This is a genomic window from Nonomuraea sp. NPDC048901 (assembly GCF_040649695.1).
In the GTDB taxonomy this organism is placed as follows: Bacteria; Actinomycetota; Actinomycetes; order Streptosporangiales; family Streptosporangiaceae; genus Nonomuraea.
In genome coordinates, this window is sequence record NZ_JBEZFW010000009.1 from 115,344 (window position 1) to 160,289 (window position 44,946).

At 68.7% G+C, this 44,946-nt stretch carries 49 protein-coding genes and 2 pseudogenes (1 of these 51 cut by a window edge); 34 read left to right on the forward strand and 17 right to left on the reverse strand.

What is annotated here, in order from left to right:
* Positions 1-77 (reverse strand): annotated as a pseudogene (locus tag AB0C30_RS30345) (IS630 family transposase) (its annotated part extends 64 nt beyond the left edge of the window); the annotation flags it as partial.
* Positions 78-189: 112 nt separating this feature from the next.
* A complete protein-coding gene (locus AB0C30_RS30350; RefSeq protein ID WP_357951043.1) occupies positions 190-1,395 on the reverse strand; it encodes an aminotransferase class I/II-fold pyridoxal phosphate-dependent enzyme in 1,206 nt (401 codons plus the stop codon).
* Between the two features lie 271 nt (positions 1,396-1,666).
* On the opposite strand from AB0C30_RS30350, the gene AB0C30_RS30355 reads away from it, so the two are divergent.
* The 9 genes from AB0C30_RS30355 to AB0C30_RS30395 all read left to right on the forward strand — a co-directional run bounded on the left by AB0C30_RS30355 (position 1,667) and on the right by AB0C30_RS30395 (position 6,206).
* On the forward strand, positions 1,667-2,011 hold the full coding sequence (locus AB0C30_RS30355) for a hypothetical protein (RefSeq protein WP_357951046.1): 345 nt from the start codon (positions 1,667-1,669) through the stop codon (positions 2,009-2,011).
* 106 nt (positions 2,012-2,117) lie between these two features.
* Positions 2,118-2,990, forward strand: coding sequence for a hypothetical protein (locus AB0C30_RS30360; protein ID WP_357951049.1), 873 nt, complete (start codon positions 2,118-2,120; stop codon positions 2,988-2,990).
* Positions 2,991-3,103: 113 nt separating this feature from the next.
* Positions 3,104-3,331, forward strand: coding sequence for a hypothetical protein (locus AB0C30_RS30365; protein ID WP_357951052.1), 228 nt, complete (start codon positions 3,104-3,106; stop codon positions 3,329-3,331).
* A complete protein-coding gene (locus tag AB0C30_RS30370; RefSeq protein ID WP_357951055.1) occupies positions 3,309-4,193 on the forward strand; it encodes a calcium-binding protein in 885 nt (294 codons plus the stop codon). Before AB0C30_RS30365 ends, AB0C30_RS30370 begins: the two co-directional genes overlap by 23 nt.
* Positions 4,194-4,559: 366 nt before the next feature.
* Positions 4,560-4,901: a helix-turn-helix transcriptional regulator gene (locus AB0C30_RS30375; protein ID WP_357951057.1), complete on the forward strand. Its 342-nt coding sequence runs from the start codon at positions 4,560-4,562 to the stop codon at positions 4,899-4,901.
* 110 nt (positions 4,902-5,011) lie between these two features.
* Positions 5,012-5,188, forward strand: coding sequence for a hypothetical protein (locus AB0C30_RS30380; protein ID WP_357951060.1), 177 nt, complete (start codon positions 5,012-5,014; stop codon positions 5,186-5,188).
* 5 nt (positions 5,189-5,193) lie between these two features.
* On the forward strand, positions 5,194-5,340 hold the full coding sequence (locus tag AB0C30_RS30385; RefSeq protein ID WP_357951063.1) for a hypothetical protein: 147 nt from the start codon (positions 5,194-5,196) through the stop codon (positions 5,338-5,340).
* 432 nt (positions 5,341-5,772) lie between these two features.
* Positions 5,773-5,982: a hypothetical protein gene (locus tag AB0C30_RS30390; RefSeq protein WP_357951066.1), complete on the forward strand. Its 210-nt coding sequence runs from the start codon at positions 5,773-5,775 to the stop codon at positions 5,980-5,982.
* Entirely contained in the window at positions 5,982-6,206 is a 225-nt protein-coding gene (locus AB0C30_RS30395) for a type II toxin-antitoxin system HicA family toxin (RefSeq protein ID WP_357951068.1), read from the forward strand. Before AB0C30_RS30390 ends, AB0C30_RS30395 begins: the two co-directional genes overlap by 1 nt.
* A 157-nt stretch (positions 6,207-6,363) precedes the next feature.
* Here AB0C30_RS30395 and AB0C30_RS30400 read toward each other — a convergent pair whose 3' ends face one another.
* Together AB0C30_RS30400 and AB0C30_RS30405 are read right to left on the reverse strand one after the other, a co-directional pair.
* Positions 6,364-6,963, reverse strand: a complete 600-nt coding sequence (locus AB0C30_RS30400; protein WP_357951070.1) for a hypothetical protein — start codon at positions 6,961-6,963, stop codon at positions 6,364-6,366.
* Positions 6,964-7,023: 60 nt separating this feature from the next.
* Complete coding sequence (locus tag AB0C30_RS30405; RefSeq protein ID WP_357951073.1) at positions 7,024-7,827, reverse strand: LLM class F420-dependent oxidoreductase; 804 nt, start codon at positions 7,825-7,827, stop codon at positions 7,024-7,026.
* A gap of 338 nt (positions 7,828-8,165) precedes the next feature.
* Between AB0C30_RS30405 and ctaD the strand changes: the two genes are divergently transcribed.
* The 8 genes from ctaD to AB0C30_RS30445 all read left to right on the forward strand — a co-directional run bounded on the left by ctaD (position 8,166) and on the right by AB0C30_RS30445 (position 17,328).
* Positions 8,166-9,878, forward strand: coding sequence for a cytochrome c oxidase subunit I (gene ctaD, locus AB0C30_RS30410; protein ID WP_357951076.1), 1,713 nt, complete (start codon positions 8,166-8,168; stop codon positions 9,876-9,878).
* Positions 9,879-9,991: 113 nt separating this feature from the next.
* A complete protein-coding gene (locus AB0C30_RS30415) occupies positions 9,992-10,225 on the forward strand; it encodes a hypothetical protein (RefSeq protein ID WP_357951079.1) in 234 nt (77 codons plus the stop codon).
* Between the two features lie 6 nt (positions 10,226-10,231).
* On the forward strand, positions 10,232-11,968 hold the full coding sequence (frdA, locus tag AB0C30_RS30420) for a fumarate reductase (quinol) flavoprotein subunit (protein ID WP_357951082.1): 1,737 nt from the start codon (positions 10,232-10,234) through the stop codon (positions 11,966-11,968).
* A complete protein-coding gene (gene sdhB / locus AB0C30_RS30425) occupies positions 11,961-12,722 on the forward strand; it encodes a succinate dehydrogenase iron-sulfur subunit (protein ID WP_357951084.1) in 762 nt (253 codons plus the stop codon). Before frdA ends, sdhB begins: the two co-directional genes overlap by 8 nt.
* Positions 12,719-13,102, forward strand: a complete 384-nt coding sequence (locus AB0C30_RS30430) for a hypothetical protein (RefSeq protein WP_357951087.1) — start codon at positions 12,719-12,721, stop codon at positions 13,100-13,102. Before sdhB ends, AB0C30_RS30430 begins: the two co-directional genes overlap by 4 nt.
* On the forward strand, positions 13,099-13,440 hold the full coding sequence (gene frdD, locus AB0C30_RS30435) for a fumarate reductase subunit FrdD (RefSeq protein WP_357951090.1): 342 nt from the start codon (positions 13,099-13,101) through the stop codon (positions 13,438-13,440). The genes AB0C30_RS30430 and frdD overlap by 4 nt, the downstream gene beginning before the upstream one ends.
* 112 nt (positions 13,441-13,552) lie before the next feature.
* Positions 13,553-16,297 carry an immune inhibitor A domain-containing protein gene (locus AB0C30_RS30440; protein ID WP_357951092.1) on the forward strand — a complete coding sequence of 915 codons (2,745 nt, stop codon included), beginning with the start codon at positions 13,553-13,555 and terminating at the stop codon, positions 16,295-16,297.
* A gap of 92 nt (positions 16,298-16,389) precedes the next feature.
* Positions 16,390-17,328 carry a diacylglycerol kinase family protein gene (locus tag AB0C30_RS30445; protein ID WP_225289703.1) on the forward strand — a complete coding sequence of 313 codons (939 nt, stop codon included), beginning with the start codon at positions 16,390-16,392 and terminating at the stop codon, positions 17,326-17,328.
* Positions 17,329-17,338: 10 nt separating this feature from the next.
* Here the strand turns inward: AB0C30_RS30445 and AB0C30_RS30450 are convergent, their stop codons facing one another.
* The 5 genes from AB0C30_RS30450 to AB0C30_RS30470 all read right to left on the reverse strand — a co-directional run bounded on the left by AB0C30_RS30450 (position 17,339) and on the right by AB0C30_RS30470 (position 23,133).
* Positions 17,339-17,719: a VOC family protein gene (locus AB0C30_RS30450; protein WP_357951095.1), complete on the reverse strand. Its 381-nt coding sequence runs from the start codon at positions 17,717-17,719 to the stop codon at positions 17,339-17,341.
* A complete protein-coding gene (locus AB0C30_RS30455; protein WP_357951098.1) occupies positions 17,700-18,518 on the reverse strand; it encodes an SWIM zinc finger family protein in 819 nt (272 codons plus the stop codon). The genes AB0C30_RS30450 and AB0C30_RS30455 overlap by 20 nt, the downstream gene beginning before the upstream one ends.
* 1 nt (position 18,519) lies before the next feature.
* Positions 18,520-21,711 (reverse strand): DEAD/DEAH box helicase, encoded by a 3,192-nt coding sequence (locus AB0C30_RS30460; RefSeq protein WP_357951100.1) that lies wholly within the window; start codon positions 21,709-21,711, stop codon positions 18,520-18,522.
* An 18-nt stretch (positions 21,712-21,729) separates the two neighbouring features.
* Entirely contained in the window at positions 21,730-22,395 is a 666-nt protein-coding gene (locus AB0C30_RS30465; RefSeq protein ID WP_357951103.1) for a Uma2 family endonuclease, read from the reverse strand.
* 72 nt (positions 22,396-22,467) lie between these two features.
* A complete protein-coding gene (locus AB0C30_RS30470) occupies positions 22,468-23,133 on the reverse strand; it encodes a Uma2 family endonuclease (RefSeq protein ID WP_357951106.1) in 666 nt (221 codons plus the stop codon).
* Positions 23,134-23,211: 78 nt separating this feature from the next.
* On the opposite strand from AB0C30_RS30470, the gene AB0C30_RS30475 reads away from it, so the two are divergent.
* Genes AB0C30_RS30475 through AB0C30_RS30505 form a run of 7 tightly spaced genes read left to right on the forward strand, consistent with a single transcriptional unit; the run spans position 23,212 to position 26,979 of the window.
* Positions 23,212-23,997 carry a methyltransferase domain-containing protein gene (locus AB0C30_RS30475; protein WP_357951108.1) on the forward strand — a complete coding sequence of 262 codons (786 nt, stop codon included), beginning with the start codon at positions 23,212-23,214 and terminating at the stop codon, positions 23,995-23,997.
* A gap of 42 nt (positions 23,998-24,039) precedes the next feature.
* Positions 24,040-24,204 (forward strand): hypothetical protein, encoded by a 165-nt coding sequence (locus AB0C30_RS30480; RefSeq protein WP_357951111.1) that lies wholly within the window; start codon positions 24,040-24,042, stop codon positions 24,202-24,204.
* Between the two features lie 48 nt (positions 24,205-24,252).
* Positions 24,253-24,633: a phage holin family protein gene (locus tag AB0C30_RS30485; RefSeq protein WP_357951113.1), complete on the forward strand. Its 381-nt coding sequence runs from the start codon at positions 24,253-24,255 to the stop codon at positions 24,631-24,633.
* On the forward strand, positions 24,630-25,352 hold the full coding sequence (locus tag AB0C30_RS30490; protein ID WP_357951115.1) for a DUF3618 domain-containing protein: 723 nt from the start codon (positions 24,630-24,632) through the stop codon (positions 25,350-25,352). Before AB0C30_RS30485 ends, AB0C30_RS30490 begins: the two co-directional genes overlap by 4 nt.
* Positions 25,353-25,377: 25 nt before the next feature.
* A complete protein-coding gene (locus tag AB0C30_RS30495) occupies positions 25,378-25,818 on the forward strand; it encodes a protease inhibitor I42 family protein (protein ID WP_357951117.1) in 441 nt (146 codons plus the stop codon).
* 29 nt (positions 25,819-25,847) lie between these two features.
* Complete coding sequence (locus tag AB0C30_RS30500) at positions 25,848-26,546, forward strand: DUF1838 family protein (RefSeq protein WP_357951608.1); 699 nt, start codon at positions 25,848-25,850, stop codon at positions 26,544-26,546.
* Positions 26,547-26,565: 19 nt separating this feature from the next.
* Positions 26,566-26,979, forward strand: a complete 414-nt coding sequence (locus AB0C30_RS30505) for an HIT family protein (protein ID WP_357951120.1) — start codon at positions 26,566-26,568, stop codon at positions 26,977-26,979.
* On the opposite strand, the gene AB0C30_RS30510 is transcribed toward AB0C30_RS30505, so the two are convergent.
* Together AB0C30_RS30510 and AB0C30_RS30515 are read right to left on the reverse strand one after the other, a co-directional pair.
* A complete protein-coding gene (locus tag AB0C30_RS30510; protein WP_357951123.1) occupies positions 26,957-28,183 on the reverse strand; it encodes an OFA family MFS transporter in 1,227 nt (408 codons plus the stop codon). The genes AB0C30_RS30505 and AB0C30_RS30510 overlap by 23 nt on opposite strands.
* Positions 28,180-30,369 carry an FdhF/YdeP family oxidoreductase gene (locus AB0C30_RS30515; protein WP_357951126.1) on the reverse strand — a complete coding sequence of 730 codons (2,190 nt, stop codon included), beginning with the start codon at positions 30,367-30,369 and terminating at the stop codon, positions 28,180-28,182. Before AB0C30_RS30515 ends, AB0C30_RS30510 begins: the two co-directional genes overlap by 4 nt.
* Positions 30,370-30,447: 78 nt before the next feature.
* Here AB0C30_RS30515 and AB0C30_RS30520 point away from each other — a divergent pair, with 78 nt between their 5' ends.
* Genes AB0C30_RS30520 through AB0C30_RS30535 form a run of 4 tightly spaced genes read left to right on the forward strand, consistent with a single transcriptional unit; the run spans position 30,448 to position 34,303 of the window.
* A complete protein-coding gene (locus AB0C30_RS30520) occupies positions 30,448-31,626 on the forward strand; it encodes a histidine kinase (protein WP_357951129.1) in 1,179 nt (392 codons plus the stop codon).
* Between the two features lie 33 nt (positions 31,627-31,659).
* Entirely contained in the window at positions 31,660-32,409 is a 750-nt protein-coding gene (locus AB0C30_RS30525) for a LytTR family DNA-binding domain-containing protein (RefSeq protein WP_357951131.1), read from the forward strand.
* Positions 32,406-32,819: a hypothetical protein gene (locus tag AB0C30_RS30530; RefSeq protein WP_357951134.1), complete on the forward strand. Its 414-nt coding sequence runs from the start codon at positions 32,406-32,408 to the stop codon at positions 32,817-32,819. Before AB0C30_RS30525 ends, AB0C30_RS30530 begins: the two co-directional genes overlap by 4 nt.
* The gene (locus AB0C30_RS30535; protein WP_357951136.1) at positions 32,816-34,303 is read left to right on the forward strand and encodes a cation acetate symporter; all 1,488 of its coding nucleotides are present in this window, start codon (positions 32,816-32,818) and stop codon (positions 34,301-34,303) included. Before AB0C30_RS30530 ends, AB0C30_RS30535 begins: the two co-directional genes overlap by 4 nt.
* 3 nt (positions 34,304-34,306) lie before the next feature.
* Here the strand turns inward: AB0C30_RS30535 and AB0C30_RS30540 are convergent, their stop codons facing one another.
* Positions 34,307-35,308, reverse strand: coding sequence for a LacI family DNA-binding transcriptional regulator (locus tag AB0C30_RS30540; protein ID WP_357951139.1), 1,002 nt, complete (start codon positions 35,306-35,308; stop codon positions 34,307-34,309).
* 11 nt (positions 35,309-35,319) lie between these two features.
* On the opposite strand from AB0C30_RS30540, the gene AB0C30_RS30545 reads away from it, so the two are divergent.
* The 4 genes from AB0C30_RS30545 to AB0C30_RS30560 are packed head-to-tail and all read left to right on the forward strand — an operon-like array spanning position 35,320 to position 39,497.
* Positions 35,320-36,483, forward strand: coding sequence for an aminotransferase class I/II-fold pyridoxal phosphate-dependent enzyme (locus tag AB0C30_RS30545; protein ID WP_357951142.1), 1,164 nt, complete (start codon positions 35,320-35,322; stop codon positions 36,481-36,483).
* A gap of 34 nt (positions 36,484-36,517) precedes the next feature.
* Positions 36,518-37,771 carry a sugar ABC transporter substrate-binding protein gene (locus tag AB0C30_RS30550; RefSeq protein WP_357951144.1) on the forward strand — a complete coding sequence of 418 codons (1,254 nt, stop codon included), beginning with the start codon at positions 36,518-36,520 and terminating at the stop codon, positions 37,769-37,771.
* Positions 37,768-38,670: a sugar ABC transporter permease gene (locus AB0C30_RS30555; protein WP_357951147.1), complete on the forward strand. Its 903-nt coding sequence runs from the start codon at positions 37,768-37,770 to the stop codon at positions 38,668-38,670. Before AB0C30_RS30550 ends, AB0C30_RS30555 begins: the two co-directional genes overlap by 4 nt.
* Positions 38,667-39,497 (forward strand): carbohydrate ABC transporter permease, encoded by an 831-nt coding sequence (locus AB0C30_RS30560; protein WP_357951150.1) that lies wholly within the window; start codon positions 38,667-38,669, stop codon positions 39,495-39,497. The genes AB0C30_RS30555 and AB0C30_RS30560 overlap by 4 nt, the downstream gene beginning before the upstream one ends.
* Before the next feature lie 6 nt (positions 39,498-39,503).
* Here the strand turns inward: AB0C30_RS30560 and AB0C30_RS30565 are convergent, their stop codons facing one another.
* Positions 39,504-40,601: a helix-turn-helix transcriptional regulator gene (locus tag AB0C30_RS30565; protein WP_357951152.1), complete on the reverse strand. Its 1,098-nt coding sequence runs from the start codon at positions 40,599-40,601 to the stop codon at positions 39,504-39,506.
* Between the two features lie 410 nt (positions 40,602-41,011).
* Between AB0C30_RS30565 and AB0C30_RS30570 the strand changes: the two genes are divergently transcribed.
* Positions 41,012-41,341: a DUF485 domain-containing protein gene (locus AB0C30_RS30570; protein WP_357951155.1), complete on the forward strand. Its 330-nt coding sequence runs from the start codon at positions 41,012-41,014 to the stop codon at positions 41,339-41,341.
* On the forward strand, positions 41,338-42,948 hold the full coding sequence (locus tag AB0C30_RS30575) for a cation acetate symporter (protein ID WP_357951157.1): 1,611 nt from the start codon (positions 41,338-41,340) through the stop codon (positions 42,946-42,948). Before AB0C30_RS30570 ends, AB0C30_RS30575 begins: the two co-directional genes overlap by 4 nt.
* Before the next feature lie 10 nt (positions 42,949-42,958).
* Here AB0C30_RS30575 and AB0C30_RS30580 read toward each other — a convergent pair whose 3' ends face one another.
* The 4 genes and pseudogenes from AB0C30_RS30580 to AB0C30_RS30595 all read right to left on the reverse strand — a co-directional run.
* The gene (locus AB0C30_RS30580) at positions 42,959-43,498 is read right to left on the reverse strand and encodes a hypothetical protein (RefSeq protein WP_357951159.1); all 540 of its coding nucleotides are present in this window, start codon (positions 43,496-43,498) and stop codon (positions 42,959-42,961) included.
* A 91-nt stretch (positions 43,499-43,589) separates the two neighbouring features.
* Entirely contained in the window at positions 43,590-44,177 is a 588-nt protein-coding gene (locus tag AB0C30_RS30585) for an ATP/GTP-binding protein (RefSeq protein WP_357951161.1), read from the reverse strand.
* Positions 44,158-44,550 (reverse strand): DUF742 domain-containing protein, encoded by a 393-nt coding sequence (locus tag AB0C30_RS30590; protein ID WP_357951163.1) that lies wholly within the window; start codon positions 44,548-44,550, stop codon positions 44,158-44,160. The genes AB0C30_RS30585 and AB0C30_RS30590 overlap by 20 nt, the downstream gene beginning before the upstream one ends.
* Positions 44,547-44,828: pseudogene (locus AB0C30_RS30595) on the reverse strand (roadblock/LC7 domain-containing protein); the annotation flags it as partial. The gene AB0C30_RS30590 and the pseudogene AB0C30_RS30595, both read right to left, overlap by 4 nt.
* Between the last annotated feature and the right edge of the window lie 118 nt (positions 44,829-44,946).

A 44,946-nucleotide genomic window follows, 5' to 3' on the forward strand; every position in this document is an offset into this window, starting at 1 on the left:
TAGGTGACGCCGTGGGTGCGGTGGTAGGTGGCCGGCAGCCGGTCCGGCTCGCCCTGCGCCGCCCAGCCCGTCCCGGCTTGATCGTTTCCGTCACAGCGCTAGCTAGCCCCACACTTCCGGTACGACGGGTCGCCGTACCGGAAGTCGCAGATGCGTCAGGCGTACGCGGGCTTAGAGAGAACTGTGGGATCAGGCGCGCTCTTCGGCCACCGCGCGGACGCAGACGGCCAGACCGGTGATGGCCTGCTCCAGCTCCTCCAGATCGGGATAGGTGGGTGCGATCCGGATCGTCCGGTCGTCGGGGTCCTGGCCGTAGGGGTGCGTGGCCCCGGCGGGGGTCAGCGCGATCCCGGCCGCCTTGGCCCTGGCCACGACCTCACCGGCATGCGACACCTCGAGGCTGATGAAGTAGCCGCCCTGCGGGCTCGTCCAGGTGCCGAGGTCGCCGAGTTCCTTGGCCAGCACCCGGTCGACGAGCTCGAACTTGGGCCACACCAGCTCGGCGTGCTTGCGCATGTGCGCGGCCACCCCGTCGGCGTCCTTCAGGAACTCGACGTGCCGAAGCTGGTTGATCTTGTCGGGCCCGATGGACTGCTTGCCGGTGTTGGCCAGGAACCACTTCACGTTCGCGGGCGAGGACCCGAAGAACGACACGCCGCTGCCCGCCAGGGTCACCTTGGACGTGGACCCGAACACGAAGGCCCGGTCGGCGTTGCCGTACTCGGCGCACAGGGCCAGCAGGTCGGCCAGCTCGGCGTGGGTGTCGGTGAGGTGGTGCACCGCATAAGCGTTGTCCCAGAAAATCCTGAAATCAGACGCCGCCGTGGACATGGCCGCCAGCCGCCGCACGGTCTCGTCGCTGTAGGTGACCCCGGACGGGTTGCTGTACTTCGGCACACACCAGATGCCCTTGACGCTCGCGTCGTCGGCGACCAGCCGCTCGACGACGTCCATGTCGGGCCCTTCGCCGTTCATCGGCACGGGCACCATCTTGATCCCGAACCGCTCACAGATCGTGAAATGCCGGTCATACCCCGGCACCGGGCACAGGAACGTGATCTCCGGCTCCTCCACCCACCGCCGTTCGGCCCCGGGCACCTTGGTGAGCAGCGCGTGCACGATCGTGTCGTGCATCACGGCAAGGCTGGAGTTGCCGCCGACGACCAACTGCTCGGCCGGCACCTGCAGCAACGGCCCGAACAGCTCCCGCAGCTCGCTGAGCCCCTGCAGGTTGCCGTAGTTACGCCCGTCGGTGCCGTCGGCTGCCTTGTAGGACGTCGGCAGTTTGAGCATGTCATTGGCGAGATCCAGCTGTCGCGGCGACGGCTTCCCCCGGGTCAGGTCGAGCGAAAGGCCACGCTGGACGAGTTCGGCGTAGTCGCGCTGAGCGTTCACTGGATCTACTCCTCCGATCGGGTCGGATACGAAGGATAGAAGACGCGGGGCCCTGAGCAGGAATCGGTCCGCCATGTGGATGGCCGACCGGGCAGGGGGTCCGCGGGCTTCGTCCGGCGCTTTGGGGCGCCCTGCGTGGTCAGAACATTCCTGCCAACTCAATGTCTATCCTCCTGAGGAGCAGGGGACCGGCTGGTTGCTGATCGGGGATTGTCCCAAGGCGCCGCCGCACACAGTGACGTCGATGTCTCCCGGCAATGGCATCCAGTTGATGACCACGGAACCCACGTTGAGTGTTCAGGCCACGACGTGGCCGGGAGGCTCGACGGGCGTACTGTCCGCCGCCCGGGGAAGCGACGGCACCTTGACCGAACTTCCGGTTCCCGTCCGCTACGAGCGGTCGCTGACGTGGACCGGGCGATCCGCCGAGCCCTCCTACAACGTCGTCCACCAGTACGCGCTTCTGCGCGAGCAGATCACCGGGCGCATTGCGCCGGACACGGAGGGCGTTCCCGACTCCCTGTACGACGTCCGACGGCATCGCATGCTGGAACAGGTCCGGGACGCGGCACGGATCGGCCGAAAGGTGCCCGCCGCGCTGCGCCTGGATGCTTGACCGGCGCAGCGTCTACTCGCCACAAGCTGCAGACCGGCCGGTATGGAACGGGCCGGAACGTCTTTAGGATCTGACAACCAATGCGGCAAGAGCCGTACATCAGCGCATGAAACGAGTCTGGTACGCAGCGATCTGGCTCGGCATGGCCGTTCTGGCCGCGCAGGTCCTCACGGTGCAACCTACGGCGGCGGCGACGATCCCGGCAGGGTCGATCGAGGTGAAAACGGTGCTGTCGCCGTTCAGCCTGGTGAACAAGTCCCAGCGGGTGAACTGCTCGCCCGGCAAGGTCCCGCTCGGCGGTGGGGCCCAGACCTCCGGGGGGCAACACCTCATCATCACCGAGGCTCGCCCGATCTCTGACGCGGCCGGGGCCGGCTTCGTCGTCACGGTCCAGGTGGACCAGATCGGGGTGACAGCACCATGGGCAGTGTCGACGTTCGTCTCCTGCGCCGTCGCGCCGCCCGGATACGAGGTGATCACGCAGGTCAATCCGCCGACGACGAGGCCGTCAGATTCGGTGCTCGCCAACTGCTCACCCGGCAAGAACGTCATCGGGTCGGGTGGACAGCTCATCGGCGCCCACGGGCAGCTCGATCTGACAATGGGGCCGAACCACCTGAACGGCGTCGCGTCGGGTGTGGGCGCTGAGGCCGCGAAGGACGATTTCTCGGTCGCGCCCACCGACCCCTACCAGGTGGCCTCATACGCGATCTGCGCACGGGAGAACCGCCTCTTCGACTTCCTGGTCGTTGAGAATCAGACGAGCAACGACGCCGCAGCCCAGAAGAAGGTGACGACCACCTGCCCGAGCGGGTACCAGGCGACCGGCGGTGCGATCTCGAGCGTCGGCTTCGGGGCGCACCTGCTGTTCTTCCGGCCGAACGTGACCTCTTCGCCTGTCTCCTTCGACTTCGCCGCCAGTGCCCCGCCGGGCTTCGGCGTCTGGAACTTGGCGGGCATCGTCCACTGCACTCGCTGATCCACACGGTTTCCCCGTCCGGGTGCGGTTCCGGTGGGGGCCCAGGGCCCGCACCCGCGCATCGCCGATCACGGACCGCTGCGCCAAAGGTGTCTCGTTCACCGCGCCGCAACGTGGTCGCGAAGGTCTCCGCCGACGACCAGGCCGAGGTGAAGGCCGCAGGCGAACCGTCGGCGGTGGGGCGGGGCGAGGCGGCGGGTGATGGAACCCGGTGGAACGCCTACTGGGTGGATGCCAATAAAGGCGCCGTCTCCTACGACGAAGGGTCACGCACATGTCGCAACATCGCCCAAGCCATGCCAAGGGCTGTGATGACAGATGACACGTACACGAATTCGTGATCGGACGTACCGGGTTCCGCGCCGCATGATGCGGCTGCTCGGCGGTGCGGCGGCGCTCGCCATTCTCCCGGCCGTCGTGGCCGTGCAGCCCGCGATGGCGTCACGTCCCTGTTACGGTGACTGCCAACCTGGTGTGGTGCGTGGCTTCGGGGACCTCAGGTACGACGCTCCCGTTGGCGTGGACGACCAGATCACGGTCCGCGTCGAGAACGGGTCCTTCGTACTGACCGACCCCACCGCCACACTCATCGCAGGCACCGGATGCACCCTGGTGACCCCGCACGAAGCGCACTGCCAGGTCGGGGCCTCCCCGTCCATCCGCATCCGCGGCCTGGACGGCAACGACGTGATCACGAACTCCACCGGCATCCCCGCGCACCTGTTCGGCGAGACCGGCAATGACCAGCTCGTCGGCGGCTCCGGCGACGACACCATGGACGGAGGATTCGGCGGCGACGTCCTGCAGGGCGGCGGCGGTTCCGACACCGTCTCCTACGGCGAGACAGGCGGCAGGCTCGCCATCCGGGCCGACCTCGACGGCGCGACCGGCGACGACGGCGGTCCCGAAGACGGGCCCGAAGGGGCACGGGACACCATCGCCGCGGATGTCGAGAACCTGGAGGGCGGCACCGCCGACGACGTGCTCATCGGCAACGCGGGCCCGAACGTCATCGACGGTGGCGGCGGCCGTGACCAGATCCAGGGCCTGGGCGGCGCCGATCAGCTCACCGGCAAGAACGGCGGCGGCACCCTTGACGGCGGCGCCGGAACCGATCACTGCATATCCGATATCCGGCTCGTGTCGGGGCCACCCGACACCTTCGTCAACTGCGAGTTCACGCAGATCATCACCGCGTTCTAGCGAGTCGAGGGAACGATCTCATCGGCCGGCGGCATCGTGAGACCGGAGCCGCCGGCCCCGCCATGCCAGGCCGCGATCGCCCGCCTGGTTTCGAGGATCCCATCTCACTCCGACGCCCACTGGCATCAACTGCAGGCCGGTAAGCGTCTTCCCCCTTTGGTACCACTTCGCTAGCTAGCGGACGCAGCGGCGGGAAGCTGCCACGAATCCAGACGAATGAAACGGTAAGTCGCACTCCCCACGCCGGCCGCCTATGCGGGAGGACGCCGTCAAGCGCGCCAAGCTCGCTCAGAAGGTCTGCGAGGCCGAACACGGTCCAGCACACGAGAAGTTCATCCGCACCATTGAGGAAGGAGAGGTGGAGCAATGAGCCACAGCCGTTGGAAGACCTTGCGCGAACGCAAGCTCGCCGCGGGTTTCACCGAGCCGGAGGACGTGGCCGAGGCTCGTCGCGAGATCCGGCTGTCCATGGCCCTGGCGAAGGCGGTGTACGATCGGCGCACCGAACTCGGGCTCACTCAGGCTGAATTGGCCGACCGCGCGGGCCTCACCCAGGCGAAGGTCTCCCGGATCGAAGGCTCTGACACCGTTCCCACGCTGCCGCTTCTCGCCAAGCTGGCCGAGGCCCTTGACGCCACCCTTAACATCGCCCTCGACCACGACGACACCCGGGTGAGCTTCACCGGACACCGCACCAACGCGGCCTGAGTAGTCCAAGCACTCCGCGCTGTGCTTCGGCGGTGTGATGGGGATTCGAATAGACGAAACGTATGACAGCGGCCACGGCAACGGTATGAGGCGTATCTGAAGGAGTTGCCATGAGCGCCGAGTTCCACTCCTATACGCGTGAGGAGTTCATCACCGAGTTCGTCCACCCCGACGACCGCCAGGCGTTGGAGGAGGCGCGGGAGCGCCGGGTGGCGCAGGTGTGCGGGGGCTCCTGGCCGACATGCGCAAGGAGGGTGGGCTGCCCTAAGCCGAGGTGGCCCAGGTGATGGGGGTGTCCCAGCAGCGAGTCTCGGCGATCGAGAACGGGTCCAACGCCGAACTGGCCACCCTGAACCTGTACATCCATGCCCTGGGTGGAGAACTGAAGGTCATCGGCGGCTCCGGGACACAGGCCGACTGCGCTGGGCGGCCCGCCTGACGTGCATGGACATGATTTCAGGAAGCCTTGATCGATCTTGGCGGGCGCCGCTTAGCCGACGTATCCAACGCTATTTGGCGAGGAGTGAGTCTCTGATCGCCTGTGCACCTGATGCACCTGGCCCTGCCAGTTCGTGCGCGGCACGTCGGAGCTCGGCTACGGCGTAGGCGTTGACCGCCGCAGCATCCGGAACCACGTTCAAGGCGATGGCGGTGCCGGCCTCGGCATCGCCCTGCATGATGTGGGCTCGCGCCAGGCAGGCCCCGAACCATGCTCGATCGCGCCGGTAGGACTCGGGCAGGGCCGACAGCCGCCACCGCCGAGCCCTTGCGTACCGCGATGAACTGCCGGGTCTGGTGGACCGCGTTTGTCGTCGGCTTCTTGTCCCTGTTGACGAACACCTGGCAGGCCGGGGCCGTACACTATGGAGTCATGAGCGGGACCCAACATGTGCCGTACGTTCTCGAACGGGATGAGGACGGAGTGTGGTGCGCCAGTGCCCAGCTTCGTCCGGGAGTTGGGGCGGTCGGCGACGGGTCTACAGCGGAGGCCGCGGTGGAGGACCTACGTGAAGCGCTGATCGCGCTGATCGAGGAGGTCGGCCTGTCACCCGAGGTGACCGTGACGGTGAACGTCGCCTGATGCCGCCTGTTCCATCGATCACCGGCGCCCAGGCCGTCCGGGCCCTGGAGAAGGCCGGGTTCAGTGTCGCGCGCATCCGCGGCAGTCACCAGATCCTGCGCCATGACGACGGACGCACAGTGAGTGTTCCCGTCCATCATGGCCGGGATCTTCCCAAAGGGACTTTGCGGAACATCCTGTCCCTCGTGGGAATCAGCGCGGACGATCTGGCCGATCTCCTTTAGTACGGAGTGCCCTGGTCTCGACTCCCTCGACCTGACGACCTCCGTATGCGCCTTGATGGCTGCGCTCACGGCACAGGAGCGGACAACGGGTGACGGCAGCGTCCTGCTGGCCGGGGATAGGCATGCATCTTGTCGAACTGACTGTTGGCCAGGACGTTCAGCAACTGCCGATGCGGCAGAGCTTGGCGGCCATCTTCGTCGCGTCCGACTGGTGCTTGGCCAGGGTTCTGATGGCCGGGGCGTCGTTGTGCATGTCCCAATAAATAGCTATGGCTGCGCCCTTGCGTACCGCGATGAACTGCTGGGTCTGAGGTACGGGATTGGACTTCGTCGACTTGGTGGCCCTCGAGGCGCCCACCGAGTCGTCGCCGATTTTCGGGTCGATTACCTTGACGAGTTTGCCGCACTTGGTCAGGCGGGTGCGGAACTCGGTCATCAATTTCTCGGCGGCGCTTGCCTTCGCGAAGAGGAAGACCTGTTCGCCGCGTTCGGCGCTGGTCTTCTCACCGCCGCCCATGTGCGGGTCATAGGTGAGGTCGCGGCGGGTGATCCAGTCCCTTTTCAGCTTGGCGCCCGAGCACTGGATGTTCTCCACCTCGATCAGGTTGTCGTTCTGGGAGAGAAGCCAGTGCTCGTGCTTGGTGTCCTTGCGGGCCTCCTTTTCGTACAGGAGGAAGTTCTTCGGGATCGACGGAGCCGCCAGGGCGGCCGCCGGCGGGAACAGCAGGGCGGCAACCAGGGCGCTGCCGGTCAGCAAGGTGATCTTCTTTATGTTCATGCGGAGTTGGATGCCGGTGATCGGGGAAAGGTTCGGGACTTATGTGAGGAATTCGGCTGGGGCGTTTCGTTGGACGAACGATTCCAGCTCGGGCAAGGACAGACCCGGTGGGGTGGCCACGATGAGGCGGTTCACGCCCAGTTCCGCGTACGACCTCACGGTGGCGGGGTCGAGGCGGCGGGCGGGGGTGACTGAGATGTGCAGGGGCTTCGTCGACACGGCTCTCAGCGACTCCAGTTGGGTGGCCGTGGCGCGTAGGCCCAGCATCCAGCCGTACCAGCCGTCGGCCAGCGTGGCGGCTCGGCGGTGGGCGGCTGGAGTGTGGCCGCCGATGACCACGGGGACCGGGCGCTGGAGGGGACGGGGGTGGGCGTCCACGTCCTTGAAGGAGACGTGCCGGCCGTCGAAGGCGGGCTTCTCGTCCTGCCAGAGGGAGCGGATGGCCGCCAGGTACTCCTCCAGGCGGGAGCCTCGGTCGGACAGGGGGACGCCCAAGGCGCGGAGTTCGGGCTCCAGGTAGCCGGCGCCCACGCCGAAGATCAGGCGGCCGCCGCTGAGGACGTCCACGCTGGCCAACTGCTTGGCGAGGAGCAGCGGGTCGCGCTGGGGGAGTACGACGCAGCCGGTGGCCAGCAGGATGCGCTCGGTGTGGGCGGCCAGGAAGGCCAGCGAGACCACGGCGTCGAGGAGCGGCGCGTCCGGTTCGAGGGGGGCCGAGTCCACTCGGGGGCTGGGGAGGACGATGTGGTCCGCGGTCCACAACGACTCGTAGCCCAGGCTTTCGGCCAGCCTCGCCACCCGGGCGGCGCCCTGGCGGTTGGCGGCGGCGAAGCCGTTCGGCATATGGAGGCCGATAGAGGGCCCGGTGGAGGGTCTCACGGAAGGTCCGGTGGAGGGGCCCACGGAGTGTCCGGTGGAGGGGCCCGCCGAGGGTTCGGTGGACGGTCGGGTGGAGGGGGTGATGGGGGACATATTGGGAATCGTTACGGATGCGGGGGGTGGTCCACCAGCGACGATCTCGCATGGAATCCATGCGCCGCGCGCATGCCATAAGGACCGAAAAAGGGGCGCCAGGCAAAGACGTGTGCGGCGAATGTTGAAAATTGCTTCCCGTATGGCGATCGTTGGCGTGAAATTGGAGGATCGGGGGCAGAGCACACTCCGCAAAGGAGGGAGCACTCGTGACGGCAGTTCGCGAGACCTCGATCGAGCAGGTCAGACGCCGGCGCACCGGTAAGATCATTGTGTCCTGGCTGTCGACGACCGATCACAAGGTCATCGGCTATCTCTATCTGATCACCTCGTTCGGGTTCTTCCTCGTCGCGGGCATTATGGCCATGGTGATCAGGGCCGAATTGGTACAGCCCGGTATGCAACTCGTGAGCCAGCAGCTCTACAACCAGCTGTTCACCATGCACGGCACGATCATGCTGCTGTTGTTCGCCACGCCGCTGTTCGCGGGATTCGCCAATGTGATCATGCCCTTGCAGATCGGGGCTCCTGACGTCGCGTTTCCCCGGCTCAACGCGGTGGCGTACTGGATGTTCCTGTTCGGCGGCCTGATCGTGCTGGCCGGGTTCATCTCGCCGGGCGGGGCCGCCGAATTCGGGTGGTTCGCCTATACGCCGCTCTCCACCGCCACCTTCACGCCGCACATAGGCGGTGATCTGTGGATCATGGGGCTCGCGCTGTCGGGCCTCGGGACGATTCTCGGCTCCGTCAATTTCATCACCACGATCATCGGGCTGCGGGCCCCCGGAATGACGATGTTCCGGATGCCGCTGTTCACCTGGAACACCCTGCTGACCAGCATGCTCGTCCTCATGGCGTTCCCCGTGCTGGCCGCGGCGCTGCTCGTGCTCGAATCGGACCGTAAATTCGGCACGCACGTCTTCGACCCGGCCAACGGCGGGGCGTTGATCTGGCAGCACCTGTTCTGGTTCTTCGGGCATCCCGAGGTGTACATCATCGCGCTGCCATTCTTCGGGATCATCACCGAGGTGATCCCGGTGTTCAGTCGCAAGCCGATTTTCGGATATGGCGGGCTGGTCGGGGCGACGATCGCGATCGCCGGACTGTCGATGACCGTGTGGGCGCACCACATGTTCCCCACCGGTCAGGTGCTGCTGCCGTTCTTCTCGTTCATGACGTTCCTCATCGCGGTGCCGACAGGGGTGAAGTTCTTCAACTGGATCGGCACGATGTGGCGGGGCCATCTCTCTTTCGAGACGCCGATGCTGTTCGCGGTCGGGTTTCTGGTGACGTTCCTGCTGGGCGGCCTGACCGGGGTCATTCTGGCCTCGCCGCCGCTCGACTTCCACATCAGCGACACGTATTTCGTGGTGGCGCACTTCCATTACGTGGTGTTCGGGACCGTGGTGTTCGCCATGTTCTCGGGGTTCTACTTCTGGTGGCCGAAGATGACCGGGCGGATGCTCGACGACCGGCTGGGGAAGGTGCATTTCTGGACGCTGTTCATCGGGTTCCACACCACCTTCCTGATCCAGCACTGGCTCGGGGCCATGGGCATGCCCAGGCGGTACGCCGACTACAGCGCGGCCGACGGCTTCACCGGGATGAACGAGATCTCCTCCATCGGGGCATTCCTGCTCGGCGCTTCGACGTTGCCGTTCCTCTACAACGTATGGAAGACGGCCAGGCGGGCGCCCAAGGTGACGCTCGACGACCCGTGGGGCTACGGCAACAGCCTGGAGTGGGCCACCTCGTGTCCGCCGCCCCGGCACAACTTCACCTTCCTCCCGCCCATCCGGTCGGAGCGGCCCGCGTTCGATCTGCACTATCCGCACTTGCCGGCGGAAGAACTCGAAGAGGGGGACGGAGAAGAGGAGACCGGGGAAGAGGGTGCGAAAGAGACCGAGGAGCAGCCCGACTGACTTCGGCACGTGCCGAAGAGCCGCTCCGAAAGCCGCCCCAAGCCGGGCCTTCTCCGAAGCAGGTCCGGGTGCTTGTGTGGAGATGACGTTTCGCCCATCTAAGGAGATCGGCGATGACCGGCACGAAGACTCCCTTCACCCCCGAGACGGCCCCCTGCGGCAAGAAGTCCGCCGGTGAGCGCCTCGTCGACGACGACGGCTACGGCCTGGTGATCCGCGACCAGCTCTTCGACTGCGGCTGCCGCAGGATCCGCCACGAGTACCACGACGGCAGCATCCACCTCTCCGCCATCCGCCATGACGGCAAGCGGGTGAAGGACCCGATACAACCCGACCACGGGAGCTGATCGCACATGATCGACGTGCTCATCGTCGGAGGAGGCGGAGCGGGTCTCCGCGCGGCCATCGCGGTCGCCGAGACGGACCCCGCGCTCACGGTGGCGGTCGTGTCGAAGGTCTACCCGATGCGCAGCCACACGGTCTCCGCCGAAGGCGGCGCCGCCGCGGTGATCGGCGTCGGCGACACGCTCGACGAGCACTGCTACGACACGATCTCCGGCGGCGACTGGCTCTGTGACCAGGACGCGGTCGAGGCGTTCGTGGAGGAGGCGCCCCGCGAGCTGATCCAGCTGGAGCACTGGGGCTGCCCGTGGAGCCGCGAGCCGGACGGCCGGGTGGCCGTCCGGCCGTTCGGCGGGATGAAGCGAATGCGCACCTGGTACGCGGCCGACAAGACCGGTTTCCACCTTCTCCACACCTTGTTCCAAACAACACTGAAATATCGGGACATCGTGCGGTATGACGAGTGGTACGTCACCAAGCTCGTCGTCGACGACGGCCAGGTCCACGGCGTCGTGGCCGTCGAAATCAGGACCGGCCGCGTCGAGACCATCGCCGCCAGGACCGTCATCCTGGCCACCGGCGGCTGCGGCCGGGTCTTCCCCTTCACCACCAACGCCGCGATCAAGACCGGCGACGGCATGGCCCTGGCCTACCGGGCGGGCGCGCCGCTGAAGGACATGGAGTTCGTCCAGTACCACCCGACCGGCCTGCCGTTCACCGGCATCCTCATCACCGAGGCGGCCAGGGCGGAGGGCGGCTGGCTGATCAACAAGGACGGCTACCGCTACCTCCAGGACTACGACCTGGGCAAACCCACGCCGACGCCCAAGCTGCGCAGCATGGAGCTGGGCCCGCGCGACCGCCTCTCCCAGGCGTTCGTGCACGAGCAGCAGCTGGGCCGCACGGTCGACACCCCGTACGGGCCGGTCGTCTACCTGGACCTGCGCCACCTCGGCGAGGGCAAGATCGAGGCCCGCATCCCGTTCGTCCGCGAGCTGTGCAAGAGCTACCAGAACCTCGACCCGGCCACCGACCTCATCCCGGTCCGCCCGGTCGTGCACTACATGATGGGCGGCGTCCACACCGACCTCGACGGCGCCACTCCGGTCGCCGGGCTGTTCGCGGCCGGTGAGACCGCGTGCGTCAGCATCAACGGCGCCAACCGGCTCGGCTCGAACTCGCTCCCGGAGATCCTCGTGTTCGGCAGAAGGGCGGGCCTGGCCGCCGCGAGGTTCGCGAAAGAGCACAAAGAGCAGGGCGAGCCCCAGGCCGTACGGACACAGGGGGACGACGAGCGGCGGCGGCTGGAGCGCGCGCGAGACGCGTCGGGCAAGGGCGAGCGGATCGCCGACCTGCGCGAGGAGATGCAGCACACCCTGGAGGGCGCGGCCGGGATATACCGGACCGGCGGTGTGCTCGCCAGGGCCGTCGACACCCTCGCCGACCTGCGCGAACGCGCGCAGGAGGCGCGCGTCGACGACGCCAGCACGACGTTCAACACCGAGCTGATCAACCTGCAGGAGCTGCACACCATGCTCGACGTCGCGCAGGCCATCGTCGCCTGCGCGCTCAACCGGAAGGAGTCGCGCGGCGCGCATCAGCGCACCGACTTCTCCGCCAGGGACGACAGCACCTATCTCGCGCACTCGCTGGTGCACCGCGCGCCCGACGGTACGCCGTCGGTCGGCCTGCTGCCCGTGACGATCACCCGCTGGCCTCCGGGGGAAAGGGTCTATGGACGTGACTGACACCGAAGAGTCCGTACGGCAGGCGGCGGCCACCCGCACGATCCGGCTGGAGATCGCCCGCTACCGGCCGGGTCAGGACAGCGAGCCGGTGTTCCAGGGCTACGACGTGCCGCTGACGGCCGACTGGGCCGTGCTCGACGGCCTGAACTACGTCAAGGACCGGCTCGACGGCAGCCTGTCGTTCCGCTGGTCGTGCCGGATGGGCATCTGCGGCTCGTGCGGCATGACCGTCAACGGCGAGCCCCGGCTGACCTGCGGGACCTTCCTCACCGAGTACGGCGACGGGCCGATCAGGATCGAGCCGCTCAAGGGCTTCCCGGTGATCAGGGACCTGGTCGTGGACATCGACGACTTCCTGGCCAAGCTGTCGTCGGTGCGGCCGTGGCTCATCAGGGAGGGCGAGGAGCTGCCGCTGACCACGGAGTACGCGCAGACGCCCGAGCAACTCGACGCCTACAAGCAGTACAGCATGTGCATCAACTGCATGCTCTGCTACTCGGCCTGCCCGGTGTACGTGCTCAACCCCGACTTCCTCGGCCCGGCCGCGATCGCGCTGGCCCAGCGCTACAACCTCGACTCCAGGGACATGGGTGACCGCTTCGACGTGCTCAACCTGGAGGAGGCGGTCTGGGGCTGCACGTTCGTCGGAGAGTGCACGCGGGTCTGTCCCAAGCACGTGGACCCGGCCGAGGCGATCCAGCGCGGCAAGCTGACCGCCGCCCTGCGCTCGGTACTGCCCTGGAGCAAGCGATGACCAGCGCATACCGGCCGCCGCGGGACGCGTTCTGGTTCGCCCGTACCCGCAACTACACGATCTTCGTCCTGCGCGAGCTGACCAGCGTGCTGGTCGCGTGGACGATCGTCTTCCTGCTCCTGCTGGTCGGCGCCCTGCTGGGCGGCACCTTCCAGGACTTCACCGCCCTGGCCGCCCAGCCCTGGATGATCGTCGTCAACCTGGTGGCCCTGGTCGCGACCGTCTTCCACGCCGTCACGTTCCTGAACCTGGCGCCGAAGGCCACCGTGGTCCGGCTCGACGGCTGGCGGGTGCCCGCCTGGATGATCCAGGGCGGCAACCATTCGGCGTGGCTGGCCCTGTCCGTCCTGATCGCCTACTTCATCCTGAGGTCACCGTGAAGCGGACGCTGGAGCCGTACTTGTGGCTGCTCTTCAGCGGCGGGGGAGTGGCCGCCGCGCTGCTGCTGCCCGTGCTGGTCCTGCTGTTCGGCGTGCTCATGCCGCTCGGTGTGATCGACTGGCCGACCGTCGCGCACCTGCGCGCGCTCCTGGGCAACGTCCTCGTACGGCTCGCGCTGCTCGTGGTCATCGTGCTCTGCCTGTTCCACGCCGCGCACCGGATCCGGTTCACCAGCGAGGAGCTGTTCGGCATCGCCCGGTACGACTCGCTGATCGCGGTGCTCTGCTACGGCGGGGCGATCGTGGGTGGTGTGACTGGGGCGCTGCTTTTGTTCTAGTTTCATCACATTTCGACCGGGCTCTTTACGTTTGCTTTACTAACCCTCTAAATTCCGGCATTGCACACCCTGTGGCCATGCGCCCGGCGATCCCGGGCAGAGAGGGTTATCAGTGCCCAGCACAAAGCGTCTGTTAGCCGCATTACCCGCGGTCGCCCTCCTCGGCGCCGCGTTGACGGTCCCCGCCGCCCCCGCCTCTGCCGCAAGGTACGAGCCGGGCGCGTCCGACTTCTACATCAACTATGCGCCGCCCAGCGTCGAAGAGACGCCCGACGAGCCTCTCCTGCCCAACCAGAAGGCCCGCTCGCTCAGCCCGGCGCAGAAGGTCGACAGGAAGTTCACCAGCGGCAACCCGGCCGCCGCCCGTGTGCTCGCGGCCCGCGAGAACGAGGCGATCAAGACCGGGCGCAACCCCGCCGACTTCATCTTCAAGAAGTCCAAGCAGACCCGCGTCGCCAAGCTGCTGACCGTCCTGGTCGAGTTCAACGAGCAGGCCAACGACGACTTCTCCGGCTACAACCGCCTGCGCACGGTCAACAGCGCGCCCGACGACTGCGTGGTCGAGCCGGCGGGCACGGTCAAGAACGGCCCGCTGCACAACAACATCCCCGACCCCGCGACGTTGCCGCACAAGGACAACAACAGCTTCTGGGTCAAGGACTTCAGCACCTCGCACTTCAACACGATGCTCTACACCGACAAGGGCATCACCCAGCGCGTACGTCCTGACCTGAAGGACCCGCGCGACGGCCGCCCCGGCATCGACATCTCCGGCTTCACCATGAAGAAGATGTACGAGGAGATGTCCAAGGGCGCCTACTCGGTCACCGGCTCCGCGGTCGGCTGGATCAAGGCGCCGCACTCCGAGGCCTGGTACGGCGCGGCGGCCTGCGGTGGCGCTCCCCAGGACATGACCGGCAGCCCGGACAACCCGCTCGGCGCGGGCCAGCTCGCCATCGACACGGTGGACGCGCTGGCCAAGAGCCAGCCCAACTTCCCGTGGGCCGACTACGACGTCGAGGACGTCTCCGACGTCGACGGTGACGGCAACTTCAGCGAGCCCGACGGCGTCATCGACCACCTGGTCATGGTGCACGCGGGCAAGGACAAGTCGTCCAACGGCGGCGCCGAGGGCACGTACGCGATCTGGGCGCACTCCAGCGCGGTGGCCGGCGGCTACAAGATCCCCGGCACCGACAAGAAGATCTCCAACTACATCGTGCAGCCGGAGGACTCCGGCGTCGGCGTCTTCGCCCACGAGTACGGCCACGACCTCGGTCTGCCCGACCTGTACGACACTTCGGGCCAGGCCAGCTCCGCCGTCGACTTCTGGGACCTGATGTCGAGCGGCTCGCACTCCGGGCCGATCTTCCAGTCCATGCCGACCCACATGGGCCTGTGGGACAAGTGGGTGCTCGGCTGGGCGAACCCGAAGACGTTCAACCCGGGCGACGCCGCCAAGCTGGTCACCGTCGGACAGTCGTCGCGGACGCCCAAGCTCACCCAGGACGGCGTCCGGGTGAACCTGGCCTCCACGCCGCTGAAGATGGTCGACCCGCACAGCGGCGCCAACGCCTGGTGGTCCGGCCTGGACCAGGAATGGGCGGACGTCAAGCTGACCCGTGACGTGGCGGTGCCCGCCGGGACCGACCTGCGGTTCTGGATGTGGAACAACTACGAGATCGAGCAGGACTGGGACTTCGGCTTCGTCGAGGTCTCGACCGACGGCGGCGAGACCTGGGCCCAGCAGAAGGTCTACGACGAGGCGGGCAACGAGGTCACCACGCCCGACGGCTACCCGGACCCGAACAAGAACCTCAAGACGTTCGGCGACAAGAAGTACGGGCTCACCGGCAACACCAACGGCTGGCGGCACGACTACGTCAACCTGAACGCGTTCGCCGGTAAGACGATCAAGCTGCGCCTCGCGTACAACACCGACGCGGCCTTCACCCCGCGCGGCTGGCACGCCGACGACTTCCAGCTCACCAACGGCGGCACCGCCGTGTGGAGCGACGACGTCGAAGGCGGCGAGAACGGCTGGAAGGCCATCGGCGGCACGCACACCAACACGAGCGGCCAGGGCTGGACGATCAACAACGGCTCGCGCGAGGTGTCCCGCTTCTACCTGGCCGAGTGGCGCAACTTCGACGGGTTCGACCAGGGCCTGCAGTACGCCTACGACACCAACTACTCCCGTGATGGGGCGTGGAAGGTGGAGAAGGTCAAGTACAACGCCCCCGGCCTGCTGGTGTGGTACCGCGACTCGACGTTCACCAACAACTCGCTGTCCAACAACCTCGATCTCCAGCCGAGCATCGGGTCGAAGGGCAGCCTGCTGGTCGTGGACTCGCACTTCGATCCGCTGCGCCGCACCGGTACCGCGGCGCAGAAGGACCCGACGCGGCACAAGAACCTCGAAGGCCGCACCCAGTCGTCCAACGCGGCGTTCTCCTTCGGGAAGACGTACCCGCTCAAGGAGTGCCTGGAGGCGGCGGACGAGCCGTTCAGCGAGTACTGCACGGACATCCCGGCGCTGAAGGGCGTGCCGAACTTCACCGACGCCAAGACCTGGTACCCGGGTCTGGAACTGCAGAACGGCAGCCTGTTCTACCGCGACTTCGACGCGTCGGTGGTCGTCCCGTCCAAGGGCGACCAGCCGTACAGCACCCGCGTCGTGAACGTCGACGGAACCCCGGCCACCGAGCTGTACGGCACGGACCTCGGAGGCGGCCACGTGGCCGGCACCGGGAACCCGGGTGACGAGGGCAAGGCGCTCGGCGTCCAGTTCAAGCTGGTCTCGCCGCTGCCTGGCAACCTGGGCGCCATCGTCCAGGTGATCCCGCCGAAGAAGTAAGGCGAAAAGGTAAATCGAGGGGCCGCCGGTACCATCCGGCGGCCCCTTCGGCTGGCCCCAGAGGGGGCTCCGCGCACCTACCATGGATGACCATGAGCGAATTGCGTACCAAGACCGAGCACACCGAGGCGATCCTCCAGGACCGCCGGGTGGCGGTGGTGGTCAACACTCGCTCGCGCCGGGGCCGCCGGCACTACTTCGAGGTGATCGACCAGATCCACGCCCTCGGCTTCGAGCCGCAGGCCGAGCTGTCGGTCTCCAACCCCAAGCGGCTGCGCGCCCTGCTCGACCAGGCTCTCGAGACCCGGCCCGACCTGTTGATCGTCGGTGGCGGCGACGGCACACTGTCCTCGGCGGTCCGCCACGTGGCCCACCGTGACGTGGCGCTCGGCGTGCTGCCGCTGGGCACCACCAACAACTTCGCCCGCAGCCTGGGCCTGCCGCTCGACCTGGCCGGGGCGGTCGGGGTGTTCGCCACCGGCAAGGTGGCCGACATCGACCTCGGCATGGCGGGTGACCGGCCGTTCGCCAACCTGGCCAGCTTCGGCGTGTCCGTCGAGGTGGCGGGCACGGTCAAGCCGTGGCTCAAGCGCATCCTCGGCCGTCCCGCCTACCCGCTGACCGCTCTGCGGGTCCTGCCCGGCCACCGGCCGTTCCGCGCGTACATCACGGTCGACGGCACGCGCCACGAGCTGTTCACCCACCAGCTCAACATCGCCAACGGCCGCTTCCACGGCGGCTGGCAGCTGGCCAAGGACGTCAGCATCGACAACGGCATGCTGGTCGCCTACCAGCTCGGCTCGGGCAAGAAGCTGCGCCTGCTCGGCGAGACGCTGGTGCGCGCCACGACCGGCCGCTGGCGCAGCCTGGCGGGCGGCCCGTTCGTGATGGGTCAGGAGATGCTGCTGGAGACCGACCCGCCGATGGCGGCCGACGTCGACGGCGAAGTGCGCCTGCGCACCCCGATCCGGCTCCGCGTGGTGCCCAACGGGGTGCGCGTCATGGTGCCCGCCGACTTCGACGACCGTTAAGGCTTGGCGACTAGCCGCTCAGGCGTCGGCGCAGAAGACAGAACTCGTTGCCCTCGGGGTCGGCCAGGACGTACCAGGACTCCTTGCCCGTCTGTCCGACGTCGGCGGGCTTGGCGCCGGCGGCCAGCAGGCGTTCGAGCTCGGCATCCTGGTCGCGGTCGGTGGGGTTCACGTCGATATGCAGCGGCAGTTTTCCGGTTCGCGGATGGTCGTCCGGGCTGAGGACGAGCGTCGGCTGGAGGCCGCCGAAGCCTTCGGCCTCGGGACCGATCTCGATGCTGCCGTCCTCCTCCCGATCGAGAATGACGTAGCCAAGCACCTCACACCAGAACGCGGCAAGGCGTTCGGGGTCTCGACAGTCGATCACCAATTCACTGATACGGCATGCCATCCGGTGGCGATACCCCCCGTTGGCTCTCATCATGCGGGGGCTCGCCGAGGCGGCGGTACGCCGCGGCCAGCGGGTCCGCCAGATCGCGCGGCGGCGGAAAGACGCGGGGCAGGAGATCGGACGCCGCCGCACCGGGACGGCGTTCGGGCCGGTGGGCGGTGGCGCCTGGAGCGTAGAAGTCGGCCAGCCGGTCGGCGAACGGCACGTCCCGCACCGCGATCGGCTCCGGTTCCGGATCGGCCAACGACCCCAGCAGCCGCTCCCGGCTGCGCCCGCGCCAGGCCAGCACCAGGAACGGATCGTCGTCGAACGACTCCGCCAGCAGGTACAGCACCGCCGACAGATGCTTGCACGGCAGACCCCAGTCAGGGCACGAGCACTCCATGTCCAGGTCCCGGGGGAACAGGTCGATGCCCAGCGCGGCGAACAGCTCCTCGATCTCCGTCGGCATCTCACCGGCCAGCAGCTTCGCCCGGTAGACGGCCTGGGCCGCGATCGCCTCCTCCATGGCGGTCCAGCGCGCCTCGTCGTACGCCTCGATCTCGATCCTGATGTCGTACGGCCTGCGCCGCGAGCCCTGGACGGCCGCCGTGACCAGGCCGGGGGCGAGGTCTATCGACAGGACCTGGCCCGCGCGGGCGTAGGCGCGGCCCCGGGACAGGCGGCCCTTGTCGCAGACGCGCTCCAGGATGTCGATGAAGCGCCGCGACCACCAGGTGGAGCCGATCGAACCCCGCTGTGTGCGCGCCCGCAGCCCGCCCTCGACCCTGATCGGCTTGGCGGCCTCGAACCACACCATTTCAGCTCACCGCCTCGGCGGTCAGGCGGAAGACCTCGCGCAACTCGCCGGTGGACAGGTCGGTCAGCCAGTCCTCGCCGGTGCCGACCACGCTCTCGGCCAGGGCCTTCTTGCGCTCGATCATCTCGTCCACGCGTTCCTCCAGGGTGCCCGCGCAGATGAGCTTGCGCACCTGTACGTTCTTGCGCTGCCCGATGCGGAAGGCACGGTCGGTGGCCTGATCCTCGACGGCGGGATTCCACCAGCGGTCCACGTGGATCACGTGATTGGCCGCCGTCAGGTTGAGACCGACGCCCGCGGCCTTGAGCGACAGCAGGAACAGCATCGGCTCGTCATCATGCTGGAAACGCTCGACCAGGCGGTCGCGCGTCTTCTTGGGCAGGCCGCCGTGCAGCCAGAGCACCGGCCGGTCGAGCCGCTGCGCGAGGTAGGGCTGGAGCATCGTCCCGAATTCCGAGTATTGGGTGAAGACCAGCGCCTTCTCCCCCTCGGCCACGATCTCCTCCGCGAGCTGCTCCAGCCGGGCCAGCTTGCCCGACCTGCCCGACAGGAGCGAGCCGTCCTTGAGCAGATGGGCAGGGTGGTTGCAGACCTGCTTGAGCCTGGCCATGGCCGCCAGCACCAGGCCGCGGCGCTCGATGCCCTCGCTGTCGTCGATCCTGCCCAGCATGTCGTCGACGACGGCCTGGTAGAGGCTGGCCTGCTCGGGCGTGAGCGGGCACCACTCCTTGACCTCCATCTTCTCCGGCAGATCGGAGATGATCGACTTGTCGGTCTTGACGCGGCGCAGCACGAACGGGCCGGTCGCCCGTTTGAGCGCCCGCATGGCCTGCTCGTCCTGGCGAGCCTCGATCGGCTCCTGGAACCGGGTCCTGAACCGCGACCGCGGCCCGAGCAGCCCCGGATTGGCGAACTCCATGATCGACCAGAGCTCGGCGAGATGGTTCTCGACCGGTGTCCCGGTCAGGGCCAGCCGCGTGCCCGTGGGGATCGCCCGGACGGCCTGGGACTGCAGGGTGCCGCTGTTCTTGATCGCCTGGGCCTCGTCGCAGACCACCCGCCGCCACTCGACCCGCCGCAGCGTCTCCAGGTCCCGCTGGGCGGTGCCGTACGTGGTGATCACCAGGTCGGCGTCGCCGATCGCCTGGGCGTCCCGGCCGCTGCCGTGGTGCACATAGACCCGCAACCCCGGCGCGAATCTGGCCGCCTCTCGCTCCCAGTTGCCCACCAGCGACATCGGGCACACCAGCAGCGTCGGCGTGTCGGCCCGCTCGTGGACCAGCAGCGCCAGCGTGGTGACCGTCTTGCCCAGCCCCATGTCGTCGGCCAGCACCCCGCCCAGCCCCAGCTCCGACAGGAAGCTCAGCCAGGCCAGCCCGCGCTCCTGATAGGGGCGCAGCGTCGCGTCCAGGCCGCTGGGCGTGGCCATCGGCAGGAGCCGCCGCTCGGCCTGGCCGGACAGCAGATCGCCGAGCACACCGTCGGCGTCGACCTCCAGCAGCGGCAGCTCGTCGTCACCCTGGACCACGTGACGCAGCAGATCGGCGGCGGGCAACTCGCCGGCGCGCTCGCCCCCGACGGCTTTCAGCGCGGCCTTGAGCTGGCGGTCGTCGAGCTCCACCCACTGCCCGCGGACGCGTACCAGCGGCACCTTCAGCCTGGCCAGCTCGGCCAGCTCCGCCTCACTGATCGTCTCGTCGCCGACCGCGAGGTCGATCCGGAAGTTCACCAGCTCGCGCAGCCCGAACCCCTGGGCGGTGGCCGCGCTCTGCTTCTTGGTGCGGGTGGTCAGCTTCAGCCCCAGCCTCGTACGGCCCGCCCAGCGCGGCAGCTGCACCCCGAACCCGGCGGCCTGCAACAGCGGCGCCGCCTGCCGCAGGAACCCGAACGCGCCCGCCGTGTCCAGCTCCAGCCCGGTCGGCCGGGCGACCCGAAGAGCCCGGTCGAGTTCGGGGTACAGGCGTACGGCACGGCCCAGCCCGGCCAGCAGCTCGCGCTCCGGACTCCTGGGCAGGCCGGGCACCGGCTCGCCGCTCCACACCCGTTCGGCGCGTACGTAGAGGCTGGGATCGTCGGCGGCCTGCAACGCGATCTCGACCCGCCAGCCACGGCCATCGTCAGCGCCGGTGCCAGTGGTGCCGCCAGCCTGGTCGGCGGGGGCGGTGCTATCCAGGTGGTTGAGGTCGTCGGCAGATGGCGTGAGGTCGAGATCGCCGGTGGGTTCGAGCAGGCGGAAGCACACCCTGGCGGCCCCGTCCGCGGCGGCCACGGAAGCCCGCCACTCCTCCAGCTCACGGCGCAGCTCCGGGCTGTCCGGGCAGCTGTCGTCGGCCCCGGTCAGCGCCGCCAGCCACCGCTCCTGGCCCGTACGGGGGCCGGTCACGAGCTGCTCGGTGAGCGCCGCCCGGACGAGCGCGTCGGCGAACGCGTCCAGCGCCGCCCCGAGCACCTCCACGGAGGGCCGCTCGACCTCGGAGGTACGGCAGGCGGGCGGCATGGCGAGGGCGAGATCCCGGAAGTAGGCGGCGTCGGCCCCGGTCAGCACCGCCCGCCACAAGGCCCGCCCACCGGCCTCTTCCGAGTGGGCGTGGGGGATGAGCTGGGGGATGACCCGCCCCCGCCGTACGAGATCGCGCGCGAACTCGGCCACCACGCTCCAGTGGCGTACGGTGGCGGCGCCGGGGTGTTCGGCGAGCACCCGCAGCGCGTCTTCGGTGGCCGGGACGACGGCGGGCACCTCCCACAGATGCAGGCGCGGCCGGATGATCTCCGACAGGCGCCCGGCTTCGGGCGAGGCCAGCGGCTCCTTGGCGGAACCGGGCAGGAGCAACCGCAGACCGCGCACGGACCCGTCCAACGGGACCGCAGGCAGCCGATCGGCCGGCCGCCGTTCCGTGAGGACCCCCTGCGAACCCTCAGCGGAGGAGGCGTGCTCACGGAGCGTGACGGCCAGGGCAGACGCGAGCCTGAGCAGATCGCCGAGCGCGACAGCGGACGCGGCGAACGGGTGCGGCCGCACGACGACTCCAGCGGTCGTCCCGGTGTCCGGCCGAGCGGCTCCAGCGGTCGTCCCGGTGGCGGGCCGGGCGGTCGTCCCGGTGGTGGGCGCGTCGGCGGATTGCGAGGTGCCCTCGGTGTCCTCTGCCCAGAAAGCGAGGGCGTCTCCTGCCCAGACCCCGTGTACGACCAGCATCTCGGCAGCGTATCTCGCCTAGCGGAAGATGGGCCCGGTCTCGAGCGTGACCCCGAACGGCTCCGGCAGTGGCAGCGGCTGCCCCGCCTCGACGACGATCGAGGTATCGTACGCGCCGTCGGACAGCCCGTGGAGCAGCCTGACTGACGGTGGGGTGGAGAAGTCGTCGAGGATCAATATCATCGGGACCCCCGCCCGCGCGTAGGCGACCGGCTTGGCCTCCAGATCGTCATCGCGGCTGTCGGACGACACCACTTCGACGGCCATCAGCGTGCCGTATCCGTAGGCCTGGTTGCCGTCGAACTCCGGGCTCCCCGGCGGGGCGATCAGGAGGTCGGGCAGCCGTTTGTCGCCGCGCCCCGGCGGAATGTGCACCGCCCAGGACTGGTAGAACTCCCAGCCGTTCTTCCGCTTGACGTCGCAGAGCTGGTCCGCCAGCCGGTCGACCAGGACACAGTGCCGTCTCTTGGCCCTGGAGCTCACATAGACCCGCCCATCCACGATCTCCGGCCTCAGTCCTTGCCCGACGAGTCTCTCCCACACCTGTTCGCGGCGGAGCTCCTCGTCCGTGGGGCCCAGGGCGCCCCATCCAGGGCCCCACGTGGGTGCGGCGATCGGCGGGCGCTCTGGACCCGGGGCGGGGTCGTGCCCATGTGCCTTCCCGTACGTGCTGCCGGTAGGCATGGCGGTCATCCTTTCGCTCGCGTCATCAAGCTGTTCAGGCCCCGTACTTGCGCCCCCGGCTGGGTGCCTTGCTCAGCGGAAGATCAGGCCGGTGTCGAGCTCGACCCCGAACGGCTCCGGCAACTTCACCTGCTCGCCTTCGTCCACCTTGGTCATGTTGCGATATTCGCCATCACGTGGGTCCGACAGCAGGGTGACCGATCGAGGCTCGGAGAATTCGTCGACGATCAGCATGATGGGTACGCCTGCCCGGGCATATTCGGCGGGCTTGACCTGCAGATCGTCGGTCCGATTGTCGGAGGAGGTGATCTCGACGACCAGGAGCGTGCCGTGGCCGTAGGCCTGGTTCTCGTCGAACTCCGGACTGTCCGGTGGCGCGACCAGCAGATCAGGAAGCCGCTTGTCGCCTCGATCGGGCGGGATGTGAACGGCCCAGGTCTGGTAGAACTCCCAGCCCTTGTCGAGCGCGAACTCGAAGAGCTGCATCTGAACGCGGTGGACCAGCTGCGCATGGCGCCTCTTCGTCCAGGGGCTCACTATGATCCTTCCACGGATGATCTCGGCTCTCCAACCCTCTCCGATGAGGGTTTGCCAGAGCTGTTCGCGCTTGAGCTCGGTGTGGGTCGGTCCGGACCGTCCCCAGCCCGGCCCCCACGCGGGCGAAGGTCGGGAGTCGCAGCCGGGCTCAGGTGCGGGTGCACGCCTGCGTGTCTTTCTGCGCGTGGTGCCGGTGGCCATGGCGGTCATCCTCTCGCTCGCGTCATCGGAAATACTACACTGCGTGACCGTAGTTTTACTCTGTGAAAGGTCTTCGTGATGGGGTTCTCAGCAGGCGAGGAACGGTGGCGGGAGCGGCTGGGCAGCCTGCGTGACGTGGTCAGGCAGGAGCTGGTGAGCCGACAGTTGGCGGCCCATCTCCCGTCCGTCCCGGCCAGGGTGCTGGACGTGGGCTGCGGGCAGGGCACCCAGGCGCTCAGGATCGCCGCCCAGGGGCATCGCGTGACCGCGCTCGACGCGTCCAGTGATCTGCTCGGGCTGCTGAAGGAGCGGGTCGAGCCTGAGATGGCCATCGAGGTGGTGCACGCGCCCGCCGAGCGGCTGGGGGAGCTGTTCGGGCCCGGGAGCTTCGACGTGGTCCTCTGTCATGGCGTTCTCATGTACTTCGACGACCCCGACCCGCTCCTGACCGCCATGGCGGCGGTGCTCGCGTCCGGCGGGGTGCTGTCCCTGCTCGTGCGCAACGGCGACGCGCTGGCGATGCGGCCCGGGATGACGGGGGACTGGGCGGCGGCCAGGGAGGCGTTCGACGCGGACGCGTACACCAACCGCCTGGGCGTCCGGGCGCGGGCCGACCGGCTCGACGACCTGACGCGGCGCCTGGCCGTACGAGGGCTGGGCGTCCTGCAGTGGTACGGCGTGCGGGTGCTCACGGACCTGGCGGCCGACGACGCGCCCCTCCCCGACGACCTGGACCTGCTGCTGGAGTGCGAGGAGCGGGCCGGGTCGAGCGACCCCTACCGGCGGGTGGCCCCGTTGACCCACGTCATCGCGCAGCCCGGCATCATCGCGCTGCCCGGCGATTCCGGCGACGCCCGACGGTGAAGATTCCGGTGGCGCCCGCAGCTGAAGTTGTACAGTGAAAATATGAATCCTCCCGGATCGTGGTGCGAACGGCCCAAGCCGTCGGCTCCTTCGTGTGAGCTGCCCTCCCCGTGGAGCAAGCCCAAGCAGCCCGACAACTGGTGCGACGTTCCCAAGTCCCCGGTTCTGTCCGTCGTCGGCTTCCTGCTGCGAGCCGCCAAGCGGTGATAGAAAGCCACTTCGCTGGGTAGTCGCCTCCTCGGCAGAGGAGGCGACGTGAACGACACCCACAAGCTGGTCAACGATCTCTCCGAGCAGGTCTCCCGGCTCGTCAGGGATGAATTGCGGCTGGCGCGGCTGGAGCTCACGCGGAAGGGCAAGCGGGCGGGGTTCGGCGCGGGCCTGTTCGGGGCCGCGGGAATGACCGCGTTCTTCGGCGGTGCCGCTCTGGTGGCCGCCGTCATTCTGCTGCTCGCCCTGGTGATGCCCGCTTGGGCGGCTGCCGCGATAGTGGCGGGTGTCTTGTTCGTTGTCGCCGCCGTGCTGGGTCTCATGGGCAAGAACCAGGTGAAGCAGGCCGCGCCGCTGGTGCCGGAAGAGACGATCGCCAGCGTCAAGGCCGATATCGACGTGGTCAAGGAGAGGGCTCGGCGATGAGTGAGACGGACCCCGAATACGGCGGGCAGGGATATAGCGAGCAGCACGCCGGGGACGTGGGCGCCCGCCGGACGACGGTCGGTATGCCGACGGACCACGAGTCCGTCAACGTACCGCCGACCAGGCCGGGCGCGGTGGAGAACGCGATGAAGGCGGAGGCCGCCCGCCAGGAGCACGAGACCTTCATCCCCGAACCCCCCGTGGTGGACGAGCGCACCGAGGCGGTAGGGGCCCGGGAAGGCGAGACGGAGTCTGTGAGGGCGGAGCACGCCAACGACGAGGATGAGGAAGAGGACGACGTGCACAAAAACATCAAGGACACCCGTCAGGAACTTGGCGACACCGTGGCGGCCCTGGCCGACAAGGCGGACGTGAGGGGCCGGGCGAACGACGCGGCGGAGGCGGCGAAGGGCAAGGCCACGGAGGTGGCCGGGGTCGCCAAGGACAAGGCCGTCGAAGTGGCCGAGGTCGCCAAGGACAAGGCGGCCGCCGTGGCCGAACTGGCGAAGGACAAGGCCGTCGTAGTGGCGGATGTCGCGAAGGACAAGGCCGCCGAGGTGGCCGACAAGGTACGAGATGTCACCCCCGACCAGGTCAAGGACGCGGCCGACAAGGTCACCACGGAGGCCAGGAAGCGCCCCGTGCTGGTCATCGCCGCCGCCGGCGCCCTCGTGGCCCTGGTCCTGCGCCGGATCATGAGGCGCAACAGGAGCAAGTGAGCCCCGATCCCGATAGCCTGCCTGAGTGATTCGTCGAACGGCCGCCACCGCCCTGCTGGCCCTCCTCATGTTGGGGGCCGGCACGGGCTGTGGCGCGGGGTCGGCCGTCAGCGACTACGGCAAGGTCATCAAGGGCGCCAAGGGCTCGACGGTCACAGTGGAGGTCGGCGCGGGCCAGCGGTTCTCGCTGGCCGTGGTCGACAACCCGTCCGTCGGTGACCAGTGGCGCCTCGTGGCGGTGCCCGACGCCAAGGTGGCCTCGTTCATCAGCAAGGAATACAAGAGCGAAGGCGGCGGGACGGGCTCGGGCGGCACCAGCTACTTCGTCTTCAACGGCAAGCACCCGGGCAACACCGAGATCAGGCTGTACGACTGCTGGCGCTGCCCCAGCGCCGGTGCCAGCCCGGTCGACGAGCAGAGCAAGGCGCAGTCGGGCGAAGCGATCTTCGCGGTCGTCGTCAAATAGAGCACCCGTGGGGGAGACCTGTGGATTTCATGCGAGTGCGCGCCTCGACCGACGGCGCGGAGACGATCTCGTGGTGGACCGGTGACGTCTACGGCTGGCAGCAGGACGACGGCCCGCACCATCTGTTCGGCTTCGAGGGCGTCAACGTGGCCAGGGCGGTCGAGGTCGACGGCGGCTGGCAGATGCTGACCAGGGAGGCCGCGGCCTACCTCGACCCGAAGTCCCGCGAGATCATCGACACCTGGGACAACCCGTTCACGGGGGCGTCCGTCGAGGTCCGGCACGTGTTCAACGACCCGGTCAACCAGCGCTTCGGCGCCTACCCCGTGCCCACCACCAGGCTCGGTGACCAGGTCGTCTTCAACGCCGACATCCGGCTGGCCTACCCGTCGCCGCTCAAGGTCGCCGACTATCCCGACAACTCGGCCAGTGACACTTATCGGGCGCTGGAGCTGTTCCAGTTCTTCGCCTCGGCCAAGGATCTCGACTCCGGCGAGCCGAGTGTGCCGTGCGTGTTCTCGTGGTGCCGGGTCTCGCCGTGGCTGCCGTGGATGGCGATGGGGCAGCGCCAGGGCGGGCTGGTCTACCACTGCCGCGGCCACAAGACGACCGAGGTGCCCGACCGGCTCCGCGCGCACGTGGGCGAGCACTTCCTGCACGCGCCCGAGGAGTGGTCGGCGCCCAACGTGACCAGCTGGACGGCTTTCGCCGACAAGTCCGCCCGATAAGGCCCGGTAGGGTCGGCCGGTGAGCAACGACCTGTTCTGCGAGATCGTCGCGGGCGAGCGGCCCGCCCACATCGTCCACTCCGACGAGATCGTCGTCGCCTTCCTCGACGTCCGCCCGGTCTTCAAGGGCCACGTCCTGGTCGTACCGAGGCTCCATGTCGAGACCTTCGGCGAGCTCGGCGACGTCGGCCCCTTCTTCGAGCGGGTCCAGCTGGTGACCCGCGCGGTCGAGGAGGGGCTGGAGGCGGCCGGTACGTTCGTCGCGATGAACAACCGCATCAGTCAGAGCGTGGCGCACCTGCACGTCCACGTGGTGCCGCGCAACCCGAAGGACGGGTTGCGCGGTTTCTTCTGGCCCCGCACCAAGTACGCCTCCGAGGAGGAGGCGCGGTCCTACGCCGAGCTGATCGCTAAAGCGCTTCCTGCGGAGTGACGACCCGCTCGGCCTTCGGCGGCCGGGTGACGAGCGGCAGCACGAGGGCCACCAGCGCGATGATCCCGATCACGGTGAACGCCGTGGTGTAGTTGTCGCCCGAGATGAGCGCGGCCGCGAGCAGCGGTCCGACGATCCCGCCGACGCTCCAGGCCACGATCATCAGCCCGTAGATGCCGCCCGCGTTGCGCAGGCCGAAGAAGTCGCCCGCGGTGGCGGGCATGGTGCCGAACCCGCCGCCGTAGCAGAGGTAGACCACCGCCGACAGGACCGCGAACAGGGCCACCTGCGAGGCGTGGCCGAGCAGCAGGAAGCAGATCCCCTGCAGGCCGAGCATCCCGGCGAAGGCGAACATCCGCCCGGTCCGCTCCGAGATCCAGCCCCAGAAGATCCGCCCGGCGCCGTTGAACAGCCCCATGACGCCGGTCAGCGTGGCCGCGGCGGCCGCGGTGTAGCCGGCGATGGACGTGGCGGCCGAGCTGATCACCGAGATGAGCGCGATGCCCGCCGTCACGTTGAGGCAGAGGATGGCGGCCAGCAGGTACCACTGCGGCGTACGCAGCGCCTCGCCCTGCGTGTACTCGCGCCCGCTGGCGGCGATCCGCCCGGTCGCGGCCACCTGGTAGTCGGCCGGCGGGTTGCGGAAGAAGAACGCGCCCACCAGCGTCATCACCAGGTACGCCACGCCCAGCGTGAGGAACGCCCTGGTCGGCACCGCCGGATTGGCCTCGACCAGCCGTTGCGCGACGGGCGAGGTCACCACGGCGCCGAAGCCGAAGCCGCCCACCGCGATCCCGGTGATCAGCCCGCGCTTGTCCGGGAACCACTTCTGCAGCATGGCGATCGGCACGATGTACCCGAGCCCGAGGCCGAAGCCCGCGATGACGCCGTAGCCGAGGATGAGCAGCCATAACTGGGAGTGATCGGCGGCGAAGCCGGCCAGCAGGATGCCGAGCGAGTAGAGCACGCCGCCCGCCAGGGCGACCGGTCGCGGGCCGCGTACGTCCTGGATCCGGCCGCCGATGAAGGTGCCCAGGAAGATCATGCCGATCGTCACCGAGAACGGCAGCGCGGCCTCCGCCTTGGTGAGGTCGAAGTCGCTCGCCTTGGCCTGGAGTGCCTTGGAGAACACGCTCCAGGAGTAGACGGCGCCCAGCGCGAGCTGGAAGAGTACCGCGGCCGCCGCGAGTAACCAGCGATTCATCCGACCCTCACCACCGCGTTGTAGTCGGGGATGCCCGCCTGTGGCGAGCGCTTGTTCCGGTCGATGAGCACCTCGCCCTCCGGCCAGTGGACCTGCAGGTTGCCCGGCGTGACGGGGGCGCGCACGACCCGCCCGGTCAGCTCGCCGGTGTCGCTCTTCAGCCGTACCGGGTCGCCGTCCTTCAGGCCGAGCCGGTCGGCGTCGATCGGGTTCATCAGCACGGCCTCGCGGGTGGCTCCGGTGAGGGCGTCGCGCTTCTCGTACACCATCGAGTTGAACTGCTTGCCCCGGCGGGTGGTGACCACGAACGTGCCGTCGGGGCGGTTCAGCGGCGGCACCTCGACCACCGAGAAGCGCGCCCGGCCGTCGGGGGTGGGGAACTTCCAGCCCGCGCAGAGCAGCGGGCCGCCGTACTGGAGGTTGTCGCCCTTGGCCTTGAGGTTCTCGATGCCCGCGTAGGCGGGGACGGACCGGGCGATGTCCTCGCGGATCTGCGGCGTGCCGGTATAGCGCACGTGTTCCGAAATTTCGGGACGTGTTCGGGCGGCCAGTTCGGTGGTGATCTTCCACTCCGGCCAGGCCTCGGGGAGGCGCGGGCCGGGGATCTCGGGGGAGAAGATGATCCGCCGCTCCGTGGAGGTGGCCGTGACCCCGCCGATCATCTCGTAGCGGGTCTGGGCGGGCAGCAGGAGCACCGCCGAGCCGGGCTCCACCAGCATCTGGCTCGACAGGCAGATGTCGATGTGCACCCGCAGCGGGATCCGGGCCAGCGCCCGGCGGCAGGCGGCCGGGTCGGGCAGGACCTCCAGGAAGTTGCCGCCGCTGGAGATCAGCACGTCCAGGTCGGCCTCCAGCATCTCGGGGGCGGTACGGCCGGGCGACGAGGGCACCTCGAAGCCCCACAGCTCCGCGAACGTGGCGGCGTTCTCCGGGGTGACGGCCAGGCCGCCCGGCAGCGCCGTGCTGTAGGCGCCCATCTCGGCGCCGCCCTGCACGCCGCTGTGGCCGCGGATGGGCATCAGCCCGGACTTCTCGCGGCCCACGAAGCCTCTGGTGAGCCCCAGGTTGATGATCGACCGGACGTTGTCCTCGCCGAACTCGTGCTGCGTGACGCCCATCGACCACACCAGCACGGCGGTCTTCGCCTCGTGGAGCATCCTGGCCAGCTCGCGCATGTCGTCTTCCGACGCCCCGGAGAGCGCGCTCAGCTCCTCGTACGAGCGCTTGCTCAGGGACTCGGCCAGCTCCGCGTAGCCCGCGGTGTGCGAGTCGACGAACTCATGGTCCACCCAGTTGTTGTCGATCATCATCTTGAGCACGCCGCTGAGGAACGCGACGTCGCCGCCCACGTTCACCAGGAAGAACCGGTCGGTGATCCGGGTGCCGAAGACCGCGCTCTCGATGTTCGACGGCACCCAGTACTTGTCCATGCCGGGCTCGCGATAGGTGTTGACCACCGCGACCTTCGTGCCCTCCTTCTTGGCGTGGTAGAGGTACTTCATCGCGACCGGCTGGTTGTTGGCCACGTTCGAGCCGATGAAGACGATCAGGTCGCTGCCGATCCAGTCCGCGTAGGAGCAGGTGGTGGCGGCCACGCCGAGCGACCCCTTCAGCGCCACGGTCGACGGCGAGTGGCAGATCCTGGCCGCGTTGTCGATCGAGTTGCCGCCCAGCGCGCGTACGGCCTTCTGCGCGGCGAAGTAGTTCTCGTTGGGTTCGCCGCGGCTGGTCATGTAGAGCCCGAACTTGTCCGGCCCGGCCTGCCGGAGCCGGTCGGCGGCCAGGTTCAGCGCCTCGTCCCAGCCGATCCGCCGGAACCCGGCCTCGCCGCTCTCCCGCAGCATCGGGTACGGCAGCCGGCCCAGGTCGCGTAACTCCGCGCTGCTCTTGCCGGCCAGCTGCGACACGTCAGAAAGCAGCCCGCCGTCCAGCGGCGGCATCGTGTTCAGCCGCAGCAGCCGCAGGCGGATGTTGCACAGATGGACCTCGTCCATCGTCCAGTCGCGTATGCCGGTGGTGCCGAGCGCGCAGCCGTCACAGGCGCCGTCACGCAGGATCCGCCAGGCATACCGCCGTTGACCGCGGTTCTCGCGGACGGCCTTCCAGATCTCGAGGTAGTTGTTGGGCTTCTGCTCGCCGAGCCCGAACGGTTTCAGGCCGGCCCAGTTCTTCGGATCGAGGCCCATGACAGGAACTCCTTGCTCTTTGTCGGAACGTAGATCGGGACTGTCGAAGCGTCAAGGCGGGCACTAGGCTCCGGCGGCGTGGAATACCTGGTCGGAGTCGCCGTGGTGACCGTGCTCGTGGGCGTGCCCGCGATCGTGCTCTGGAGGGTCCTGCGCGGGCGGCGCGAGCTGGGCACCAGCCCGGCCGAGCGGGCCACGTTCGAGACCCTGCACACCGCCTCACTGGCCGGGCCGCCGCTGCGCGCCGGGCTGACCGAGGAGGCCGTGCAGAAGGCGTCGCGGCACCTGCGTACGCTGCTCGGCTCGTCGGCGCTGGCGATCACCGACGGGAAGCGGCTGCTCGTCTACGACGGCGCGGGGGAGCACCACGCGGGTCAGGCGTTCGAGCACGCGGGCGCGACGCTGAAGGACGGCCGCACCCAGGTGCTCGCCATCGAGTGCGAGCTGCTCGAATGCCCGATCCGGCACGCCGTGGTCGTACCGCTCACCACCGACGACCGGGTCGTCGGCGCGCTGGCGGCCTACGGTCCGCACGCCTCGGCGGGGTTGGTCAGGGCCGCCCAGGAGGTGGCCGGTTGGGTGGACTCGCAGCTGGAGCTGGCCGAGCTGGACCGCTCCCGCACCCTGCTGATGGAGGCCGAGGTACGGGCGCTGCGGGCGCAGATCTCGCCGCACTTCATCTACAACTCGCTGACCACGATCGCGTCTTTCGTCCGCACCGACCCGGAACGCGCCCGCGAGCTGCTGCTGGAGTTCGCCGACTTCACCCGCTACTCCTTCCGCCGGCACGGCGAGTTCACCACGCTGGCCGAGGAGCTGCGCTCGATCGACCGCTACCTGATCCTGGAACGCGCCCGTTTCGGCGACCAGCTCCAGGTGACCCTCCGCATCGCCCCCGAGGTGCTGCCCGTCGCGGTGCCGTTCCTGTGCCTGCAGCCGCTGGTGGAGAACGCCGTCCGCCACGGCCTGGAGAGCAAGAACGGCGTCGGTCGCATCACGATCGTCGCCGAGGACGCCGGAGCCGAGTGCCGCCTCAGCGTCGAGGACGACGGCCTCGGCATGGAGCCCGACAAGCTGCGCCGCATCCTCGCAGGTGAGATAGCCCCCGCGGGCGGCGTGGGGCTGGCCAACGTGGACGAGCGACTGCGCCAGGTGTACGGAGACGAGTACGGGCTGGTCGTCGAGACGGGCCCCGGCGCGGGCACGAAGGTCAACATCAGGTTGCCGAAGTATCACCCCGGCGTCTCGGCCCGTTGACCTCGATCTTTGTTGTCGGTTTTATCACTGTGTATGGCACAACTCCGGGTCCTCGCCGTCGACGACGAGCTACCCGCTCTGGAAGACCTGTCGTACTTACTGCGCGCCGACCCTCGTATCGGGGAGGTGGCCACCGCGAGGGACGGCGCCGCGGCGCTGAAGCTGCTCGACCGGGCCATCGCCGACGGCCGGCCGATCGACGCCGTCTTCCTCGACATCAGGATGCGCGGGCTCGACGGCGTGGTGCTCGGGCGGCTGCTGTCGCAGTTCGCCAATCCGCCCCGGGTCGTGTTCGTCACCGCGTACGAGGAGCACGCGGTCGACGCCTTCGAGATCAAGGCCGAGGACTACCTGCTCAAACCGGTGCGCCCCGAACGGCTGGCCGAGGCGATCAGGCGGGTGGCCGTCTCGGCCGACGTGCCGGTCGAGCTCGGCGAGTCCGACACCATCCCGGTCGAGCTGGGCGGCGTGACCCGGTTCGTCTCCAGCGCCGACGTGGTGTACGTCGAGGCGCACGGCGACTACGCCCGCCTGCACACCGCCGCCGGCAGCCACCTGGTACGCATCCCGCTGGCCACGCTGGAGGACCGCTGGGCCTCGGCCGGGTTCGTCCGGGTGCACCGCAGCCACCTCGTCGCGGTCAAGCACATCGAGGAGCTGCACATCGACTCCGGCAAGTGCACGGTCCGGGTCGGCGACACCGAGATCCCGGTCAGCCGCCGCCACACCCGCGAACTGCGCGACATGCTCGTCCGCCGGGCCAAGAGAGGACGGCCGGAGTGAGCCCGGAGCCCCGCCCCGCCCGCCGGGTGCCGCTCGCCCGCCACGACACGGCGCGCCGGGTCACGGTGACGAGCCCTCGCACCGCCGCCGCGCGCCGCCCCCGCTACCCGGCCACCCGCGAGATCGACGAGCAGACGCACCTCGGCGAGGTGTACATGCGCTCGCTGCTACGCACCCAGTTCCGGCTGGCCCTGTTCGTCTGCACGGTGCTGGCGTGCGTGGTGGGCGGTCTGCCGCTGCTGTTCCTGGCCATCCCGGAGCTGCGCGAGGCGGACCTGCTGGGCATCCCGCTGCCGTGGGCGGTGCTCGCCGGCCTCATCTACCCCGCCTTCGTCGTGGGCGCGTGGCTCTACGTACGGCAGGCCGAACGCAACGAGCGCCACTTCGCCGACCTGGTCGAACGCCCATGAGCCTCACCGCGGTCGTCATCGTGGTGGTGGCGGCCGTGCTCATCGGGGCGTTCGGCATCCGGTTCTCCCGTACCACCTCCGACTTCTACGTCGCCTCCCGCTCGGTCAGCCCGCTGTGGAACGCCTCGGCGATCGGCGGCGAGTACCTGTCGGCGGCGTCGTTCCTCGGGGTGGCGGGGCTGATCCTGTCGTTCGGCGCCGACATGCTGTGGCTGCCCGTCGGCTGGACCGGCGGCTACCTCGTGCTGCTCGTGCTGGTCTCCGCGCCGTTGCGGCGCTCGGGCGCGTACACGCTGCCCGACTTCGCCGAGGCCAGGCTGGAGTCGATGACCGTACGCCGCACGGCCAGTGTGCTCGTCGTGCTCATCGGCTGGCTCTACCTGATGCCGCAGTTCCAGAGCGCGGGCCTGGTGCTGCGGACGGTCACCGGGGCGCCGGTGTGGGTGGGCGGGCTGCTGGTGGCGGCCGTGGTCGCGGTCAACGTGCTGTCGGGCGGCATGCGGTCGATCACGTTCGTGCAGGCGTTCCAGTACTGGCTCAAGCTGACGGCGCTGGCCGTACCGCTGGTGTTCCTGCTCATGGCGTGGCGCGCGGACGGGGCGCCGGCGGTGAGCGCGGCCGACGCGGCCACCTGGCAGGTGCCGCTCGCCGGCGGCAAGGAGTACGGCCTGTACTCGACGTACTCGCTGATCCTGGCCACCTTCCTCGGCACGATGGGCCTGCCGCACGTACTCGTCCGCTTCTACACCAACCCCGACGGCCGGACCGCGCGCCGCACCACGCTCGTGGTCCTGTCGCTGCTCGGCGCGTTCTACCTGCTGCCCGCGCTGTACGGCTGGCTGGGCCGGTTGTACGTACCCGAACTGGTGGGGACCGACGCGGTCGTGCTGACCCTGCCGGAGCGGATGGTCGGCGGCACCCTGGGCGACCTGCTGACCGCGCTCGTCACGGCGGGGGCGTTCGCGGCGTTCCTGTCCACCTCGTCGGGGCTGACCGTGTCGGTGGCCGGAGTGATCGCCCAGGACCTGCTCAAGGGCAGCGTCCGCTCGTTCAGGGCCGCCACGCTCATGGCGGTCGCGGTGCCGCTGGCCCTGGCGCTGTGGGCGCGGGCCCTGCCGGTGGCCGACGTGGTGGGGCTGGCGTTCGCGGTGGCGGCCTCGTCGTTCTGCCCGCTGCTCGTGCTCGGCATCTGGTGGCGCCGCCTCAGCACCACGGGCGCGCTGGCCGGGCTGCTCGTGGGCGGCGGCCTGGCCAGCGCGGCGGTGCTGGCCACGATCACCGGCGGGCCGTACGACGGGCTCGCGGGCGCCCTGCTGGCCCAGCCGGCCGCCTGGACGGTGCCGATCGCGTTCGCGGTGATGGTGTCGGTGTCGTTCCTGACGCCGCACCGGGTCCCGGCGGGAGTGGCGCGGACCATGGTCCGCCTGCACACCCCGGAGGACCTGGACCTGGACCGCGGCGACTGGCGGCCCCGCTCGTCCTGAGTCTCAAGGAGGCTGCTCGCCGGAGCCGCGGGTGATCAGTTCGACCGGTACCTTGACCCGCCGCGGCTGGTCCGAGGGGTCGAGGAGCAGGTCCACCGCGCTGCGGCCCAGCCGCGTCACGTCGTAGCGCACCACCGTCACCCCCGGGTTGAACACCTCCGCCAGCGCGAAGTCGTCGAAGCCCACGAACGCCGGGCGTTCGGGACGCTCGCGCAGCGCCTGGAGGATGCCGATCGCGGCCCGGTTGTTGGTGGCGAAGAACGCCGTCGGCGGGTCGGCCAGCGACAGCAGGCGCGTCACCTCCTGTCCGGCCCGCCACGGGTCGAACACCTCCCGCACCACCAGCGACTCGTCCACCGCCACCCCGGCCTCCCGCAGCGCCGCGCGGTAGCCGGAGGCGCGGTCGTGGACCGAGCTCAGCCCGTCGTCGTCGGAGATCAGCCCGATGCGCCGGTGTCCGTGCCGCAGCAGGTGCTCCGTCGCCATCCGGCCGCCCCTGACGTCGTCCAGCAGCACCACGTCCGCCTGCTCCAGGCCGTGCGGCACCCGGTCCACGAACACCGTGGTCAGGCCGCCGTGCTCGCCGAGCCAGCCGTGGTCGGCGGCCGACGGCACGATGATCAGCGAGTCGACGCCCCGGGCGTACATGGACTCCACGAGCATCCGCTCCCGCTCCGGACGCTCCTCGTACGAGCCGAAGACGACCAGCGCCTCATGGTCGGCCGCCGCCGATTCCACCGCCTTGGCCAGGCGGGAGTAGAACTCGTTGGAGATGTTCTCCATGACCAGGCCGAGGGTCAGCATGGTGGCGCGGCGGGCCAGCCGGCTGGCCGCCTCGTTGCGGCGGAAGCCGAGCGCGCTGATGGCCTCCTGCACCCGCTGCCGCAGCGGCGCGCTCACGTGCGGCTCCTGGTTGACCACCCGCGAGACGGTCTTCAGGCTCACCCCCGCGCGCCTGGCGACGTCGGCCATGGTCGGGTTGATGGCTCCCTTGTGGCCTGTCATATGGTGCCCCCATGGATGATGAATGGATCTGCGGACGGCTGGGCGAGGACGAGCCGTGGATGCTGGGCGCGGTCAACCCGCCGGTGTTCGAGAACTCCCTGTTCACCTTCGAGACGGCCGGCGAACTGGGTGAGGCGATCAGGAACGAGGACGAGCGCTACGTCTACTGGCGGGGCACCAACCCGACGGTCGACCTGGCGCAGCGCAAGCTTGCCGCGCTGGAGCGGGGGGAGCGGGCCAAGTGTTTCGCCTCGGGAATGGGCGCGATCGCCGCGACCATCTCCTCGCTGGTGAAGGCCGGTGACCATGTGCTGGTGCTGGGCGCGGTCTATGGGCCCACCACCCAGTTCCTGCGTTACCTGGAGAAGTTCGGCGTCACGCATACGCACGTCGATGACCTCGAAGGCTGTGACAGCGCTATCACGGCGAGCACCCGCCTACTCTACTTCGAGTCGCCCTCCTACATGGCCTACGCCGTCGTGGACATCGCGGAGGTGACCGCCTGGGCGCGGGAGCGGGGGCTGGTGACGGTGATGGACAACACCTGGTCCACGCCGCTGTTCCAGAAGCCGCTGACGCTCGGGGTGGACCTGGTCGTGCACTCGCTGTCGAAGTACATCGGCGGCCACAGCGACCTGGTCGGCGGCGTGGTGATCGGGCCGTCGCGGCTCATCAGGCCGCTGGCGCTGACCGAGTACCAGCTCTACGGGGCGGCCATGTCGCCGCACGACGCGGCCAAGGTGATCAAGGGCCTGCGTACGCTGCCGGTACGGATGGCGGCGCACCAGGAGCGCGGGCTGGCGGTGGCCGGGTTCCTGGCGGATCATCCGGCGGTGCGGCGGGTCAACTATCCGGGGCTGCCCTCGCATCCCGGTCACGCGCAGGCGCTTCGCCAGATGTCCGGCTTCTCCAGCCTGTTCAGCCTGGAACTGGACACCGACTCCCGGCCGGTGGTCGCAGCATTCATCGATTTGTTGCGATATTTCAGGATCGGGGTGTCTTGGGGAGGCTTTGAGAGTCTGGTCAACGCGCCCGCGCTCTCGACCGAGGAGAGCGTACGAGCGACCATGGGCATCCCGATCGGGCTGGTCCGTCTGTCGGTCGGGCTGGAACCCGCCGATACGTTGATCAAGGACCTCGGTCTAGCGCTGGAGGGTGCCAGTCCCCTAGCGTGATTGACAGCGCTGTCTTTCCTCTCTGGAGGCTCAGATGAGAACCCCCCTCCTCGCGTCCTTCGTCGCGGCAACCCTGGTGCTCGCGGGCTGCGGCTCCGGGTCGTCCTCTGGAGAGGTACGGCTGCGCATGATCGAGAGCCTGACCAGCCCCGAGCGGACGAAGCTGATCAAGACCTTGATCGCGGACTTCGAGAAGGCGAACCCGAAGATCAAGGTGGAGCTGATCTCGCCGCCGCTCGACAGCGCCGACCAGAAGATCACCCAGATCCTGCAGACGAAGAAGGGCTTGGACGTCCTGGAGGTCCGCGACCACACGGCCAAGTCCTTCTCCAACAACGGCTGGCTGGCCGTACTGCCGACCACGGACTGGCCGGGCTGGTCGGACCTGACCGAGCTGGCCCAGAAGAAGGCGGTCGAGGTCGGCGGCAAGCCGTACCTCATCCCGTACGGCTTCTATGAGCGCACGCTGTTCTACCGGACCGACTGGGGCATGACCCAGCCGCCCACGACCTGGCAGGAGCTCTACGAGGCCGGCAAGAAGATGACCTCGGGCGACAGGTTCGGCTACTCCTTCCGGGGCGGCAAGGGCGGCGCCGACTACGTCGTCCAGATGATCAGCGCCTACAACGGCGAGGCCCTGAACCCCGAGAAATCCTTCTTCCTCAAGGACAAGCGGACGATCTTCTCGACCCCCGAGGCCGTCCAGGCCACGGACCTGTTCGTGAAGATCTTCAAGGAGATCTCGCCGCCCGACTCGGTGTCGTGGGGCTACCCGGAGATGGTCCAGGGCTTCACCTCGGGCGTCACCGGCATGCTCATCCAGGACCCCGAAGTGATCAAGACGGTCGAGGAGAGCTCGGTCAAGACCTGGTCCACGGCCCCGATCCCCAAGGGCCCGTCGGGCTACGCCTTCCAGCCGGTCGGCTACGCCGGCTGGGGCGCGACCTCCTTCAGCCAGCACCCCAAGGAGGCGGTCAAGCTGGTGCAGTTCCTGTCGGAGGCCAAGCAGAGCATCGCCTTCGCCAAGGGCAACTCGCTCATCCCCATCTCCAAGCAGGCCCAGGGCGACCCGCAGTTCTCCCAGGGCGCCTGGAAGGCCTACCTTCAGGCGCAGCAGGACCCCAAGCAGGTGATCACGATCCGGCCGGTCGACTACCCGGGCTGGAGCCAGTTCCAGGTCGACTCCGACCGTGACGTGCAGGCGCTGCTCACCGGCAAGAAGACCACGGCCGAGGTGCTCAAGTCGTGGGACGCGTTCTGGACGGACCAGGCGAAGAAGGTCTCGTGAGCGTGGGATCCGCCAGACCCGCGTTCACCACCCGCAAGGCCAGGTTCATCGCCCTGTGCCTGCTGCCCGGCGTGGTCTTCGTGGTGCTCTTCACGTACTACCCGGTCATCCGCGGCGCGATCATCGCCTTCCAGCAGTACAACCTGTTCGACCTGACCTCGACGCCGTTCGTGGGCCTGGAGAACTTCCGTGCCGTGCTGGCCGAGGACCGGTTCTGGACGGCGCTCCGCAACACCGGCACCTGGGTGGTCGTGTCGCTGTTCTTCCAGTTCTTCCTCGGCTTCGGGCTGGCGCTGCTGCTGCGGCGGCACTTCCGCGGCCGGGGGCTCTACCAGGCGTGGGTGTTCTTCCCCTGGGCGATGTCGGGGTTCCTGATCGGGCTGCTGTGGCGGTGGATGTTCAACGGGCAGTTCGGGGTGATCAACGACCTGCTGCTCAGGAGCGGGATCATCGAGCACCGCATCGGCTTCCTCGCGACGCCCGGGTGGGCGATGACCTCGGTCATCATCGCCAACGTCTGGTACGGCGTGACGTTCTTCGCCATCATGATCATGGCGGCCCTGCAGTCGGTGCCCCGTGAGCTCTACGAGGCGGCGGACGTGGACGGGGCGTCACGGCTGAGGCAGTTCTGGCACGTGACGCTGCCGCACATCCGGCCGACGCTGGCGCTGATCGTGCTGCTGCGCATCATCTGGATCCTGAACTTCCCCGACCTGATCTACTCGATGACCGGCGGCGGACCCGCGGGGAGCACCGACATCATCACCACGTTCCTCATCCAGCAGGTGATCGGCGGCGACTACGGCCGAGGGGGCGCGGTCGGCATGCTCGTCCTCGGCCTGCTGCTCGCCTTCAGCGTCTTCTACCTGAACGCCACCCGATTCGAGAAGGCCCGATGATTCAAGAAAGGATGAGACGCCTGGCCAAAGCGATCGTGCTCGGCGTCTGGCTGCTGATCACGCTCTTCCCCCTCTACTGGATCGTCGTCACCTCGCTCAAGCCCAAGGCCGAGATCTTCTCGATGCCGATCAAATACTGGCCGGGCAACGTGACGTTCGAGCACTACGCGGACCTGTTCTCCTTCGCCGACTTCGGCACCTACCTGCTCAACAGCCTGCTCGTCTCGCTGGTGGCGGCCGGGGCGGTGACCATGATCGGCGTGCTCGGCGGCTACACGCTGGCCCGCTTCAGCTTCCCCGGGCGGGGTGCGCTCATGCTGGCCTTCCTGGTCACCCAGATGCTCCCGCTGTTCATCGCGCTCGGCCCGCTCTATCTGCTGATGTCCGACCTCGACCTGCTCAACCGGCTGGCCGGGCTCATGCTCGTGTACGTCGCCATGCTGGTGCCGTTCTCCACGATCATCATGCGCGGCTTCTACGAGCGCGTCCCCGTGGCCCTGGAGGAGGCCGCGCAGGTCGACGGGGCCTCCCGGCTGGTCGCCATGGTCCGGGTGGTGATCCCGGTGATGCTGCCGGGCATCGCCGCGACGTTCATCTTCGCCTTCGTGCAGTGCTGGAACGAGTTGTTCCTGGCGATCACGTTCATCGACAGCGAGGACGCCAAGACCATCCCCGTCGCCATGAACTCCTTCATCACCCAGTACGACATCGACTGGGGCTCGATGGCCGCCGCCACCGTGGTCTCGGTGCTGCCGACGCTGGTGCTGTTCGCCGCGATCCGCCGCTACATCGTCGAAGGGCTCACGGCCGGCGCGGTCAAGGGGTGACGACCGTCAGCCGGTGAGCGCGGCCATGAGCTCGTCTCTGCCGCTGGCGCCGGTCTTGCGGAACACCGCCTTCAGGTGGTCGTTGACCGTGTGCACCGACAGGTCGAGGCGGCGGGCGATCTGCTTGGGGGCCGCGCCGTCGTACAGGCACTCCACGACGCACCGTTCGCGCGGCGTGATGCCGTACCAGTCGCAGAAGGAGGGGAGCAGCAGCGGGCCGGTGGCCGCCTGGATGACGATGGCCACATCGCCGTCGCCGTCGGGGGAGAGGGGCTGGCCCTCGATCACCGTCCAGCGGCCGAAGCTGGCCGCCGGCGCGCAGATCAGCGGGCGCCAGGAGTCGGGGTCGCGGGCGTACGTCCGCGTGTCGAGTGACAGGCCGATCATCGACGTGTCGGCCAGCCAGTCGGGCAGGTCGCACCGGCCGGGCGTCCACATCTGCGCCAGCCACGCGCGGGCCTGCGGCGTGACCGCGCGGACGGCGTGGTCGGCGCCTATCACGATCAGGCCCGCGGGCAGCACCGGGAACGACGGGGTCAGCGGCGCGACGGTCACATAGCGGCGCAGCGCGGCCAGCAGCGCCGGGGCCAGCCGTACCGCTCTGTCCGCGTCCTCGGCGCCGAACGGCCGCCCGCCCTCCGAGCGGATCAGCCCGAGCAACCCCCACACGCCGCGGGAGTCGCGCAGCAGCAGTCGGAGTTCGCAGCCCGCACCGTGTGCCAGCAGCACCTCCCGCGTCAGCCGGTCGCCGTGCAGGTCGCACGGCCCCTCGCCGTGCTGCTTGCAGCGGCTGCCGTCGCATCCCGCGCCCACCAGGCCCACCGGCACGGGCCGCCGGGCCAGCGCGGCCGGGCGGCACGGATCGTCGTCAAGGTAGCGGCTCATCGCGAGCGCGCGGATGAGCGCCGGCTCGTAGCGGTGCCAGAAGCTGAAGGACCCGAGCCCCAGCCCGGTCGCCGGGCTGGTGCCGACCAGCCGCAGCGCGTCATGACTGACCCACCGCGAGACGGCGCGCGAGATCGCCTCACCCAGCTCGTCGGGGCTGGCGCCCTGCCCCATCGCCGCGTTGAGCTCGCGGAAGAGCCGATCCTCCGATGGAATCACGCCGATCACATCAGCATGGCGGGAGGGCTCACCACAATCGCCTCTCAGGGTAGTCATTTGATCACTCAGAGTAAGTATGAACCTGATGGCCTTTCGCCCCGAGTGTGCTGTAAGGAGGCAAGGTGGCAGATGAGTTACTGGTGGTGAGATGTCAGCTCGCTCAAGGAGCCGGGCCGGTTCGCGCCGTGGCTGGCTGTTCACGATGCAGGCGCGAATTGCCGTGACCGTTCATCGCGGCGCCGGTGCTAGTCGTCGTGACCGTTCATCGCGTGGATGCGACCTTTCGCCGCAACTCCCTCCCAACTAGGCGCTGAGCTGCGGCGGCTCGCCGAACAGCCTCCCCAGGGGCCTCCACGAAGGATAGGTTTCGCTCCTATCTTGTGCGTGATCCGCATCACAGTGGAGGGCTCGTGACGACTAAACAACATGACGCATCCGTCTATGAAGAGATTCAGGGGAGCGCCGAATTCCAGGACCTGAAGCGGCGCTTCCGGCGGTGGACGTTCCCGATGACCGCGGCGTTCCTGGTGTGGTACCTGCTCTACGTGGTGCTGTCCGGGTGGGCGCGTGACTTCATGGGGATCAAGCTGTTCGGCAACATCAACGTGGCGCTGATCTTCGGCCTGCTGCAGTTCGTCTCCACGTTCTGGATCGCGTGGGCGTACTCCAGGCACGCCGACAAGAAGCTCGACCCGATCGCCGACAAGCTCCGCCACGAGGTCGAGGAGAAGACCCAGTGAAGTCCGAGACCCTGGCCACCATCCTATTCCTCACCTTCGTCGCGCTCACGCTGGTCATCACGTTCTGGGCCAGCAGGCAGACGAAGACCGCGGCCGACTACTACGCCGGCGGCCGGTCGTTCAGCGGCGTGCAGAACGGCCTGGCGATCGGCGGCGACTACATGTCGGCCGCGTCCTTCCTCGGCATCGCCGGCATCATCGCCCTGTCCGGCTACGACGGGTTCCTCTACTCCATCGGCTTCCTGGTGGCGTGGCTGGTCGCGCTGCTGCTGGTCGCCGAGCTGATGCGTAACTCCGGCAAGTTCACGATGGCCGACGTGCTGGCCTTCCGGATGAGCCCGCGCCCGGTCAGGACCGCCGCGGGCGTGTCCACGATCACGGTGAGCATCTTCTACCTGCTGGCGCAGATGGTGGGCGCGGGCGCCCTGGTAGGCCTGCTGCTCGGCATCACCAGCCCCTCGGGCAAGGCGTGGACGATCGTCGGGGTGGGCGCCCTGATGATCGTGTACGTGGTGTTCGGCGGCATGAAGGGCACCACCTGGGTGCAGATCGTCAAGGCCGTCCTGCTGATGACCGGCGCCGCCCTGATCACCCTCCTGGTGCTGGGCCACTACGGCTTCAACCTGTCGTCCCTGCTGGGCGACGCGGCGACGCAGAGCGGCAAGGGCGAGGCATTCCTCAACGCGGGTGGCAAGTACGCCACGGCGGCGCAGGGACTCACGGGCAAGATCGACCTGATCAGCCTCGGTCTCGCCCTGGTCCTCGGTACGGCGGGCCTGCCGCACATCCTGATCCGCTTCTACACGGTCCCGACGGCCAAGGACGCCCGCAAGTCGGTGCTCTGGGGCATCGGCATCATCGGCGTCTTCTACCTGCTCACCCTGGTCCTCGGCTTCGGCGCGGCGGCCCTGGTCGGCAGCAAGGCCATCGCCGCCTCGGACAAGGCGGGCAACACGGCCGCACCGCTGCTGGCCAAGGCCGTCGGCGAGACGTTCCTCGGCTCGGCGGGCGGCACGATCCTGCTGGCGCTGATCGGCGCGGTGGCCTTCGCCACGATCCTGGCCGTGGTGGCCGGGCTCACGCTGGCCTCCTCCTCCAGTTTCTCGCACGACCTGTACGCGCACGTGTTCCGGCGCGGCAACGCCACCGAGCGCGAGGAGGTGCTGGTGGCCCGCATCTCGGCGTTCGTCATCGGCGCGGTCGCCATCGGCCTCGGCATCCTGGCGCAGGGACAGAACGTCGCGTTCCTGGTGGCGCTGGCGTTCGCGGTGGCCGCCTCGGGCAACCTGCCGGCGATCCTCTACAGCCTGTTCTGGAAGAGGTTCAACACCGCGGGCGCGGTCAGCGCCATCTACGGTGGCCTGATCTCCGCCCTGCTGCTGGTCATCTTCTCGCCGGTGGTGTCCGGCTCGGAGACGGCCCTGTTCAAGACGGCGCACTTCAACTGGTTCCCGCTGAGCAACCCGGGCATCATCTCGATCCCGCTGGGCTTCCTGTTCGGCTACCTCGGCACGATCCTGAGCAAGGAGTACAACGCGGCCAAGTACGCCGAGATCGAGGTCCGCTCGCTCACCGGTGTCGGCGCCGAGAAGGCGGCCGAGCACTGACACCCGCTGGTCAAAGGGGCCCGGCTCCGGCCGGGCCCTTTCGTCTGCCACCCGCGCCGAGCAGGTACAGCAGGGCCCCACCACGAGCGGATCCAGACCGCCACGTCCGGCACCTCCTGCGCGTTGACGTGCGAGACGGCCTTGGGCAGCCGCCCCACAGCAGGTAGCGGGTGACCGCGCGGTCCTGCCGGATCTCCACGCCCATGTTCAGCGGCACCTCGACGCCGAGCAAGGCGAGCACCGCCAGGCCGAAGAAGCTCCAGTTGCCGAGGTTGATCCCGTGCTCGGCCGACGGGCTCCAGGCCGCGAAGTCCCATGGGTTCGTCGCCGCCGCGTTGCCCTGCAGCAGGTAGGCGAGCCCGGCCGCGAAGACGAACGCGATGATCCACCAGCCGAACGCGGCCGGACCGGCGCTCTGGATCACCGCGGCGTTCGTGATGAACAGCACGATCGCCACGAAGATGGCGACCATGTCGAACGTGGTGAGCACCTTCGGCAGGATCCCGCCCGCCACCCGCTCGGACAGCAGGTCGTCGCCGGACGTCGTCATGGGGCGGCCCCCCTCAGCAGCGGTTACCTGCCAAGATCCGCCGCGCACCGACCGGCGTCAAGCAGCCACGACCGCCGCGCTCCGACCGGCGTCAAGGAGCCACAGGCTCCGCGCGGAGTTTGGCGGAATGCTGTACCAGGGTGATCAGCACCTCCCTGCTCGAGTCGCGCTTCCTGGCGTCGCACATGATGATCGGGATTGACGGGTTCAGCTGGAGCGCCAGCCGTACCTCGTCGAGCTCGAACGTCCGCGAGCCCTCGAAGCAGTTGACCGCCACCACGAACGGCGTGCCACGGCGCTCGAAGTAGTCGATCGAGGGGAAGCAGTCGGCCAGGCGGCGGGTGTCGGCCAGGATGACCGCGCCCAGCGAGCCCTCGGCCAACTCGTCCCAGACGAACCAGAACCGCTCCTGCCCCGGCGTGCCGAACAGGTACAGCACGTAGTCGGGGCTGAGCGTGATGCGGCCGAAGTCCATCGCCACGGTCGTCGTCCGCTTGGCCTCCACGGATGAGATGTCGTCGATGCCGATGCCGCGGTCGGTCAGGATCTCCTCGGTCCGCAGGGGGCGCGTCTCGGAGACCGCGCCGACCAGCGTGGTCTTGCCCGCGCCGAAACCACCCGCGACCAGGATCTTGATCGCGGTCGGCAGGCGCGGGCGGTCAGAGCGATCGAAGGCCATCGAGCACCGCCCTGTACATCTTCATATCGTTCATGTCCACCTCGGATTGCGGTTCCTGGGCCGAGACGAGTTCCTTGTCGAACAGGTCGCCGAGGAGCACCCGGATCGTGCCCGCGGGCAGGTCCAGGTGCGCGGCGATCTCGGCGACGGACTTGGGCTCGCGGCAGAGCCGCAGGATCGACAGATGTTCGGGGTCGAGCCCGGCCTCGGGACCGGGCGTCGGGCCGATGGCCAGGGCCATGGAGATCAGGTCGAATTTGCCGTGGGTGGGCTGGGTCCGCCCCCGCGTCACCACGTAGGGCCGGATGATCTCCGGATCGACCCAGTGCTCGTCCTCGGGCCCGTCCGTGGGGCCGTGGCCAGGGGTGTTCACCGATCACCCCTGGCCACGGCCTCGGCGCGGGCGCCCGAGGTGAGGTATTGGCCGACCCGGGCGACGAGCATGGCCATCTCGTAGGCGACCAGGCCGATGTCCGCGTTCTGCGCGCACAGGACGGCCAGGCACGCCCGTTCACCCGCCACGGTCACGATGAGGAATCGCGAGCGCCACTCCACCACCGTCTGCTTTACCACGCCACCGCTCACATGCTCCGACAGACCCTTGGCCAGGCTCTGCAGCCCGGAGGCCACCGCTGACAGATGCTCACCGTCGGGGGGGGGCGCCCCCCCCCCCCCCCCCCCAAAACCCCCCCCCCCCCCCCACACCCGAGCTGGGGGGGCCGCCCGAGACAGCGCCCACACGACATCTGGGGAGCCAGGAGTAATAGAG

Coding starts and splice junctions, on each gene's coding strand:
- AB0C30_RS30430 (WP_357951087.1), top strand. CDS start 12,719: ATGACCAGCGCATACCGGCCGCCGCGGGACGCGTTCTGGTTCGCCCGT.
- AB0C30_RS30580 (WP_357951159.1), bottom strand. CDS start 43,498: ATGACGACGTCCGGCGACGACCTGCTGTCCGAGCGGGTGGCGGGCGGG.
- AB0C30_RS30355 (WP_357951046.1), top strand. CDS start 1,667: ATGACCACGGAACCCACGTTGAGTGTTCAGGCCACGACGTGGCCGGGA.
- AB0C30_RS30370 (WP_357951055.1), top strand. CDS start 3,309: ATGACACGTACACGAATTCGTGATCGGACGTACCGGGTTCCGCGCCGC.
- AB0C30_RS30585 (WP_357951161.1), bottom strand. CDS start 44,177: ATGGCCTTCGATCGCTCTGACCGCCCGCGCCTGCCGACCGCGATCAAG.
- AB0C30_RS30480 (WP_357951111.1), top strand. CDS start 24,040: ATGAATCCTCCCGGATCGTGGTGCGAACGGCCCAAGCCGTCGGCTCCT.
- AB0C30_RS30490 (WP_357951115.1), top strand. CDS start 24,630: ATGAGTGAGACGGACCCCGAATACGGCGGGCAGGGATATAGCGAGCAG.
- AB0C30_RS30455 (WP_357951098.1), bottom strand. CDS start 18,518: ATGGTGTGGTTCGAGGCCGCCAAGCCGATCAGGGTCGAGGGCGGGCTG.
- AB0C30_RS30415 (WP_357951079.1), top strand. CDS start 9,992: ATGACCGGCACGAAGACTCCCTTCACCCCCGAGACGGCCCCCTGCGGC.
- AB0C30_RS30510 (WP_357951123.1), bottom strand. CDS start 28,183: ATGAATCGCTGGTTACTCGCGGCGGCCGCGGTACTCTTCCAGCTCGCG.
- AB0C30_RS30390 (WP_357951066.1), top strand. CDS start 5,773: ATGAGCGGGACCCAACATGTGCCGTACGTTCTCGAACGGGATGAGGAC.
- AB0C30_RS30525 (WP_357951131.1), top strand. CDS start 31,660: ATGGCACAACTCCGGGTCCTCGCCGTCGACGACGAGCTACCCGCTCTG.
- AB0C30_RS30465 (WP_357951103.1), bottom strand. CDS start 22,395: ATGCCTACCGGCAGCACGTACGGGAAGGCACATGGGCACGACCCCGCC.
- AB0C30_RS30360 (WP_357951049.1), top strand. CDS start 2,118: ATGAAACGAGTCTGGTACGCAGCGATCTGGCTCGGCATGGCCGTTCTG.
- AB0C30_RS30545 (WP_357951142.1), top strand. CDS start 35,320: ATGGATGATGAATGGATCTGCGGACGGCTGGGCGAGGACGAGCCGTGG.
- AB0C30_RS30405 (WP_357951073.1), bottom strand. CDS start 7,827: ATGCCGAACGGCTTCGCCGCCGCCAACCGCCAGGGCGCCGCCCGGGTG.
- AB0C30_RS30560 (WP_357951150.1), top strand. CDS start 38,667: ATGATTCAAGAAAGGATGAGACGCCTGGCCAAAGCGATCGTGCTCGGC.
- AB0C30_RS30475 (WP_357951108.1), top strand. CDS start 23,212: ATGGGGTTCTCAGCAGGCGAGGAACGGTGGCGGGAGCGGCTGGGCAGC.
- AB0C30_RS30395 (WP_357951068.1), top strand. CDS start 5,982: ATGCCGCCTGTTCCATCGATCACCGGCGCCCAGGCCGTCCGGGCCCTG.
- AB0C30_RS30380 (WP_357951060.1), top strand. CDS start 5,012: ATGAGCGCCGAGTTCCACTCCTATACGCGTGAGGAGTTCATCACCGAG.
- AB0C30_RS30375 (WP_357951057.1), top strand. CDS start 4,560: ATGAGCCACAGCCGTTGGAAGACCTTGCGCGAACGCAAGCTCGCCGCG.
- frdA (WP_357951082.1), top strand. CDS start 10,232: ATGATCGACGTGCTCATCGTCGGAGGAGGCGGAGCGGGTCTCCGCGCG.
- AB0C30_RS30515 (WP_357951126.1), bottom strand. CDS start 30,369: ATGGGCCTCGATCCGAAGAACTGGGCCGGCCTGAAACCGTTCGGGCTC.
- AB0C30_RS30470 (WP_357951106.1), bottom strand. CDS start 23,133: ATGGCCACCGGCACCACGCGCAGAAAGACACGCAGGCGTGCACCCGCA.
- AB0C30_RS30445 (WP_225289703.1), top strand. CDS start 16,390: ATGAGCGAATTGCGTACCAAGACCGAGCACACCGAGGCGATCCTCCAG.
- AB0C30_RS30450 (WP_357951095.1), bottom strand. CDS start 17,719: ATGGCATGCCGTATCAGTGAATTGGTGATCGACTGTCGAGACCCCGAA.
- AB0C30_RS30460 (WP_357951100.1), bottom strand. CDS start 21,711: ATGCTGGTCGTACACGGGGTCTGGGCAGGAGACGCCCTCGCTTTCTGG.
- AB0C30_RS30535 (WP_357951136.1), top strand. CDS start 32,816: ATGAGCCTCACCGCGGTCGTCATCGTGGTGGTGGCGGCCGTGCTCATC.
- AB0C30_RS30540 (WP_357951139.1), bottom strand. CDS start 35,308: ATGACAGGCCACAAGGGAGCCATCAACCCGACCATGGCCGACGTCGCC.
- AB0C30_RS30500 (WP_357951608.1), top strand. CDS start 25,848: ATGCGAGTGCGCGCCTCGACCGACGGCGCGGAGACGATCTCGTGGTGG.
- AB0C30_RS30550 (WP_357951144.1), top strand. CDS start 36,518: ATGAGAACCCCCCTCCTCGCGTCCTTCGTCGCGGCAACCCTGGTGCTC.